At 64.6% G+C, this 55,884-nt stretch carries 54 protein-coding genes and 1 pseudogene (2 of these 55 cut by a window edge); 16 read left to right on the top strand and 39 right to left on the bottom strand.

Annotated features, from left to right (window positions below; genetic code table 11):
• Positions 1-273: the 3' portion of an ADP-ribosylation/crystallin J1 gene (locus tag BM190_RS28910; protein ID WP_092261132.1), read on the top strand. It extends 81 nt beyond the left edge of the window; only the last 273 of its 354 coding nucleotides appear in the window; the start codon falls outside the window, past its left edge; it ends in the stop codon at positions 271-273.
• A gap of 15 nt (positions 274-288) precedes the next feature.
• Here the strand turns inward: BM190_RS28910 and BM190_RS28905 are convergent, their stop codons facing one another.
• Complete coding sequence (locus tag BM190_RS28905; RefSeq protein ID WP_049814839.1) at positions 289-648, bottom strand: hypothetical protein; 360 nt, start codon at positions 646-648, stop codon at positions 289-291.
• Between the two features lie 154 nt (positions 649-802).
• Here BM190_RS28905 and BM190_RS28900 point away from each other — a divergent pair, with 154 nt between their 5' ends.
• Positions 803-1,186: a VOC family protein gene (locus tag BM190_RS28900; protein ID WP_092261126.1), complete on the top strand. Its 384-nt coding sequence runs from the start codon at positions 803-805 to the stop codon at positions 1,184-1,186.
• Here BM190_RS28900 and BM190_RS28895 read toward each other — a convergent pair.
• Entirely contained in the window at positions 1,183-1,626 is a 444-nt protein-coding gene (locus BM190_RS28895) for an RbsD/FucU family protein (protein ID WP_092261123.1), read from the bottom strand. The two genes, BM190_RS28900 and BM190_RS28895, sit on opposite strands and share 4 nt — an antisense overlap.
• Before the next feature lie 165 nt (positions 1,627-1,791).
• Between BM190_RS28895 and BM190_RS28890 the strand changes: the two genes are divergently transcribed.
• Positions 1,792-3,564 (top strand): caspase family protein, encoded by a 1,773-nt coding sequence (locus BM190_RS28890; RefSeq protein WP_177237351.1) that lies wholly within the window; start codon positions 1,792-1,794, stop codon positions 3,562-3,564.
• Positions 3,565-3,849: 285 nt separating this feature from the next.
• Here the strand turns inward: BM190_RS28890 and BM190_RS28885 are convergent, their stop codons facing one another.
• From BM190_RS28885 to thiD, 4 genes are all read right to left on the bottom strand, one after another.
• The gene (locus BM190_RS28885; protein WP_018317364.1) at positions 3,850-4,833 is read right to left on the bottom strand and encodes a threonine/serine dehydratase family protein; all 984 of its coding nucleotides are present in this window, start codon (positions 4,831-4,833) and stop codon (positions 3,850-3,852) included.
• A gap of 64 nt (positions 4,834-4,897) precedes the next feature.
• Positions 4,898-5,941, bottom strand: a complete 1,044-nt coding sequence (locus BM190_RS28880) for a glycosyltransferase family 4 protein (protein ID WP_018317365.1) — start codon at positions 5,939-5,941, stop codon at positions 4,898-4,900.
• Between the two features lie 13 nt (positions 5,942-5,954).
• The gene (locus tag BM190_RS28875; RefSeq protein ID WP_018317366.1) at positions 5,955-6,767 is read right to left on the bottom strand and encodes a UDP-2,3-diacylglucosamine diphosphatase; all 813 of its coding nucleotides are present in this window, start codon (positions 6,765-6,767) and stop codon (positions 5,955-5,957) included.
• A 235-nt stretch (positions 6,768-7,002) separates the two neighbouring features.
• Entirely contained in the window at positions 7,003-7,803 is an 801-nt protein-coding gene (thiD, locus tag BM190_RS28870) for a bifunctional hydroxymethylpyrimidine kinase/phosphomethylpyrimidine kinase (protein WP_092261116.1), read from the bottom strand.
• Between the two features lie 353 nt (positions 7,804-8,156).
• Here thiD and BM190_RS28865 point away from each other — a divergent pair, with 353 nt between their 5' ends.
• Together BM190_RS28865 and BM190_RS28860 are read left to right on the top strand one after the other, a co-directional pair.
• A complete protein-coding gene (locus BM190_RS28865; protein WP_183230190.1) occupies positions 8,157-10,100 on the top strand; it encodes a PAS domain S-box protein in 1,944 nt (647 codons plus the stop codon).
• 95 nt (positions 10,101-10,195) lie between these two features.
• Positions 10,196-10,441 carry an Lrp/AsnC ligand binding domain-containing protein gene (locus BM190_RS28860; RefSeq protein ID WP_018317369.1) on the top strand — a complete coding sequence of 82 codons (246 nt, stop codon included), beginning with the start codon at positions 10,196-10,198 and terminating at the stop codon, positions 10,439-10,441.
• A gap of 1 nt (position 10,442) precedes the next feature.
• On the opposite strand, the gene BM190_RS28855 is transcribed toward BM190_RS28860, so the two are convergent.
• Complete coding sequence (locus BM190_RS28855; RefSeq protein ID WP_092261111.1) at positions 10,443-11,369, bottom strand: cytochrome c; 927 nt, start codon at positions 11,367-11,369, stop codon at positions 10,443-10,445.
• A 155-nt stretch (positions 11,370-11,524) separates the two neighbouring features.
• On the opposite strand from BM190_RS28855, the gene BM190_RS28850 reads away from it, so the two are divergent.
• On the top strand, positions 11,525-11,941 hold the full coding sequence (locus tag BM190_RS28850) for a CHRD domain-containing protein (RefSeq protein ID WP_018317371.1): 417 nt from the start codon (positions 11,525-11,527) through the stop codon (positions 11,939-11,941).
• Positions 11,942-12,014: 73 nt separating this feature from the next.
• Here BM190_RS28850 and BM190_RS28845 read toward each other — a convergent pair whose 3' ends face one another.
• The 5 genes from BM190_RS28845 to BM190_RS28825 form a co-directional block, all read right to left on the bottom strand.
• A complete protein-coding gene (locus BM190_RS28845; protein ID WP_092261109.1) occupies positions 12,015-13,298 on the bottom strand; it encodes a cystathionine gamma-synthase family protein in 1,284 nt (427 codons plus the stop codon).
• A gap of 305 nt (positions 13,299-13,603) precedes the next feature.
• Complete coding sequence (locus BM190_RS28840) at positions 13,604-14,053, bottom strand: cytochrome c (protein WP_092261107.1); 450 nt, start codon at positions 14,051-14,053, stop codon at positions 13,604-13,606.
• A gap of 94 nt (positions 14,054-14,147) precedes the next feature.
• Positions 14,148-16,457: a xanthine dehydrogenase family protein molybdopterin-binding subunit gene (locus BM190_RS28835; protein WP_092261103.1), complete on the bottom strand. Its 2,310-nt coding sequence runs from the start codon at positions 16,455-16,457 to the stop codon at positions 14,148-14,150.
• A 320-nt stretch (positions 16,458-16,777) separates the two neighbouring features.
• Positions 16,778-17,053 (bottom strand): DUF1127 domain-containing protein, encoded by a 276-nt coding sequence (locus BM190_RS28830; protein ID WP_092261101.1) that lies wholly within the window; start codon positions 17,051-17,053, stop codon positions 16,778-16,780.
• 173 nt (positions 17,054-17,226) lie between these two features.
• Positions 17,227-17,520 carry a hypothetical protein gene (locus tag BM190_RS28825; RefSeq protein WP_244550759.1) on the bottom strand — a complete coding sequence of 98 codons (294 nt, stop codon included), beginning with the start codon at positions 17,518-17,520 and terminating at the stop codon, positions 17,227-17,229.
• Between the two features lie 234 nt (positions 17,521-17,754).
• On the opposite strand from BM190_RS28825, the gene BM190_RS39820 reads away from it, so the two are divergent.
• Positions 17,755-17,904 (top strand): hypothetical protein, encoded by a 150-nt coding sequence (locus BM190_RS39820; protein WP_177237325.1) that lies wholly within the window; start codon positions 17,755-17,757, stop codon positions 17,902-17,904.
• Positions 17,905-18,108: 204 nt separating this feature from the next.
• On the opposite strand, the gene BM190_RS28820 is transcribed toward BM190_RS39820, so the two are convergent.
• The 6 genes from BM190_RS28820 to BM190_RS28795 form a co-directional block, all read right to left on the bottom strand.
• Positions 18,109-18,564: a DoxX family protein gene (locus tag BM190_RS28820; protein WP_092261218.1), complete on the bottom strand. Its 456-nt coding sequence runs from the start codon at positions 18,562-18,564 to the stop codon at positions 18,109-18,111.
• 220 nt (positions 18,565-18,784) lie between these two features.
• Entirely contained in the window at positions 18,785-20,311 is a 1,527-nt protein-coding gene (murJ, locus tag BM190_RS28815) for a murein biosynthesis integral membrane protein MurJ (protein ID WP_092261100.1), read from the bottom strand.
• A gap of 256 nt (positions 20,312-20,567) precedes the next feature.
• Positions 20,568-21,755 (bottom strand): DegT/DnrJ/EryC1/StrS family aminotransferase, encoded by a 1,188-nt coding sequence (locus tag BM190_RS28810; protein WP_283806128.1) that lies wholly within the window; start codon positions 21,753-21,755, stop codon positions 20,568-20,570.
• Positions 21,756-21,766: 11 nt separating this feature from the next.
• The gene (locus BM190_RS28805; protein ID WP_018317380.1) at positions 21,767-22,771 is read right to left on the bottom strand and encodes a Gfo/Idh/MocA family protein; all 1,005 of its coding nucleotides are present in this window, start codon (positions 22,769-22,771) and stop codon (positions 21,767-21,769) included.
• Positions 22,772-22,952: 181 nt separating this feature from the next.
• A complete protein-coding gene (locus BM190_RS28800) occupies positions 22,953-24,365 on the bottom strand; it encodes a mannose-1-phosphate guanylyltransferase/mannose-6-phosphate isomerase (protein WP_177237350.1) in 1,413 nt (470 codons plus the stop codon).
• A 7-nt stretch (positions 24,366-24,372) separates the two neighbouring features.
• A complete protein-coding gene (locus BM190_RS28795; protein ID WP_092261096.1) occupies positions 24,373-25,362 on the bottom strand; it encodes an NAD-dependent epimerase in 990 nt (329 codons plus the stop codon).
• 221 nt (positions 25,363-25,583) lie between these two features.
• Here BM190_RS28795 and BM190_RS28790 point away from each other — a divergent pair, with 221 nt between their 5' ends.
• Positions 25,584-26,543, top strand: coding sequence for a lysylphosphatidylglycerol synthase transmembrane domain-containing protein (locus tag BM190_RS28790; protein WP_018317383.1), 960 nt, complete (start codon positions 25,584-25,586; stop codon positions 26,541-26,543).
• Positions 26,540-27,574 carry an MraY family glycosyltransferase gene (locus BM190_RS28785; RefSeq protein ID WP_409362355.1) on the top strand — a complete coding sequence of 345 codons (1,035 nt, stop codon included), beginning with the start codon at positions 26,540-26,542 and terminating at the stop codon, positions 27,572-27,574. The genes BM190_RS28790 and BM190_RS28785 overlap by 4 nt, the downstream gene beginning before the upstream one ends.
• On the opposite strand, the gene BM190_RS28780 is transcribed toward BM190_RS28785, so the two are convergent.
• From BM190_RS28780 to rfaD, 6 genes and pseudogenes are all read right to left on the bottom strand, one after another.
• Positions 27,562-28,059, bottom strand: a complete 498-nt coding sequence (locus tag BM190_RS28780; protein ID WP_244550758.1) for a Rossmann-fold NAD(P)-binding domain-containing protein — start codon at positions 28,057-28,059, stop codon at positions 27,562-27,564. The two genes, BM190_RS28785 and BM190_RS28780, sit on opposite strands and share 13 nt — an antisense overlap.
• A 14-nt stretch (positions 28,060-28,073) precedes the next feature.
• A pseudogene (locus tag BM190_RS41270) lies at positions 28,074-28,361 on the bottom strand (glycosyltransferase family 4 protein); the annotation flags it as partial.
• Complete coding sequence (locus BM190_RS28770) at positions 28,259-30,172, bottom strand: SDR family NAD(P)-dependent oxidoreductase (protein WP_177237349.1); 1,914 nt, start codon at positions 30,170-30,172, stop codon at positions 28,259-28,261. The gene BM190_RS28770 and the pseudogene BM190_RS41270, both read right to left, overlap by 103 nt.
• Positions 30,173-30,255: 83 nt before the next feature.
• Positions 30,256-31,542, bottom strand: coding sequence for an O-antigen ligase family protein (locus BM190_RS28765; protein WP_092261090.1), 1,287 nt, complete (start codon positions 31,540-31,542; stop codon positions 30,256-30,258).
• Positions 31,539-33,023 carry a D-glycero-beta-D-manno-heptose-7-phosphate kinase gene (rfaE1, locus tag BM190_RS28760; protein WP_092261088.1) on the bottom strand — a complete coding sequence of 495 codons (1,485 nt, stop codon included), beginning with the start codon at positions 33,021-33,023 and terminating at the stop codon, positions 31,539-31,541. Before rfaE1 ends, BM190_RS28765 begins: the two co-directional genes overlap by 4 nt.
• 12 nt (positions 33,024-33,035) lie before the next feature.
• Positions 33,036-34,016, bottom strand: a complete 981-nt coding sequence (rfaD, locus tag BM190_RS28755; RefSeq protein ID WP_092261087.1) for an ADP-glyceromanno-heptose 6-epimerase — start codon at positions 34,014-34,016, stop codon at positions 33,036-33,038.
• Between the two features lie 159 nt (positions 34,017-34,175).
• Here rfaD and waaF point away from each other — a divergent pair, with 159 nt between their 5' ends.
• Positions 34,176-35,240 (top strand): lipopolysaccharide heptosyltransferase II, encoded by a 1,065-nt coding sequence (waaF, locus tag BM190_RS28750; protein ID WP_092261085.1) that lies wholly within the window; start codon positions 34,176-34,178, stop codon positions 35,238-35,240.
• Positions 35,241-35,276: 36 nt separating this feature from the next.
• Here the strand turns inward: waaF and BM190_RS28745 are convergent, their stop codons facing one another.
• The 3 genes from BM190_RS28745 to BM190_RS28735 all read right to left on the bottom strand — a co-directional run bounded on the left by BM190_RS28745 (position 35,277) and on the right by BM190_RS28735 (position 37,169).
• Positions 35,277-35,660 (bottom strand): helix-turn-helix domain-containing protein, encoded by a 384-nt coding sequence (locus tag BM190_RS28745; RefSeq protein WP_026201841.1) that lies wholly within the window; start codon positions 35,658-35,660, stop codon positions 35,277-35,279.
• Entirely contained in the window at positions 35,660-36,058 is a 399-nt protein-coding gene (locus tag BM190_RS28740; RefSeq protein ID WP_502687012.1) for a type II toxin-antitoxin system HigB family toxin, read from the bottom strand. Before BM190_RS28740 ends, BM190_RS28745 begins: the two co-directional genes overlap by 1 nt.
• Before the next feature lie 73 nt (positions 36,059-36,131).
• Complete coding sequence (locus tag BM190_RS28735) at positions 36,132-37,169, bottom strand: glycosyltransferase family 4 protein (protein ID WP_092261083.1); 1,038 nt, start codon at positions 37,167-37,169, stop codon at positions 36,132-36,134.
• Between the two features lie 126 nt (positions 37,170-37,295).
• Between BM190_RS28735 and galE the strand changes: the two genes are divergently transcribed.
• The 3 genes from galE to BM190_RS28720 all read left to right on the top strand — a co-directional run bounded on the left by galE (position 37,296) and on the right by BM190_RS28720 (position 40,965).
• Positions 37,296-38,309, top strand: a complete 1,014-nt coding sequence (gene galE, locus BM190_RS28730; protein WP_091959059.1) for a UDP-glucose 4-epimerase GalE — start codon at positions 37,296-37,298, stop codon at positions 38,307-38,309.
• A gap of 117 nt (positions 38,310-38,426) precedes the next feature.
• Positions 38,427-40,229, top strand: a complete 1,803-nt coding sequence (locus tag BM190_RS28725; RefSeq protein WP_018317395.1) for an ABC transporter ATP-binding protein — start codon at positions 38,427-38,429, stop codon at positions 40,227-40,229.
• Between the two features lie 34 nt (positions 40,230-40,263).
• Positions 40,264-40,965 carry a fumarylacetoacetate hydrolase family protein gene (locus BM190_RS28720; RefSeq protein ID WP_092261081.1) on the top strand — a complete coding sequence of 234 codons (702 nt, stop codon included), beginning with the start codon at positions 40,264-40,266 and terminating at the stop codon, positions 40,963-40,965.
• A gap of 75 nt (positions 40,966-41,040) precedes the next feature.
• Here BM190_RS28720 and BM190_RS28715 read toward each other — a convergent pair whose 3' ends face one another.
• From BM190_RS28715 to BM190_RS28705, 4 genes are all read right to left on the bottom strand, one after another.
• The gene (locus BM190_RS28715) at positions 41,041-41,499 is read right to left on the bottom strand and encodes a YybH family protein (RefSeq protein ID WP_092261215.1); all 459 of its coding nucleotides are present in this window, start codon (positions 41,497-41,499) and stop codon (positions 41,041-41,043) included.
• Positions 41,500-41,826: 327 nt separating this feature from the next.
• Complete coding sequence (locus tag BM190_RS28710) at positions 41,827-42,756, bottom strand: aspartyl/asparaginyl beta-hydroxylase domain-containing protein (RefSeq protein ID WP_092261080.1); 930 nt, start codon at positions 42,754-42,756, stop codon at positions 41,827-41,829.
• 128 nt (positions 42,757-42,884) lie between these two features.
• Complete coding sequence (locus BM190_RS40720) at positions 42,885-43,040, bottom strand: hypothetical protein (RefSeq protein WP_018317399.1); 156 nt, start codon at positions 43,038-43,040, stop codon at positions 42,885-42,887.
• Between the two features lie 146 nt (positions 43,041-43,186).
• Complete coding sequence (locus BM190_RS28705; RefSeq protein WP_092261078.1) at positions 43,187-44,110, bottom strand: LysR family transcriptional regulator; 924 nt, start codon at positions 44,108-44,110, stop codon at positions 43,187-43,189.
• 214 nt (positions 44,111-44,324) lie between these two features.
• Here BM190_RS28705 and BM190_RS28700 point away from each other — a divergent pair, with 214 nt between their 5' ends.
• Genes BM190_RS28700 through BM190_RS28690 form a run of 3 tightly spaced genes read left to right on the top strand, consistent with a single transcriptional unit; the run spans position 44,325 to position 46,577 of the window.
• Positions 44,325-45,035, top strand: coding sequence for an SDR family NAD(P)-dependent oxidoreductase (locus tag BM190_RS28700; RefSeq protein WP_092261076.1), 711 nt, complete (start codon positions 44,325-44,327; stop codon positions 45,033-45,035).
• 19 nt (positions 45,036-45,054) lie between these two features.
• Positions 45,055-45,291: a tautomerase family protein gene (locus BM190_RS28695; protein ID WP_028173203.1), complete on the top strand. Its 237-nt coding sequence runs from the start codon at positions 45,055-45,057 to the stop codon at positions 45,289-45,291.
• A gap of 32 nt (positions 45,292-45,323) precedes the next feature.
• Entirely contained in the window at positions 45,324-46,577 is a 1,254-nt protein-coding gene (locus BM190_RS28690) for a YbfB/YjiJ family MFS transporter (RefSeq protein ID WP_177237348.1), read from the top strand.
• An 18-nt stretch (positions 46,578-46,595) separates the two neighbouring features.
• Here the strand turns inward: BM190_RS28690 and BM190_RS28685 are convergent, their stop codons facing one another.
• The 8 genes from BM190_RS28685 to BM190_RS28650 form a co-directional block, all read right to left on the bottom strand.
• Positions 46,596-48,062, bottom strand: a complete 1,467-nt coding sequence (locus BM190_RS28685; protein WP_092261214.1) for a flavin-containing monooxygenase — start codon at positions 48,060-48,062, stop codon at positions 46,596-46,598.
• A gap of 49 nt (positions 48,063-48,111) precedes the next feature.
• Positions 48,112-48,531 (bottom strand): nuclear transport factor 2 family protein, encoded by a 420-nt coding sequence (locus BM190_RS28680; RefSeq protein ID WP_092261071.1) that lies wholly within the window; start codon positions 48,529-48,531, stop codon positions 48,112-48,114.
• Between the two features lie 166 nt (positions 48,532-48,697).
• A complete protein-coding gene (gene ahcY, locus BM190_RS28675; protein ID WP_092261070.1) occupies positions 48,698-50,119 on the bottom strand; it encodes an adenosylhomocysteinase in 1,422 nt (473 codons plus the stop codon).
• 124 nt (positions 50,120-50,243) lie between these two features.
• A complete protein-coding gene (gene metK / locus BM190_RS28670; RefSeq protein WP_092261068.1) occupies positions 50,244-51,440 on the bottom strand; it encodes a methionine adenosyltransferase in 1,197 nt (398 codons plus the stop codon).
• Positions 51,441-51,502: 62 nt separating this feature from the next.
• Positions 51,503-52,858, bottom strand: a complete 1,356-nt coding sequence (locus BM190_RS28665; protein WP_018317408.1) for a hypothetical protein — start codon at positions 52,856-52,858, stop codon at positions 51,503-51,505.
• Positions 52,859-53,335: 477 nt separating this feature from the next.
• Positions 53,336-54,451 carry a cobalamin-independent methionine synthase II family protein gene (locus tag BM190_RS28660; RefSeq protein WP_092261066.1) on the bottom strand — a complete coding sequence of 372 codons (1,116 nt, stop codon included), beginning with the start codon at positions 54,449-54,451 and terminating at the stop codon, positions 53,336-53,338.
• 24 nt (positions 54,452-54,475) lie between these two features.
• Positions 54,476-55,192, bottom strand: a complete 717-nt coding sequence (locus BM190_RS28655; RefSeq protein ID WP_092261064.1) for an ABC transporter ATP-binding protein — start codon at positions 55,190-55,192, stop codon at positions 54,476-54,478.
• Positions 55,185-55,884 carry the 3' portion of an ABC transporter ATP-binding protein gene (locus BM190_RS28650; RefSeq protein ID WP_018317413.1) on the bottom strand. It continues 56 nt past the right edge of the window, so only the last 700 of its 756 coding nucleotides appear in the window; the start codon falls outside the window, past its right edge — the gene reads right to left on this strand; the stop codon is at positions 55,185-55,187. The genes BM190_RS28655 and BM190_RS28650 overlap by 8 nt, the downstream gene beginning before the upstream one ends.

The raw sequence follows: 55,884 nt of genomic DNA, 5'->3' as shown, positions 1-55,884 counted from the left end.
CGCGCGTTTCCGCCGCGCCTGCCGGACCAGCCGATCTTCTATCCGGTGCTGACGGAAGACTACGCCATCAAGATCGCGCGCGACTGGAATGTCCCGGCGAGCGGCTCCGGCTTCGTGACGCGCTTTGCGGTCAAGCGCGACTTCATCGCGAAGTATGACGTGCAGGAAGCTGGCGGACGGTCGCATCTGGAATACTGGATTCCGGCCGAAGACCTCGATGCCTTCAATGCAGCGATCGTCGGACCGATCGAGGTCGTCCGCAGCTTTCCCTAGCCGTCGCGCGCCCTATCATCCGCAATTCCACACCGCCCCGATCGGCGTGCGCGTCCAGCACGGGCCAAAACTGCCGCCGTTGTAGCGGCCGCCGTTGAAACCGGGGCGGCCGAAATAGTGCCACTCGCCGTCCCAGCGATAATATTGCGGAACCGGATCGATGTACCAGTGGCGGCGGTCGTTGCGCGCGAGCCGACGCATCGCGTCCTTCTGCTTGTAGAGCGGAATGCTGTTGCTCAGCGGCTGACGATAGCCCGGCAGGAAGCCGTAGCCCTTCCAGACGGGCTTGGGACGCTTTTGAACGGGCTCAGCGGACGCCACAGTCGGCAGCAGCGAGAGGATGATGGCAACAGACAGACACATAAAGCGGGACATGGAGAAACCATAGACAGTCAGTTCCCGCCGCGCCATTCAAATTCGAGTGCGGGACGTTTCGCCGCTTCTGCCGAGCGGCCACTCTCGATAAGCTCAGCTCGCAACGCGCAGCGTGAACGCGGCGCGGACCGCTTGCATGTGCCGGAGTGACCGAATGCCTGAGAGCCCGCGCGTCGGCGCCTTTGCGATCGTTCCCAGCGACGATCTTCCCGCCGCAATTCCATTCTGGGAACGGCTCGGCTTTGCGCGCATCGGCGGCGATGCCGGCTATGTCATCATGAGCGGCTGGGGATGCGAGGTGCATCTCACGCAAGCCGGCGATGGCCCGTGGCGCGTGCCGGAGCACAATCCCTTTGGCATTTTCATTCGCACGCCCGAGGTCGAGGCCATTGCCGCGCGCGTGGACGATCTCATCATCCGGCCCGGCGGCGTGCTGCGCCACCGCGAATGGGGCATGTATGAAGTCGGCATCAACGGCCCAGATGGCCTTCTCGTCCGGATTGGCTGGCCCTCGGCGCTGATACGCCAATCCGGCTAGCCGATCACGCCCTTCCTGATCAGGAAGCATCCGTACCCCCTGCTGTCGCCGACCTGCACGACACCAAACCCCGCCGCCGCCGCGCGGTAAAAATCCGCCCGCGAGAGCTTGCCGGGAACAACGGCGCGTCCGACCGCGCGCTCGATCTCAGCCAGCACGGCGCGCTGCACGTCGGGCACGCGGTCGGGATCGTCGACCGGCGCCATCACCCGCACCGGGTCGGGATCGAAATCGTCGAGCGGGTAGAGCGTCATGATGGCGCGGACGGCCGTCTCCATCGTCATGCCCGGCAGCTGGATCAGGCGCTGCGACGATGTCGAGCGGGCGATGTGCGTGGCCGGATGGTTGGCGTCGACGACGACGAGATCGTCGCCGTGGCCCATGGAGGCCAGCAGCCAGAGCAGGTCGGGCGTGAGGATCGGATCGATCGATTTCAGCATGTGACGGCAGTTCCCATTATCGATCGCTAACCATAGCAGGTTCCGAGCGTGATTCAGATCACGCAAGGCCACCATGGTGAGGGGGATCACGGACCTCAAGCTCGAACGCGGCGAGGCTCCCCGGCAACCAATCTCGCATCGAGATCAGTGCCAAAGGAGCACGCCATGTTCCGCCTAAAGCCCTTCCTGATGACAGCAAGCCTTGTGGGGAGCCTGTTCGGCTTCGCCTGCGGCCCTGTTTCCGCGCAAGTTGCCCCGGTCGAGCCGGCCCCCACCGCGCTGCAGGGCCCGGAGCAGCGGGTGGCGCTGGTGATCGGCAATTCGAACTATAAGAACGCGCCGCAGCTCGCCAATCCCGACAATGACGCCGAGTCGATGGCGAAGTTCCTGAACTCGGCCGGCTTCGAGGTGGTTGCCGCGACCGACCTGACCCAGAACGACATGCTCCGCGTGGTGCAGGACTTCTCCGCCAAGGTGTCCGCGCGCGGTCCGAACACGGTGGCGATGGTCTATTACGCCGGTCACGGCGTGCAGCTCGCCGGCGAGAACTATCTCGTTCCCGTCGACGCCAAGGTGTCGAGCCAGACCGAGCTCGTCAACAATTCGGTGCGGCTGGTCGACGTGATGTCGACGCTGGAGACGATCCCGAGCCGCATGCGCATCGTCATCCTCGATGCCTGCCGCAACAACCCGTTCCCTGATGTCAATGACGCCGGCCGCGGCCTTGCCATCGTCGATGCGCCGAACGGCTCGATCGTCGGTTACTCGACCGCACCGGGCGCTGAAGCGCTCGACGGCACCGGCGGTCACAGCCCCTACACGCAGGCGTTCCTGAACGTCGCACGCGAACCCAACGTGCCGATCGAGCAGCTGTTCAAGCGCGTTCGCCTGCAGGTGAACCAGTCCACCAGCGGTGCGCAGATCCCGTGGGAGAGCTCCTCGCTGACTTCGGACTTCACCTTCTTCGGCGACACTGCGGTTGCCGCCAACCGCGCGCCGATCAGGGCACCGGTGGTGCAGATGGCCTCCAACCTGCCGAGCCGCTCGACTCGTCAGGCCTATGACTATGTCGTGTCGGAGGGCCGGCCGGAATATTATCAGGAGTTCATCCGTATGTACCCGCACGACCCGCTGTGCGACCACGTCCGCTGGCTGCTCAACAACATCCTGCTCTCGCAGGCCTGGCACAAGGCGGTGCTCGTGAATTCGCCGGTTGCCTACAAGACCTTCTATGACAGCTACGGCACCAGCCCCTATGCGCAAATGGCGCTGAAGCTGCAGATGCAGCCGAAGCAGATCCCCTTGATGCAGGCGACCAAGTTCCTGGCTCCGCAGAATATTGCTCCGACCTTCAAGATCGGCAATCTCGGCCAGCCGAAGTACATGCCGCTGCAGCAGGGTAATGGCGGCCAGATCAACGGTAATCTGCCGGTCGTGCAGAAGCCGGTCGACGGCAATGTCATCGGCAAGCTCGGCAATGGTGGCCAGATCGGCAACCTGCCCTCGGGCAACAACCAGCCGAACGGCACGCCGTCACAGACCCCGGGCAAGATCGTCACCCTGCCTGCGCCGACCAACACGACCACCAGCACTGGCGGCATCGGCAAGGTCGTCACCCTGCCGGCGACCAACAACAAGCCGGACGCTGGCAACGCCAATGGCAAGCCGGGCAAGATCGTGAGCATGCCGGTGAATGTCGGCAAGGGCGGCACGAAGATCGAGACGAAGCCGGTCAACGTTCAGACGCAGAACAACCCGATCCGCGTCAACAACGGCAACACCGGCATCGTGAAGCCCAACAACGTCCAGAACAACCGCCCGCAGCTCAACACGATGCCGAGCCGCATGGTCAACAGCAACAACAACTTCCGGCAGTCGATGAACCAGGCGCCGAGCATGAATGGCGGCGGCAACCGTCGCGGCGGCTTCATGCACTGATTGGGCGAAGAAGAAGGTGCGCTCCCTCCCCCGCTTGCGGGGGAGGGTTGGGGAGAGGGTGTCTCCACAACGGGACAATCCCCAAGAGGAAAGAGCCCCCGCCCGGCGCTTCGCGCCGACCTCCCCCGCAAGCGGGAGAGGTTGCACCGAGCAAGCGGTTAGTTCGATCCACAAGATCGACAAACACAAAAAAGGGGCAGAGCGGCAACGCTCTGCCCCTTCTTCATAAACCCTTAGATGTGGTCATTCCGGGATGCGCCGAGAGGCGCAGGCCCGGAACGACGGCTAGGCCACCAGCTCGGCGAACAGGTCGGCGTCGACATTGCCGCCGGAGAGCACGATCACGACGTTCTTGCCAGCAACGTCGAGACGCCCCGCCAGCAGTGCGGCGAGGCCCACGGCGCCACCCGGCTCGACCACGAGCTTCAGCTCGCGATAGGCGAACGCGACGGCGGCGCCGACTTCCTTGTCCGACGCCGTGACGCCGCGCGCGAGCAGCTTGCTGTTGATCGCAAAGGTCATCTCGCCGGGGATCAGGGCCATCAGCGCATCGCAGATGGTGCGGCCCGCGGGTGGATGCGGCTCGCGATGTCCTGCGCTCAGCGAGATGCCGTGATCGTCGAACGCCTCGGGCTCGGCCACCACGATCTCGGCGCGCGGATAGCGCGCTTTCACGGCGGTCGCGACGCCCGCGATCAGGCCGCCGCCGGAGGCCGGTGCCACCACGATGTCGGGGCTAAGGCCGAGGCCCGCCAAGTCTTCCGCGATCTCGCGGCCGGCGGTGCCCTGCCCCGCGATCACGAAGGGATCGTCATAGGGCCTCACCAGCGTCGCGCCGCGCTTTTCGGCGATGCCGCGCGAGATCGCCTCGCGGTCGTCCTTGTCGCGATCATAGAGCACGACCTCGGCGCCATAGGATTTGGTGCGCTCGCGCTTGGACAACGGCGCATCCGCGGGCATCACGATGGTCGCCTGCATGTCGAGGATTTTTGCCGCGGCCGCCACGCCCTGGGCGTGGTTGCCGGAGGAGAACGCCACGACGCCGCCGGCGCGCTTGTCCTGCGGGATCGAGAACACCTTGTTGAAGGCGCCGCGGAACTTGAACGAGCCGGTGCGCTGGAGCATCTCCGGTTTCAAGAACACCTTCGCGCCGACGCGCTCGTTGAGCACGGGAAAGGACAACAGCGGAGTGCGGATGGCGTAGGGCGCGATCACGCGCGCTGCGGCGTCGATATCGGCGGGGCCGATCGGGAGGAGCTGTTCGGTCATGGCCGAATGTTATCGCGGCCGATGAGGCCCGGGCAAGACACCTCCGCGCGAGGATTTGTCCTCGTCAGGCCACGAAGCGCGGCTGTTCCGCGCCGTTCCGGCCAGGCAGCACCGCGCCGACCGCCTCAATGCTGGCCACAAAGGCCCTCGCCGAGGCTTCCCAGGTGTAATTGGCCGCGAACGCGACGCAGTCCTGCCGGGAGATATCCAATGCCGCGAAGCAGGCGCTGCGCAAGTCGTGATCGAGCGCGCCGACCGGGGCATCACCGATGACGTCGCGGGGGCCCTTCACCGGGAAAGCGGCCACCGGCAGGCCGCTTGCGAGCGCTTCGAGCAGCACCAGGCCGAACGTGTCGGTCTTGCTCGGAAACACGAAGACGTCGGCGGCCGCATAGATATCCGCCAGTTCCTCGCCGTGCTTCTCGCCGAGGAAGATCGCATCGGGATAGGCCTCTTCGAGCGAGGCGCGCGCGGGGCCGTCGCCGACGATGACCTTGGTGCCGGGCAGATCGAGGTCGAGGAAGCCCTCGAGATTCTTCTCCACGGCGACGCGGCCGACCGACAGGAACACCGGCGCCGGCAGGCAGAGATCGATGGCGCGGGGGTGGAACAGCTGGGTGTCGACGCCGCGCGGCCACAGCACGACATTGTCGAAGCCGCGCTCGGTCAGCTCGCGGGCGAGCGCAGGCGTTGCAGCCATCACGGCGCGGCTGGCGCTGTGGAAGCGGCGCAGCGCCCGCCAGATCAGCGAGCCCGGCACCGGCACGCGGGCGCGGACATATTCGGGAAAGCGGGTGTGGAAGCTGGTCGTGAACGGCAGTCTGCGCTGGCGGCAGTAGCGGCGGACCATCAGGCCGATCGGCCCTTCGGTCGCGATGTGGATGCTGTCGGGGCGCGCCTCCGCGATCAGCTTAGCAATGCGCGCCGGACGCGGCATCGCCAGACGCACGTCGCGATAGCTCGGCATCGCAAAGGTGCGGAACGATTGCGGCGTCAGGAATGTGAATTCGACGCCGAGGCTTTTGCCGGCGTCGGCGAGCTTGGTCAGCGTCCGAACCACACCGTTGACTTGCGGGTGCCAGGCGTCGGTCGCGACCAGGATGCGCATCAGGCGGCCTCTGTTATGCAGCTCTGGCTGCGACCTGCGGGACTTGTGCCGGCTTCTGCAAATGATCCGCCCAGGTGATGATCTCGAAATGGCCGTCGTCGTGCTCGACCAGGGCCGTGCAGCTCTCGACCCAGTCGCCGCAATTCATGTAGCGGATGCCGCCCTCGTCGCGGATCACGGCGTAGTGGATGTGGCCGCAGATCACGCCGTCGGCGTCGTGGCGCCGCGCCTCGGCGGCGAGCGCCTGCTCGAACGCGCCGATATAGTTGACGGCGTTCTTGACCTTCTGCTTGGCCCATTGCGACAGCGACCAATAGGGCACGCCAAACAGGCGGCGGAAGAAGTTGACGAAGCGATTCATCTGGATCGCGAAGTCGTAGGCCTTGTCGCCGAGATGGGCGAGCCAGCGCGCGTTCTGCACCACGAGGTCGAAGATGTCGCCGTGGATGACGAGATAACGCTTGCCGTCCACGCCGGTGTGGACGGTGTTCTCGACGACGTCGATGCCGCCGAAATGCGTGCCGTAATAGTTGCGCAGGAACTCGTCGTGATTGCCGGGGATGTAGACGACCTTGGCGCCCTTGCGCGCCTTGCGTAGCAGCTTCTGCACGAGGTCATTGTGGGATTGCGGCCAGTTCCAGCTCGATTTCAGCGCCCAGCCGTCGACGATGTCCCCGACCAGATAGATCGTGTCGGCATCATGGTAGCGCAGGAAGTCGAGCAGAAGATCGGCTTGAGAACCGCGGGCTCCGAGATGAACGTCGGAGATGAACAACGTGCGAAAGCGCCGCTCCGGGCTCTCGTCACTCACATCGTAACTTCCCATGCGCCAGCCTGTAACAATGTCCCGTGACAGGGGGATGACCGATTGAACTTTTGAGGCACCTTCAGATACGAATCACGCCTTGCCTCGCCCTCTCCGCGAATATCAGTCGCATGCGACAATCAGGCGACATGGCGCCGCAGGGGGCCGCAGCAATCCTCCCCTCCCCTGGAGGGGGAACTACCCACACGAGCAGCGCTGAACAGACGAACGCCTGCGCTCCCGCTGGCCGCCCGCCTCAGTAGAACTTGTGGAAATGATGGACCGGGCCGTGGCCACGACCGACGCTGAAGCGGTCAGCGGCTGCGATGGCCGCGCTGATCCAGGTCTTGGAGTTGCGCACGGCAAGCTCCAGACCTTCGCCCTTGGCGAGCCCCGCCGCGACCGCCGAGGACAGCGAGCAGCCGGTGCCATGGGTGTTGCGTGTGGCAACGCGCGGCGCCGCAAGCGCGATCGTGCTTTCGGACGTGACGAGATAGTCGGTGCTCTCGGCGCCCTCGCCGTGTCCGCCCTTGATCAGGACCGCACCGCAGCCGAGCGCCAGCAGGCGATGCCCCTGGGTTTCGATCTCGGCCTCGCTTGCCGCGACCGGCTCGTCGAGCAGAGCCGCGGCCTCCGGCAGATTGGGCGTGATCACCGACGCCAGCGGTATCAGTTTTGTGCGGAGCGCGTCGACGGCCTCGGATGCCAGCAGGCGGTCGCCGGAGGTCGCCACCATCACGGGATCGAGCACGACGTGCCCCGGCGCCAAGCGCGACAGCGCGGCCGCGATCGCATCGATACTGGCGACCTGGGCCACCATGCCGATCTTCACCGCGCCAATGTCGAGATCGGAAAACACCGCATCGATCTGCGCGGTGACGAACTCGGCCGGCACCGCATGAATGCCGGTGACGCCGCGCGTGTTCTGCGCGGTCAAGGCCGTAATGACGGACGCGCCGTAGACGCCGAGCGCGGCAAACGTCTTCAGGTCGGCCTGGATGCCGGCGCCGCCGCTCGAATCGGAGCCGGCGATGGTGAGTGCGACCGGGGTCGTCATCGCCGGACACCTTTGCTGGATACAGACACCGCCATGGCCTGTCCTAGCGCGGCCGTGGAACACCGGCAAGCGCGCCGAGCCGCGGCCGATAGTGATTCGCGACGCCGTGCATTCCCTGCGAATCAGGCAAACAGCGGGCCGGCTCGCCCCGCAATCGTGCGGACTTGAAAATGCAACCGCGCCGGACCCTTGGTATAGTCTCGAACCTCACCTGCTTCGCCGAAGAGCGCGAGGTGAGAGTGGAACTGTCCAGCGACACCCATGTTGCGGGCTCCCGGCCCGCAAGCCGCTTGGAACGGAATCTTGGGGTGGGAATGATGTGGGCCTTTTTTGAACGTCTTCTCGACTCGTCCATGCTGTCGCCGCACGGCATCTGCCTGTTGTGGGAGCCTGAGCTGATCTGGCTTCACGTCGTTTCCGACGCCTGCATCGCCGCCGCCTATTTTTCGATTCCGTTTGCCCTTGCGATCCTGGTCACCAAGCGGCGCGACCTCAAGTTCGGCTGGGTCTATTGGGCCTTCGCGATTTTCATCATGGCGTGCGGCCTCACCCATGTGCTGTCGATCTACACGCTCTGGGTCCCGGTCTATGGCATCGAGGGCATGGTCAAGGCGGCGACCGCGGTGGCGTCCGTGGTCACGGCTGGCGCGCTCTGGCCGCTGTTGCCGAAGATCCTGACGATCCCCTCGCCGTTCGAGCTGCGGCAGGTCCAGGCCGCGCTCGAGGAGGAGGAGATCAAGAGCCGGGACGCGACGCTGCTGCTCAAGCAGGTCAGCGACGCCCAGCGCGCGATGCGCGAGAGCGTGGCGCGCCTCACCGCGATCGTCGAGACCGCGGTCGACGGGGTCATCCTGCTCGACGCGCAGGACCATATTCTGCTGTTCAATCCGGCCTGCGAGCGCTTGTTCGGCTACTCCGCCGACGAGGTCATGGGCCGGAACGTCAGGATGCTGATGCCCGAGGCGGGCACCGCGCCCGACAGCCACGCAAGGCTTTTCGCGACCGCCGGCGAGGCCATCGGCCTGCGCAAGGACGGTTCGACCTTTCCGATGGACGTGTCGGTCGGCCGGACTCGGCAGGACGGCGAATTGATCTTCGTCGGCATCGTCCACGACCTGACCGCGCGCAAGCTGACCGAGCAGCAGCTCCAGCAGGCGCAGAAGATGGAGACGGTCGGTCAGCTCTCCGGCGGCATCGCCCATGACTTCAACAACCTGCTCACCGTCATCATCGGCAACGCCGAGCATCTGAGCGAGCAGCTCAAGGCGAGGCCCGACCTGCGCCGCTTTTCCGAGGACATCTGCCAGTCGGGCGAACGGGGCGCCGAGCTGACGCAGCGCCTGCTCGCATTCAGTCGCCGCCAGTTGCTGCAGCCCCAGACGATCGATTGCCGCGGCCTGCTCGAGTCCATGTTCAAGCTGCTCAAGCGCACCTTGCGCGAGGACATCGAGATCAGGACGGCTTCCAGGCCCGGCACGATCGTGGCCTTCGCGGATCGGGCCCAGCTCGAATCCGCCGTGCTCAACCTTGCGCTCAATGCGCAGGATGCCATGCCGGCCGGTGGTCATCTGACCCTGAGCACGGAGTTGACGACACTCGACGACGACTATCGCGCCCTTCACCCCGAAGTCGCATCCGGCAGCTATGTGTTGATCTCGATCACCGACGACGGCGAAGGCATGACGCCGGACGTCACCCGGCGCGTGTTCGAGCCGTTCTTCACCACCAAGGAGGTCGGCAAGGGCTCGGGCCTCGGCCTCAGCATGGTCTATGGTTTCGCCAAGCAATCCAATGGCCATGTCACGATCTACAGCGAGCCGGGCCTTGGGACGACGGTCCGGATCTATTTGCCGCGCGCGGACATCGGACCATCGCACACCGAGCTTTCCGATGGCGAGGACGCAGCGCCGCGAGGATATGAGACGATCCTGATCGCCGAGGACGATCCGTTCGTTCGCTCCTCCGCCATTCGCAGGGTCGAAGCTCTCGGATATCGCGTCGTTGCCGCAGTCAACGGCAAGGAGGCGTTGCAGCAGCTGCGTACCGAGCCCGGTATCGACATGCTGTTCACCGACATCGTAATGCCCGGCGGCATGAGCGGCTGGGAGCTCGCCGACCAGGCGCGGCGGATTCGTCCCGGTCTGCCGGTCCTGTTCACCTCGGGCTACGCGCTGGAGACCCTGGTCGAGCAGGGCCACGCGCATGCGCAGGCGATCGTGCTGACCAAGCCCTATCGCAAGGTCGAGCTCGCGCAGCGGCTCAGAGACGCATTCGCCGCGGCCGTGGTGACGTCCTAAACTAGGGACCGGCATCTGGCGGCCGGCAAGTCCGCTTGCTAAATCGGGCCGGGTTTGGCCTATTAGCCGTCAGATACGCTTTCGGAGTGCCCGCGATGGTTCCCTTTTTCGTCCAGATCAAATGCAAGCTCGGTCAGTCCTATACGGTCGCCAATGCGCTTGCCGAAGCCGAGATCGCGTCCGAGATCTACTCCACGGCCGGCCAATATGACCTCCTGGTGAAATTCTACGTCGACAAGGACACCGATATCGGCCATTTCGTCAACGAGAAGGTGCAGGTGCTGCCGGGCATCCAGGACACCCTCACCATCATCACCTTCAAGGCGTTCGGCGCCAGCTGAGCTAGCCAGCTTCCTTGCGCTTGGGCCGCGGCGGACCCTCGACCGGCGGCAGCGATTTGAGATAGTCCGCCATCGCCGCAATATCCGCGTCGGACAATTGCGAGATGTTCTTGATCACCCGCCTCATCGCGCCGCCGACGCTGTCGCCGTCGGGCAAGTCGCCGGTCTTGAGCAAATCGGCGATATCCTTGGCGCTCCACTCGCCGAGGCGCTTCTGGGTGATGTTGGGGACCCACCCCTCGCCTTCCGGATTGGGCCCGCCGGCAAAGCGCTCGCCCGAGATGATGCCGCCAAGCGCGTTGCGCGGGCTGTGGCATTCGGCGCAATGGCCAAAACTGTTGACTAGATAGGCGCCGCGATTGAATTGCGGCGACTTGGTGCCGTCAGCGACGAAGCGCTTGCCGTCCATGAACAGCAATTTCCAGATGCCGACATTGCGCCGGATATCGAAGGGAAACGGGATATCATGGTCACGCACCTTGCCGGCAACAGACGGCAGCGTCTTCAGATAGGCGAAGAGATCGAGCACGTCCTCGCGCCTTGCGTGCTGATAGGACGTATAGGGAAAGGCAGGAAAATAATGCTGCCCGTTTGGCGAAACCCCGTGCATCACCGCGTTGACGAAGTCGGCGTCGGTCCATTTGCCGATGCCGTCGTTCGGATCGGGAGAGATGTTCGGCGCGTAGAACGTTCCGAACGGCGACTTGATCGCGAGGCCGCCACCGAGCTTGACACGGTCGGGCTGGTCCGGAGTGGCATGGCAGGACGCGCAGCCCCCGGCGTTGAACATGGCCTCGCCGTTGGCAAGGTTTGCCACGTGGGCCGGCGCATTGCCCGCGGCCGCCACCACTGGCGCGCTGAGCCACCAATAGACCACGGCAGCAGTGACCGCGGCGAGCAGCCCCACGAGAATTGTTCGTTGCAACATGCGGATCCATTCACTCGTCGTCGCGAACCTAAGACTGATGCCGTCGCAACCCCAACCACGAAGAATTTAGCCAGCCCCGGCCGGAAACGGGAATAAACTGAAACGCCGGCTGTTGAAAGTTTGGCAGCCCGAACGGGCTCAGCAGGGAGAATGTCATGAACAAGACCGTCATTGCCGCCTTAGCGCTCGGTGCCGTTGCTTTTGCCGGCCCGGCCAGCGCCGAAAAGCTGAAAGCAACGCTCGACGGCAAATCCGAGGTGCCGGCAACGACCACCAGCGGCACCGGAACCGCCGATCTGGACTATGATGCCGCCAGCAAGAAGCTGTCGTGGACCGTCACTTATTCCGGGCTCTCCGGCCCCGCCACCGCCGCGCATTTCCACGGCCCGGCCGAGGCCGGCAAGAACGCAGGCGTGGCCGTTGCGATCCCGAATGCGGCCGCGAGCCCCGTCAAGGGCGAAGCGACGCTCACCGACGCGCAGGCCGCCGATCTGCTCGGCGGCAAGCTCTACATCAACATCCACACCGCGGCGAACCCGGGCGGCGAGATCCGCGGCCAGGTGACGAAGTAAGCCGCGACGCTGCTTCGTTGCGTGAAGGCCGGGCGCGGGAGGGGCGTCCGGCCTTTTCGATTCCGGCCGCGCCTTAAGCCGCGTTCAGCGCCTGCGTGAGGTCGGCAATCAGGTCGGAGGGATTCTCGATGCCGATCGACAGCCGGATCGTGGAATCGAGCACGCCGATTTTCCGGCGGATGTCGGCGGGAACGCCGGAATGGGTCATGGTCGCAGGCAGGCTGGCGAGCGATTCCGTGCCGCCGAGGCTGACCGCCAGCTTGAGGATCTGCAGCGCGTTGAGGAATTTGACCGCAGCGTCCTTGCCGCCGACGATGTCGAACGAGAAGGTGGATCCCGCCCCCAGGCATTGCCGCGCGAACACACGCCCGGCCGGCGAGGCCTCCTCGTGATGACCGAGATAGTGGACCTTGGCCACCTTGGGGTGATCGCGCAAATAATCCGCCACGAGGCGCGCATTCGCATCGGCTTTTTCCATACGCAGGCTCAGAGTCTCGAGCGAGCGGTTGATCATCCAGCAGGAATGCGGATCGAGCTGGGTGCCGATGGCGCCGCGGAGCGCCTTGATGCCTTTCATCAGCGCCTTCGAGCCGAGCGCGGCGCCCGCGATCAGGTCGGAATGACCACCGACGTACTTCGTGAGCGAGTAGAGGGAAATGTCGGCGCCGTGCTCGATCGGCCGCTGAAACACCGGTCCGAGCAGCGTGTTGTCGCAGGCGATGATCGGCGTGTGTCCCTGGGCCTTGCCGATAGCGTCGGCGATGCGGCGGATCATGGCGACATCGACCAGGCCGTTGGTCGGGTTGGCCGGGGTCTCGATCAGGATCATCGAAACGCGGCCCTTGGCCATGGCCTCCTCCGAGGCCTGCTTGACGGCGGCTTCGTCGATCCCGTCGGCAAAGCCGACGGCGCCGATCGACAGGCGGGCCAGCGTGTTCGTCAGCAGCGTTTCCGTCCCGCCATAGAGCGGCTGCGAGTGCAGGATGACGTCGCCCGGGCGAACGAAAGCCAGGATCGTGGTGGCGATGGCCGCCATGCCGGACGAGAACAGCGCGCAGCTCTCGGTGCGCTCGTAGATCGAGAGCCTGTCCTCGACGATCTCGCTGTTGGGATGGTTGAAGCGCGAATAGACCAGACCCGCACCCATGCCTTCCGGCGGCTCGCGCCGACCGGCGACGAAATCGAAAAAGTCCTGCCCGTCATCGGCTGTCCTAAACACGAAGGTAGAGGTCAGGAACACCGGCGGCTTGATGGCACCTTCCGACAGTTGCGGATCATAGCCATAGGTCAGCATCAGCGTTTCAGGGTGCAGCATGTGATTGCCGATGTGGGTCTTCGACGGAAACGGTTTTGCCATGGCCTGTCTCGCTGTTGATTGGGGTCTTCGCCGCGCGTTGGAACTCCTGATGTGATGAGGCAGTCGGGAAAGAGGTGCGCCTCGTCGCATCAACGCCACGGCCGTTGGCTCGAAGATAGCTGCTCCGGCAGCGATCCGTCAGACCTTGCGCACAGAAAAAGGGCGGTCGCTATCGCAACCGCCCTTCATAATTCCAATGCAGTATGTAGCCCGGACGAGCGAAGCGACATCCGGGACAGACTATCAACTCGGCTGGACTCCCCGGATATCGCTTCGCTCATCCGGGCAAGGGACTCTGTAACCCGCTATTTCAACTTCACCCGATAGGTCTCGTGGCAATCGTTGCAGCGATCATTGATCGCGGTATAGGCCGCCTTCAGGCTCGCGACGTCGGTAATCTTGCCTTTGGCGTCGGTGATCGCCTTCTGCACCGGAGGAATCTTGGAGTCGAAATCGGCCTTGTTCTGCCAGACCTTTTGCGAGGCACCGTACGTCGCGTTCACCACGTCCTGCTTGGGATTGACCTCGAAGGTCTTGGCGATCTTGGCGACGTCGGCCTCGATGCTGGCAATGGCCTGATCGGCAGCCTTCCGGTCGAAGGGGATTTCGCCCTTCGTCATCTTCTGGATGACGCCATACTGGTTCTTGGCGATCGAGCGCATCAGATTGTCCTGCTGGACGGCAATCTCCTGTTGCGCCATCACGGCGCCGGCCCCCAGCAAAAGGGTGCCCGCGACAATCATCGTTCTTTTCATTGGCTAACGTCTCCGGCTCGCAGAGGTGAGGATGGGCCCATCCATGGATAGAACCCCGCAGCGGGCGTTTATTCCCGCCGCGGAAGAATCCCGCCTAGAGGCTGTGGCGGCGATGGTGCTCGCTGATGGCGATCCACACCCGCTCGGGGGTCGCGGGCATGTCGATGTGGTCGATCTTGTACTCGCGCCAGAGGGCGTCGACGATGGCGTTGACGACGGCCGGACAGGAGCCGATTGCGCCGGCTTCGCCCGCCCCCTTCACGCCCAACGGATTGGTCTTGCAGGGCACGTTGGCGGTCTCGAACACGAAAGCCGGCCCGTCCGCCGCGCGCGGCAGCGCGTAGTCCATGAAGGTCGCGGTGATGAGCTGGCCGTCATTGGGCCCATAGACCACCTGCTCCATCAGCGCCTGGCCGATGCCCTGCATGGCGCCGCCATGCACCTGGCCGGCCAGCAGCAGCGGGTTGAGCGTCTTGCCGAAATCGTCGACGATCACGTAGTTGACGATTCTGATGATGCCGGTGGCAGGATCGATCTCGACCTCCGCCAGATGCGTCCCGTTCGGGTAAGTGCCGTCGGCACTGGCGAAGGTCGCGCTGCCGTTCAGCTTCGACGGATCGGCGCCGGGCCGCTTGGCAAGGTCGGCGAAGGAGATCGAGCGGTCAGTGCCGGCGATCCGGATCACGCCATCGGTGATCTCGAGGTCGCCCGCACTTGCTTCCAGCGCTTGCGCGGAAAGCTCCTTCAGCTTCTTGCCGAGATCGCCCGCAGCACGCTCCACGCAGACGCCGCCGGTGGGAATCGAGGCCGAGCCGCCGGTGCCGAGGCCGGTCGCGATCTCGTCGGTGTCGCCCTGACGGATATGCACCCGCTCCGGCGGCAGGCCGAACTGCTCGGCGACGATCTGCGCATAGGCGGTCTGATGGCCCTGCCCGCTCGATTGCGTGCCGATCAGCACGGTGACGTCGCCACTGGGATCGAGACGGACGTTGGCCGTCTCCTCACCCATCACGCCGCAGATCTCGACGTAGCTCGCAAGACCGATGCCGCGGATTAGCCCGTTCTTCTTGGCCGTCTTGGCGCGCTTGCCAAATTCCTTCCACTCGGCGATCTCCATCGCGCGCTTGAGATGCGCGGCGAAATCGCCGGAATCATAGACCTTGCCCGTCGCGGTCTTGTAAGGCAGCGCCTTCGGCGGAATGAAATTCTTGCGACGGATGGCATCGGGCGTCATGTCGAGCCTTCGCGCGCAGGCGTCGACGAGACGTTCGATGACGTAGGCCGCCTCCGGCCGCCCGGCGCCGCGATAGGCATCGACCGGCACGCTGTGCGTGAAGATGGTGCGCACCCGGCAGTGGAAGGCCTGGATGTCGTAGAGGCCCGGCAGCATGCCCGCGCCGCCATGCGGGATGTAGGGGCCGAAAGTCGACAGATACGCGCCCATGTCGCCCATCAGGTCGCAGTCCATCGCGAGGAACTTGCCGTCCTCGGCCAGCGCCATCTTCGCAGTGGTGACGTTGTCGCGGCCCTGCGCATCGCCCAGGAAATGCTCGGAGCGATCTGCCGCCCACTTCACCGCCTTCTTCAGTTTTCGCGCGGCGACCGCCATCAGGGCGTATTCCCGATACGGAAACAGCTTCGTGCCGAAGCCGCCGCCGACATCGGGGCAGATCACCCGCATCTTGTCGGTGGGGATGTTGAGCACGTTCTGACAGAGGATGTCGCGCAGGCGATGGCTGCCCTGGCTGCCGATCGTCAGTGTCAGATGGTCGCGCTTGGCGTCATATTCGCAGACCGCTGCGCGCGTTTCCAGGAAGCTGGCAACCACGCGCGGATTGACGATGGCAATCTCGGCGACCGCATGCGCCTTGGCGAAAGCAGCTTCCGTCGCCGCCTTGTCGCCGATCGAGACGTCGAACAGCACGTTGCCGGCCTTGTCCGGCCAGACCTGCGGCGCGCCTTTCTTCACGGCATTGACGACGCCGGTCACAGCCGGGAGCTGGCTCCATTTGACCTCGATCGCCTCGATCGCATCGCGCGCCTGGTCGATGGTCTCAGCGACGACAAAGGCGACGGCATCGCCGACGTGGCGCACCTCGTCCTTGGCCAGGATCGGGTATGGCGGGCCGGTGAACGGATCGGTTTCGAGGTTGAACAGGCAGGGCAGATTGCCGAGATCCTTGACGTCATCGGCGGTCAGGATCAGCGCGACCCCGGGCAGCCCGCGGGCGCGGCTCACATCGATGGTGTATTTGGCATGCGCATGCGGCGAGCGCAGCATCAGGCAGCGCAGCGCAGCCTGCGGCGCGTAATCGTCGGTATAGCGGCCCTTGCCGCGGATGAGCGCGTCATCCTCCTTGCGCAGCACGCTTTGGCCAACGCCGAACTTGATGGGAGCCGCCATTTTATCTTCCCGTTCTCATGGTTGTTTTGCCGGGCATATTGCCGTGGAAAAACCGGCAAGGCAAACGGCTTTAGGCGGGCACGAGCCGCGAAGAACCACCTCGTCGGTCAGAGCGGGGAGGGGCCGGCAGGCCGCAGTCCGGTCATTTCCGTGTGAAGATTGATGGTCCCTCGGGCGGCCTCGGCGCACATGGTCCCGGCCAGGCGGCACGACGGCAGGATCGTTACCGAACTTGCACCGCAACGCGCGCCTGAAAACAAGCAGTGGTGCTTACCGCCGCTTGTTCGCAAAGCGCGTGTCCACGTCGCGTGGTTGATCATTTACATCCCACCGCGGCCCCACAGAGTCCTCGTGCTATCTCTCAGTCTGTCAATGGCGCGTTCAGGCGCGATGCAATCGATATCGCCGCGCGTCAGACCGATATCGATCAGCTCCCTGTCGCTGAGGTCCTGCAAGGTGACCCGTGCGCGCGGGAGCCGCTCCTGAAACGCCCGCCAAAATCGCCTGAGCAGGCTCAGGACGATGGAGAGGTCGGGGCCGCGCCTTGCGGCATCGACCTCAATTTCGGGTGAGATGTTCGTCAGTTGTGGTGGCATCGGACGCTCCTGCTGTTGGGCCGGCAGGGAGCGAGGCCAAAGAAAAGGCCCCGTCCGATGCCGGCGGGGCCTGGTGGAAAAGATGTCGTCGTCGAATTGCTAGCGCACGACTCCTTCCACGGCCCAGCCGAAGCGGGTCATGTGGTTGCGGTTGACGGTGCGCGAGCATTTAATCATGCAGCGCGTATAGCACGCCGATCGCGCAAAATCAAGAGATGTGCCGATGTCCGTTGCACCCTGGGGGCGAGCACCTGCTTGCCTAGCCGCGCTCGAGCGAGACAAGCCAGCTGCGGCCAACAGGATGAGATCGCGAGAGCATGGACAATCGTGCCGCCAACGGCGAGCAGGACGAGTGTCAACTCGTCATGGAAATGCAGCGAGGCGAAAGCTGAACCGCTGAAGCGCGCAATTAGCCAGAACGATGCGGCGAGGATGATCCCGGTCAGCAGGAATTTGGCGAGCGACATCAGCTAGGCACGGTCAAGCACGAGAAAGCCGCGCCGCGCGGCAAAGAAGAGCACCAGCAGCAGAATGGTCCAGCTTCCCGGCGTACACTCAGACGCCGTGCTTAGGCGTGTCATGGCGAGCTAACGGTTCTTCCGAGTGTTTCAGCATCTTGCCACTTTTAGGAGGACTTGTCGGGTGGGTTCAGATCGGCAACACTGCTTGGATTTCCAGTAATTGCTTTGATGGGTGTCCTCATGCCCGAAACATTGGAAATCCTGTTGTGGTGTGCCGCGCTCGCGACGTGGCTGATGCTTTCCTTCAGGATAATAAGCGAGCGCCTGAAGCCGCTCTCAAATCTCGTCAGCCATCTGCTCGAAGTTGCTTTCAGGCACAAGGCGAAGTGACGTAGTAACGGCCGCAAAGGCACGGCTTGGCAGCTGCCGAGCTGGCACAGCTGCGCCTCGCGTTGATGGCGTCAAGACGAACGGACCAAGCGCGGCACATCGTGCGGCTGCAACCTCTCGCAACCCTACTGGGGCCGACGATGCTCACTCGAAGCAAGTTATTGGCTATCAGGCTGAGGAAACGGCTGAAACGAACAACGCTGCTTAGCCTGCCAGCCTCCGATCGAGGGAGAACCGGCCTCCTCCAGTGACCAGGATCAACAGAGCGCCTCCTGATATCGAGATGTTCTTCAGGAAATTATTGTACTGCCCGATCTGTTGCGGACCGGCGGGATATTCCCAGTAACGATGTGCGATTGCAGTCGCCGACAATACAAACAGAAAGATCAAAATTGCGCAGTAGCGCGTACCAATTCCGAGTATCAAACCAACCGATATTAGTATTTCCAGAATGACGGTGGTCGTCGTAAACAGCTGCGGCACTGGAAGGTTGAGCGACCGAAAATAGCCCACTGAGCCACTGAAGTTGGAAAGTGCTCCATACACGCTTCCAACAAACACCCATGCAAGCAGGATGCGGCCGATCAGGATCAGCAGGTCGGCATTGCTGGTGGCGAACTGGTCGATCCGAGATGTGGACCAGGGAGAGCGAAATGACATGGTCACTGCCTCATCGCGTTGCTACCTGAGGACGGTACCTGAATATCGTATCACGATTGACGAACCGCATGAAGGCCGCCCCGCGGGGCATGACGCACTGTAGACCCCTGGAGCATCCGAGGCCCAACAAACGGTCCATCCGCTCACGGCGTTGGCCGCGTTCAAAGAGATTCTTCGGCGCGGTGACGGCGGGCTAGGCGTGTTGGCTTTCGGCACACGCCTAGCCGCGCACCAGCGAGACCAACCAGCTGCGGCCGAACAGGATGAGGATCGCAAGCGCGTAGACGATCGTGCCACCGACGGCCAGTAGGACCAGCGTCAACTCGTCGTGGAAGCGCATCGAGGCGAGAGCTGAAGCGCTGAAGTGCGCGATCAGCCAGAAGGCGGCGGCGAGAATGATCCCTGTCAGCAGGAATTTGGCCAGCGACATCAGCCAGGCGCGGTCGAGCACGAGAAAGCCGCGCCGCACGGCGAAGAACAGCACCAGCAACAGATTGGTCCAGACGCCGATGGCGGTCGCAAGCGCAAGGCCGATCTGGGCCAGCGATCCCATCAAAGCAACCTTCAGCGCGACGTTGACGGCGATGCCGGTCAGCGACGCCCGCACCGGCGTCGCCGTATCCTTGCGCGCATAGAAGGTCGCAACCGCGCTGCGGATCAGCACGAACGGGATCAGGCCGATGGCGTAGGCCGCGAGCGTGCCGCCGGCGGCGACCGCGTCGGCCTTGGAGAACGCGCCGCGCGCGAACAGCGCGCGCATGATCTCGTCGGGCACGGTGAGGAACGCGGCCACGAACGGGACCGAGAACAGCAGCGTGAAATCGAAAGCGCGGCGTTGCGCCTTCATCGCACCGTCATGGTCGTTGGCGGTGATCCGCCGCGACATCTCCGGCAGCAGCACGGTGCCGATGGCGATGCCGATGACGCCAATGGGGAGCTGGTTGAGCCGATCGGCGTAATAGAGCGCCGACAGCGCGCCGGCCGGCAGGAAGGTCGCGATGATGGTGTCGGCGAACAGCGCCACCTGCGTGCCCATCGAGCCCAGCGTCGCGGGGCCGAGTGCCTTGAAGAAGCCGCGGACGTCCTCGTCGAGCTTGAGCGGCGCAAATCGCGGCAGGCCGCCATGGCGAGCGAGATCGCCGGCGAGCAGGAAATATTGCAGGAAGCCGGAGATCAGGACGCCCCAGGCCGCGGCGTGGCCCGCGCTCGGAAACCAGACGGCGACCGCCAGCGTCATCATCATCGAAACGTTCAGGAAGATCGAGGCGGCCGCGGCGCTGGCAAAGCGCTGCATCACGTTGAGCATGCCGCCGTAGAGCGTCACCAGCGTGATCAGCAGGAGATAGGGAAAGGTGATCCGGGTCAGCTCGATCGCGAGCTTGCGCTGCTCGGCGTCCTCAGAAAAGCCCGGCGCCAGGATGCTCATGGCCTGCGGCATGAACAGCCAGGCGACGATCAGCAGCACCACCTGCGAGGCCAGCAGCAGCGTGAAGATGCGGTCGGCGAACAGGCGCGCCGCCGCCGCGCCCTTTTCGCCATGGACATGCGCATAGGCCGGCACCCAGGCGGCGTTGAAGGCGCCCTCGGCGAAGATCGCGCGAAAATGATTGGGCAGCCGGAGGGCGACGAAAAAGGCGTCGGCCACGGGGCCGGCGCCGAGGATCGCCGCGAGCATGATGTCGCGGGCAAACCCCGTCAGCCGCGAGAGCAGCGTGTAACCACCGACCGTGAAGATGCGTCCGAGCATGCGTCTGTTTTAGAGACTAATCAGCCTAACGATAAGGCTTTGAAGTTTGACGTGATCAAAAAAGACGGGCGCTCGGCCTGCGATGCGCATTGCCGTGCCCTTTCCCCTTGTGGGAGAGGGCAGCGACGCTGGTAGATGCAAACTCAATCGGGTGAGGGGTATCTCTCAGCGCATACCGTGTGGAGAGAGAGACCCCTCACCCGTCTCGCCGCTATGCGGCGAGCCACCCTCTCCCACAGGGGGAGAGGGTAAGCGATCAGCCCGCAATCGCGCCGCGGACGGCGGCGATGATTCGCTCCTGATCGGCTTCGGTCAGATAGGCGTGCATCGGCAGGCTGATGACGTCCTGCGACAGGCTCTCGCAACCGGGCAGGCCGCCCTCGGCGACCGGATATTGCTTGTAGGCGGTCTGCTGATGCATCGACTTGCCGTAATAGATCGCGGTCGGCACGCCCTGGGCTTTCAGCGCGGCAGCGAAGCCGTCGCGGTCGGTGCCCTCAGGGAGGCGGATCGTGTACTGCGCCCAGACCGAGGTGTTGCCGGGTGCCAGGCGCGGCACGGTGACGACGTTGCTCAGGCCCCGCGCGTAGCGCTCGGCGACCTTGTTGCGGGCGGCGATCTCGTCGTCGAAGATCTTCAGCTTCTCGATGAGGATCGCGGCCTGCATGGTGTCGAGCCGGCCGGTCAGGCCGAGGCGGACGTTGTCGTACTTGTCGACGCCCTGCCCGTGCACGCGGATGCTGCGCAAGGTGGCCGCGAGATCGTCGTCATCGGTGAAGATCGCGCCGCCGTCGCCGAAGCAGCCGAGCGGCTTTGCGGGGAAAAAGCTGGTCGTGGTGGCGAGCCCGAAGGTGCCGAGCTTGCGGCCCCTGTAGCTCGCACCAAACCCTTGCGCGGCGTCGTCGATCACGAACAGGCCTTCGGCCCTGGCGATCTCGGCGATGGCATCGTGGTCGGCGGGCTGGCCGAACAGATCGACCGGAATGACCGCAACCGGCTTCAGGCCGGCCTTGCGGGCGGTTGCGATGCCGCGCTTGAGCGACTCCGGGCTCATGTTGAAGGTCGTCTCGTCGACATCGACGTAGACAGGGGTCGCGCCCATCCGGGCCGCCGGCGACGCGGTCGCGATGAAGGTGAAGGACGGACACAGCACGGCATCGCCGGGACCGACGTTCTTTGCCATCAGCACCATGAGAAGTGCGTCGGTGCCGCTGGCGCAGCCGATCACGTGCTTGGCACCGCTATAAGTCGCGAGCTGCTTCTCGAGCTCGGCGACTTCAGGGCCATTGACGAACTGGCAGTGGTCGAGAACGCGCTTGACCGCGGCATCCAGCGAAGCGCCGAGCCGGCGGCGCTGCGAGGCGACGTCGATGAAGGGAATGGGTTCGGAACGCAGATGCTGGTTCATGACCTGGCTCTTGGCGCCTTCTTGAATGGTCGACATGGATGAAGGGTTCAGCCGGCGACGCGGCGCGGGCCCTTGAGGGCGGGCGATTTGGCCGCGGGCCGCGACGGCGTCTCCAGGCACTGCGTCGCGATCTCGAGGCTGGCGACGCCTTCGTCGCCGGTGACCGCCGGCGTCTCGCCGTTGCGCACCGCCTTGAGGAACGCGATCAGCTCGGCACGGAGCGGCTCGTCATGTCCGACCGGCAGATGCCGCATCGAGTAGCTGCCGTCCGGCTTGAAGCCGAAGCACTCGGTGACCTGGCGCGTGAGCAGATCGCCCATCACGTATTTGCCGCGCGTCGCGACCGTGACGCTGCGCGCCTTGAACGGCGTCAGCCAGTTGGTGTTGATGTGGGCGAGCACGCCGCTCTCGGTGCGGAACTGTAGCAGCGCGATGTCCTCGCGCTCGGCGACCGCGCTCGACAATTGCGGCTGCACCTCGACGATGTCGGATTCGGTGAACCAGCGGATCAGGTCGATGTCGTGCACGGCGAGGTCGATGACGACGCCGACATTGGACATGCGCGGCGGGAACGGGCCGACGCGCGTGATCGCGATGGAAAGAATGTCTTCGCCAGCGATCGCCTGCTTGACGGCGGCAACCGCCGGATTGAAGCGCTCGACATGGCCGACCATCAGCGTGACGCCGGCCTTTTGCGCGGCAGCGACGATCTCGCGGCCCTCCTCCACCGTGGATGCGATCGGCTTCTCGACCAGAACATGAATGTTCCTGGCGATGCAGGCGAGCGCGACCTCGTGATGCAGATGGGTGGGAGCTGCGATGGTGACGGCGTCGACGCCTTCGGCGAAGAGCTGGTCGAGCGTCTCGAAGCTTGCGCAATTGGCAAGTTCCGTCGCGCGTGTGCGATGTGCCGGCGAAGGATCGACGACGCCGACGAGGCTGACGCCGGGAAGACCCGCAAGCACGCGCGCGTGGTTGCTCCCCATCACGCCAGCGCCAATGACGCCGACGCGCAAGCCGGCCTTTGCCGGTGCAGACCCTTTGGAACTCATCTGAGTAAACCCCGATTCAACGCAAATCCCCGGCGCGCTTCTAGCACGGACGCCACATTTGTGGCGAATGCCGCCTTGGCGGCCCGGACACGATTTGATTCAAAAAGTTACACGTTCCCCGGGCCTTAAGCCGAAAAATATCGCGACTTTGGCCCGGGCCACGTGATTCGGAGTTTGCTGGTTACGACCTTTGATAGTCGTCTTCAATCCGGATGATGTCGTCTTCCCCGAGATAGCTTCCAGTCTGGACCTCGATCAGTTCCAGCATGATTTTACCGGGGTTCTCCATCCGGTGCACGGCGCCCATCGGGATGTAGATCGACTCGTTCTCGTGCACGGTCTTCACGACCTCGTTGACGGTGACGCGGGCGGCGCCGCGGACCACGATCCAGTGCTCGGCGCGATGATGGTGCTTCTGCAGCGACAGCCGCCCGCCCGGCTTCACCACGATGCGCTTGACCTGGTGGCGCTCGCCATTGTCGACGGACTGATAGCTGCCCCAGGGCCGATGCACCTTGAGATGCTCCTCGGTGACCTTCGGCGCGACCGCCTTCAACTTGGTGACGAGACGCTTCAGGCCATTGGCATCCTTCTGGCGCGAGACCAGCACCGCATCCGCGGTCGCGACCACGACGAGATCGTCGACGCCCTCGAGCGCGACCAGCGCCTGGTCGGTGGTGACGTTGCAGTTGCGGGAGTCTTCGAACACCGCGGCGCCGTGCGAGGCATTGCCCTGCGCATCCTTGTCGGAGAGCTCCCACACCGCGTGCCAGGAGCCGACATCGGACCAGCCGCACGACACCGGCACGACCGCGGCGCGCGAGGTCTTCTCCATCACGGCATAGTCGATCGAGATCGCCTTGGCCGCGCCGAACGCCTCGGGCTCCAGCGTGACGAAGCCGAGATCGCGCCCGGCATTGTTGACCGCGTTGGTGACGGCTTCGACGCTTCCTGCATCGACCCTGCGATACTCATCGAGCAGCACGCTGGCCGGGAACATGAAGTTGCCGCTGTTCCAGAGATAGCCCGAATTGACGTAGTCGGAGGCCTTCACCGCGTCCGGCTTCTCGACGAAGCGCGCGACCGCATGCACCTCGCCGGAGATCACCTCGCCCGGGTTGATATAGCCGTATTCGGTCGCGGGCCGCTCCGGCTTGACGCCGAAGGTGACGATACGGCCGGTGCTCGCGGCGTTACGGCCCTCGCGGCATGCGGCAACGAAAGCGGCATTGTCCTGCACGACGTGGTCGGCGGCGAGCGCGAGCACGATGGCTTCACTGGCGCGGTTCTGCGCGAACACGGCGCCGGCCGCGATCGCAGGTCCTGAATCGCGCCGCATCGGCTCGAGGATCACGTCGGCCTCGATGCCGATCTCGGCGAGCTGCTCCAGCACCATGAAGCGATAGGACGCATTGGTGATGACGATCGGCCGGTCGAACAGGGAAGGATCGGAGACGCGCAGCAGCGTGTCCTGGAAAGTCGAGCGCGTGCCGAACAGCGGCAGGAACTGTTTTGGCCGCACCTCGCGCGAAGCCGGCCACAGCCGCGTGCCGGCACCGCCGCACATGATCAGGGGGATAATGCGTTTGTCCATCGTCATCTCAAACCTTGAAGTAGTCCCGATACCAGGTGACAAAATTATGGACCCCATGCTCGATCGGCGTTGACGGTGCAAAGCCGGTGTCGCGCATCAGATCCTCGACATCCGCGAACGTTTCCAGCACATCTCCCGGCTGCATCGGCAGCAATTCTTTGATCGCCGTCCGGCCCAGCTCCCGCTCCAGAAGACCGACGACGTGCATCAGTTCCTCCGGATGGTGATTGCCGACATTGTAGAGCTTAAACGGCGCATTTGCGGCAGCCGGATCGTCCGCAGGCACAAGATCGAGCAGCTTGGATACTACACGTGTGACATCATCAACATAGGTGAAGTCGCGACGCATTCGGCCATGGTTAAACAGCCGGATCGGCTTGCCCGCCATGATGGCGTTTACGAACAGAAACATGGCCATGTCGGGCCGTCCCCATGGCCCGTAAATGGTAAAGAAGCGCAGGCCCGTGACCGGCAAGCGATAGAGATGGCTGTAGGACTGCGCCATCACCTCGTTCGCCTTCTTGGTCGCGGCGTAGAAGCTCACGGGATGGTCGGTCCGGTCCGCAACCGCAAATGGCAATTTTGTGTTGGCGCCATAAACGGAGGATGACGAGGCGTAAACGAGATGACGACAGCCGCTGTTGCGGCAGCCTTCGAGCACGTTGAGAAAGCCCAACAGATTGGAATCGGCATAAGCGTGCGGCTGCTCGATCGAGTAGCGCACGCCGGCCTGCGCCGCCATATGCACGACCTCCGTAAAACGATGTTGCGCAAACAGCGCCGCCATCGTCTCGCGGTCGGCAAGATCGGCCTCGACGAAGGAGAAGCGGGGCTCGCTCTGCAACAGTGCCAGGCGCGCCCGCTTCAGTGCCGGATCGTAATAGCTGTTGAGGTTGTCGAGCCCGACGACGGTGCGGCCTTCGCCCAAGAGGTGCCGGGCGACGTGAAAGCCGATGAAGCCTGCGGCCCCGGTGACCAAAATCGCCTGATCCGTCATCCTGTTCCCTGGGGATCCCTAGCCCGATCCTGTTTAGCCGTCACCTCAAGGTGATCGCAATAGGCCCGCTGTATGCGCTCCATAATGCCCCCCAACGAGGGCTCACGAGAGCCTCACGAGGGCTATTGCAAGATCGGCGCCAAAACCATACCAAAGCGGCCGAATTCGGCGCTCGCGTCGGGTTGCCTCAAATCTTCGCAAACCCTGTTCATGCGGGCGAGATGCGCCGAATCCTGCTGTCGACGGCCAAAATCGTGATTTCCGCGGCGCTGCTCTATCTGGCGCTGCGCAAGGTCGATCTGTCCGAATTGTTTTCGCGCTTCACCGTGACCAGCCTGTTCTGGATCGGCGCCGCGATCGCGGTCACCTTCCTGCAGATCTTCGTCGGCGTGCTGCGCTGGCGCGAGATCAGCGCCGTCTGCGGCGCGCCGCTCGAGCTCGGCCGCGCCATGCGCTACAACGTGATCGGCTCCTTCTTCAACCAGACCCTGCCATCGGCGATCGGCGGCGACGCGGTCCGGCTCTGGCTGGTGGCGCGCGCCGGCGCCGGCTGGCGTGCGGCAACCTATTCGATCTTCGTCGACCGCGCGATCGGCTTGATCGCGCTCGCGATTCTCATCGTCGCGAGCCTGCCCTGGAGCTACACCCTCATCACCGATCCGCACGGGCGCTCGGCGCTGCTGCTCATCGATTTCCTGGCGCTCGCCGGCGGCCTCGGCTTCCTGGTTTTCGGCGCTCTGAAATGGCGCTGGCTGAAGACCTGGTGGGCCACGCATCACATTCACGCCTGTGCCGTGATCGCGAACCGCGTGATCTTCAGCCGCAGCCGCGGACCGATCATCGCAATCCTGTCGGTGCTCGTTCACGTGCTCGCCGTCGTCATCGCCTGGTGCGTCGTGCAGTCGATTGCGGCCCCGGTTCGCTTCAGCGACGTGTTTCTGCTGGTCCCGCCCGTGATGCTGATCACGATGATGCCGATCTCGATTGCCGGCTGGGGCGTGCGTGAAGCCACGATGGGCCTGGCGTTCGGCTTCGCCGGACTTGCCGCCAACGAGGGCGTCAACGTCTCGCTGCTGTTCGGCGCCGTGTCCTTCATCGTCGGTGCGTTCGGCGGCCTGGTCTGGATCCTCAGCGCGGAGAAAGCCGCGCAGGGGTCGAAGCCGATCGGAGTACCGGAGTGACGACCCTCGTCGCGGGTCCGGACCTTGCGGCCGGGCTGGTGCTGTTCGCGCTTGCGCCGGCCGTGCTGGCTGCACTGATCTCGGCCTGCGTCACCTGGCAGAGCATGCCGCTGCTGCAGCGTTATGCACTGGCGCGTCCGAACGCACGCTCGTCGCACAAGATACCAACCCCGCAGGGTGCGGGCATCGCGGTTGTCGCGGCCACGCTGCTGGTGGCTGCCTCCTGGGCGGCCTGGACCTACGGCGCGATTCCCTTGCCTCTGATCGGCTCCGCCGTCGTGATCGCGATGGTCGGGCTCGTCGACGACATCAGGCCCCTGCCCGTGCTGCTCCGCCTCGTGCTGCAGGCGGGAGCCGTGGCCGCCGTCGTCTTCACGACACCGGAGACCGCGCGCATCGTGCCGGCGCTGCCGCTCGCGCTCGAGCGCGGCCTCATCCTGCTCGCAGGCATCTGGTTCGTGAACCTCGTCAATTTCATGGACGGGCTCGACCTGATGACCGTGGCGGAGGTGGTGCCTGTCACGGCCGCGCTGGGATTGCTCGGATGGTATGGCGACCTCTCGCCGTCCGCGGCGCTGCTCGCCACCGCGCTGTGCGGAGCCATGCTCGGCTTTGCGCCGTTCAACCGTCCCGCCGCAAAGGTCTTCCTGGGCGATGTCGGCAGCCTGCCGATCGGCCTCTTGCTCGGCTGGTGCCTGCTGGAGCTCGCCTGGCACGGACAGCCCGCCGCGGCGCTGCTGCTGCCGGCCTATTATCTTGCGGATTCCACCATCACGCTGTTTCGGCGCATCGCGCGGCGCGAACCATTCTGGTCGGCACACCGCACGCACTTCTATCAGCGCGCCACCGACAATGGCTTCACGGTCAAGCAGGTGATCGGCGAGGTGTTCGCACTCAATCTCGTGCTGGCATTGCTTGCCATCGTCAGCGTTCGCGCCGGCTCGACGACGGTCACGATCGTCTCCGTGATCGCAGGCGCGTTCGCGGTCGCCTTCGTGCTGCGGCGCTTTTCCCGCCCTCAGGCATCCTGAGCCGACAGCGCCAGCCGCACCCCCTCGTCGAGGGAGACCTGCGGCTGCCAACCGGTCGCGAGCGCCTTGGAGATGTTGAGCTCGAGCGAGCCGATCAGGCTGTCATGCGTATCCTGCCGGCCCATGACATTGAGCAGCGTGCTGAGCAGGCCCGGCGGCACGCCGAACAGCCGCAGGTTCTTGCCGGACGCTTCGGCCAGACGGGTGATGAATTCGGGCGTCGAGACCTGCTCCCTGTCGGCGACGAGGAATATCTCGAAATTGCTGGCGGGATCGGGATGGCCGAGCCGGCGCAGGATGAACGACGCCAGGTTCTGCACGGCAAGGAAGGCGCGCTGGTTGCGGATCGCGGCAACGGGCAGCGGCAACCCGAGCTGGACCGCGCGCATCAGCAGCGCAAAATTGTCCTTGGCACCCGCGCCATAGACCAGCGGCGGCCGGATCACCGAGATCTTCATGTCGTTGTCGCGCGCCAGCGTCCTCAAGCCCGCTTCGGCCTGACGCGCGGCTTGTCCGGGCCGGTCTGCAAGGCCGGCAATGCGCCCGGCCAGCCCGAGAGCACGACGACCTCGCGCTCGGCGGCGAGACGGCAGGCGATTTCGGCCATGATGGCCGCCGTCGTGCTGGTATCCGGCGGATAATGCTGGCTCGCGACGACGATCTTGCCCCGAGGCTGCATGGTCATCAGGCTGCGGTCGACCCGAATTCGGGCACCGCATCCTTCAGGATGGTCCTGATGGTGGCGCGATCGTCGCGCGCGATCGCCTGCTCCAGCGCCGCGATCCATTTGCGCAACGTCTGCATCGGCGGCTCGTTCGGCTGCGCGGCCATGATGCCGGCAACGCCGATCTCGCGGGTCGGCTCCTCGGTAGCGAACAGGATCTCGTGCAGACGTTCGCCCGGCCGCATGCCCGTGAACACGATCTCGATGTCGTAGCCGGGCTGCAGTCCGGAAAGGCGGATCATGCGCTCGGCGAGATCGACGATCTTCACCGGCTGGCCCATGTTGAGCACGTAGACCGAGACGTCGGGACGGTGCGTTCCGAGCGCATGCGTGGCCGCGGTGATGACGAGATCGCAGGCCTCGCGGATGGTCATGAAGTAGCGGACCATGTCGGGATGCGTCACCGTCACCGGGCCGCCCGCCTCGATCTGAGCCTTGAATTTCGGCACCACCGAGCCATTCGAGGCCAGCACGTTGCCGAACCGGACCGAGATCAGCCGCATCGGCGGCTTGGCGCCGTGCGCCCCGGCTGCGAGGTCGTGATCCAGCGCCTGGCAGTACATCTCCGCAAAGCGCTTGGTCAGGCCGAGCATCGACACCGGCTCGATCGCCTTGTCGGTCGAAATCATCACCATGGCTTCGGCGCCGGCGGCAACGGCGCCATCCGCAACGTTGATCGAGCCGAAGATGTTGGTCTTGACGCCCTCGCTCCAGTCGCGTTCGAGGATCGGCACGTGCTTGAGCGCGGCGGCGTGGAATACAATGTCCGGCTTGAACCCGGCCATCAGGCGCATGATGCGCTCGCGGTCGCGGATGTCGGCGATGCGCCCTTCAATCTCGGCGGCCGCGCCTCGCGCGGCGAGCGCTTCCGTGATGGCATAGAGCGCGGGCTCGGAGTTTTCCACGATCAGCAGCCGCGCGGCGCCGAAGGCCACGACACGCTCGCAGATCTCCGACCCGATCGAGCCGCCGCCGCCAGTGACGATCACCGCCTTGCCGTTGATCAGCGCTTCCAGGCGCGCATAGTCGATCGTCTCGCTCGGCCGCAGCAGGAGGTCCTCGACCGCGACGGCCGTGAGCCGCGGCGTATCGCCACTCTCGAGCGAGGGCATCCGGTTGACGATCACACCCAGCTTGCGCGCCCGCATCAGGATCGACTCCGGACGCGCTTCCGGCTCGAATGCCGAGGGCGTCATGACGAGGCGCGCGATCGGCTTGTTGCGCTTGGCAAAGTCATCGACGACGTCCTCGACGTCGTCGATGCCGCCCAGCACCGGCACGTTGCGGATAAACTGGCCCCGATCCGAGCTCGACGGCGACAGCACGCCGACCGGCCAGATGCGCTTGATCGCCCCGCTCTCGATGCCGCGCAGGAGCACCTCGGCATCCGCGGCGCGGCCGATCAGCAACGTCGGCGCGGCCTCCTCGCCCCTGGCGTGACGCCGCACCCGCGTATAGCGGAAGTAGCGGTAGGCTATTCGCAGCGCGCTGAGGAACGAGATCTCGAGGAACCAGTAGAGGACGATCGTCACCTTGCCGAGAAAGAAGGCGCCGCGGACATTGGGGGCGACGAAGATGTAGTCGAGCACGAGCAGGGCGACCGTCAGCACGGTCGCGACGCGGATGATGTTCAGCGCGTCAGGCAGCGAGATGAAGCGCCACTTCGTCGTGGTCAGGTTGAAGATGAAGAACACGACCACGCCGAAGGCGAGGAAGTAGGGCAGGATCTGGAACAGCAGCGGCAGGCGGTCGAAGAAGCCGTCGCCACCCTCGAATCGCAGATAGAAGGCGGCAAAAAGCGCCGCCGCGGTCGCCAGCAGGTCGTGGAGCGCGATCAGGAAATTGCGCAAGGTGAGATGCGAAAGACGCGTCATCCGCCGACCGATGAAAACCCAGTTAGATGCAACCTGACCGCGCTGATAGCCCATCTGGACCAGACTTGCCAGCCGCGCGGCCTTCAGGAACCGGCTTCCCCCGTCTTCGCCTCGGCCTGTTGCCCCCGGATCACCATGCCCCCGGCAACGCCGACGCCGATGACGTACATCCAGCCCTCGTGGAAGTCGAACAGATGGGAGTTGAACAGCGAAGTGAAGACGTTCTGCACCACCACCAGGAGCCCGATCCAGTTGGCAAGGCCGTCGCCGCGAAACAAGCGCAGATGCAATATCCAGATCGCGTAGAGAACGGCGATGCCGATCACGCCCCATTGCACGGCAACGTTCAGCGTCTGGTTATGCGGGTTGCCGATCACCTCGGCGGACGCCTGGTACTGACCGGCGGGCGTCGCCACGCGTTCGAACAATCCGCGCGTCGAGCCGGTGCCGTGCCCCTTGATCGGCGCCTCGGCGAAGAAGCCGAGCGACTTCCGCCAGAATTCGAGGCGCAGGCCGAGCGAGGTCGGCTCGCCCTTTTCCACATAGCGCGTGTAGTCATCGGAAAACCTCTCGGCGGTATGGCGCAAATATGGCGAGGCCTGCCAGGCGAGAATAGCGGCGACGAGCAATGTGGCGGAGATGAGCCCGATGCTGCGCCATTTGAGATGAAGCAGCGCGAACACGCCGAACATGATCGGAACGGTGACGAGCGCGGTGCGCGACACCACGACGAACGTCATGTTGACGAAGAAGCTCAGTGCCAGCGCCGTCAGCAGCCCGGCGAACCAGTATCGCTTCTCAAGCAGCAGCATCACGATCGGATAGGCGAGCGCGACCGCGCAAAGCGCGAATTCCTGGCTCTGCTCGATGTAATTCTTGACGAAGTTGCCGCGCTCGGCCGGATCGGTCTTGAGCGCGAGGTTCGGGTAGAAGGCAACCAGCCAAGACATCACCGATAGCAGGGCGCAGGACACTAGGAAGGCGATGAAGATCCAGCGTCCGCGCGGCGAGCGCTCGAAATGATAGAGCAGGACCGGCAGCACCAGCAGCTTGATGGTCGGGTTGACCGCATAGAAGCGGGCGCCCCAGCTCGCGTCCGACCACAGCGTCCCCACCAGCGCGAGCAGGACCAGCGCGATCGGGGCCGCGCAGATCGGACGCTTCAAGGATTGCAGGAAGGCGCGGACGTCGAGAAACGGCACCATGCAGAGCAGCATCAGCGCGTTGAATATCCCCGCCAGCGAGGTCGACCACGGCAGCGAAGCCGCGGTCAGGACCGCAAATATGTCGACGGTCTCGCGCCAGGCCGCCGGGCTGCGCAGGCGGCGAAGCAACATCCCGCCGGTCGTCTCGCGTACCAGTGCCGTCACTTGCCCCCTCCCCGGGCGCGATGGACCAGCGCCGTCGTGCTGAAGCCCTGCAGGATGTCGACCAGCACGACGGTGCCGCCCGCGGCCTCGACGACCTCGTGACCGACCACCTGCTCGCGGGTGTAATCGCCGCCCTTCACCAGCACACCGGGCTTGATCCGGGTGATCAGGTCGATCGGCGTGTCCTCCTCGAAGATGACGACGAGATCGACGGCCTCGAGCGCGGCGAGCACCTCGGCACGCGCGCGCTCGTCCTGGACCGGCCGCTCGGCGCCCTTGAGCCGCCGCACCGAGGCGTCGCTGTTGAGCCCCACGATCAGGCGGTCGCAGGCGGCGCGCGCCGCGGTCAGCACCTTGACGTGGCCGGGATGCAGGATGTCGAAGCAGCCATTGGTGAAGCCGACGCGCTGGCCTTGCGTTTTCCATTCGGCGAGCTGCGCATCGAGTGCGGCCGGCTCGAGCACGATTTTCTCCTCGGCCGCCAGAGTGGCATGCGGCAGGATCTTTCGGCGCAGCTCGGCCGCGCTCACGCTGGCGGTGCCTTGCTTGCCGACGGCGACGGCGGCAGCGGCATTGGCCGTGCGCAACGCCGTGTCCCAGTCCGCGCCTGTAGCAAGCGACACCGCAAGCGCGGCGGCGACGGTGTCACCGGCGCCGGAGACGTCGCGCACCTTCACCGGAAAAGCCGGAACGTGAACCGCCGCGCCATTGCGCGGCACCAGCGTCATGCCGTGCTCGCCCTGGGTGACCAGGATCGCCTCGCAATCGGCGAGCCGCATCACGTCCTCGCTGGCCTCGACGATGCTCTGCACCGTCTCGGCGCGGCTTCGGGTCGCTTCAGAGAACTCCTTGCGATTGGGCGTCAGCAGCGTGGCGCCGCGGTAGATCGCCCAGTTCAGGCTCTTGGGATCGACGATGACGGGCTTGCCGAGCTTTCGCGCGGCATCGATGGTGTGGCGGATGACGCGCGCCGTCAGCACGCCCTTGGCGTAGTCCGAGAGCAGCACGATGTCGGCGCGCGCGATTTGCGGCAGGATCGCCTCGATCAGCTTCGTCTCGATGTCATCGGAAGCAGGCGCCGCCTGCTCCCAGTCCGCGCGCAGCATGTGCGTGGAAAAATGCTCGGAGACGAAGCGGACTTTTCGCGTGGTCGGGCGCGAGGGATCGCACACCAGCACGCTTTCGATGCCGGCGTGCCCGTCCAGCGCCGCCTTGAGCCGTGCACCGGCATCGTCCTCGCCGACGAGGCCGACGAAGATGCAGCGCGCGCCCAGCGAGGCGACATTGCGCGCGACATTGCCGGCGCCGCCGATATGGATCTCGCTGCGCTGGGCCGCGATGACGGGCGCCGGCGCTTCCGGCGAGATCCGCGACACCTCGCCATAGACGAACTCGTCCAGCATGATGTCGCCGATGCACAGCACCGTGCGGCCTGAGATGGCCTGCGCGAGGGCGTCGAAATCGAGAATGGGCGTCGGCATGGTCAAAAGGCCTCAGCGGAAGCGGTCGGGCCGGTCGAGGTAATCCCCGACATAGGCCTTCACCGCATCCTCGAGCGTCGTGAAGCCGCCGTTATAGCCGGCGCGGTGCAGGCGATCGACCTCGCTCTGGGTGAAATACTGGTAGGCCCCGCGGATCTGCTCGGGCATGTCGATATATTCGATGTTGGGCCTGGTGCCGAGCGCCGCATAGGCCGCCAACATCAGATCCCTGAAGCTGCGCGCCTTGCCGGTTCCGACATTAAAGATGCCGGATACTGACGGCGTCGCCAGCAGCCACATCACGACGCGCACGACGTCGTCGACATAGATGAAATCGCGGCGCTGATCGCCGTCGGCGATGCCCTCGCGATGCGACTTGAACAGCTGCACCACGCGGCCTGCCTTGACGTCGTCGAAGCGGCGCGCCAGCACGCTCATCATCGAGCCCTTGTGATACTCGTTGGGGCCGAACACGTTGAAGAATTTCAGGCCCGCCCATTGCGGCGGGAGCGGATCGCCGTTCGCTACGCGCCCGGCGACCGCGAGATCGAACATGTGCTTGCTCCAGCCGTAGAGATTCATCGGCCGCAGTTTCTTCAGTGCCGGCAGCGAGGCGTCGTCGTCAAATCCCGTCTCACCGTCGCCATAGGTTGCCGCCGAGGAGGCGTAGATGAACGGCACCGCGCCCGCCGTGCACCAATCGAGCAGGCGCATCGACAGGCGGAAATTGGTTTCGAACACGAGGTCGCCGTCGGTCGCGGTGGTCGCGGAAATCGCCCCGAGATGGATCACAGCCTCGAGCTTGCGGCCCTTCAGCCAGTCCATCAGCTCGGCCGGCGGGACAATATCCACAAGCTGGCGCTTGGCGAGGTTCCGCCACTTGCCCTCGTTGCCCAGGAAATCGCAGACCACGACGTCGCTGCGGCCCGCGTCATTGAGCGCGGCCACGACATTCGACCCGATAAAACCGGCCCCGCCGGTCACCAGCAACATTCCGAAATCCCTGCCCGATCTTTGCGGCCCGGTCCTGCCGTAGCGCATGAGCCGCCAAAGTGTAAGCGGTTTTGGGATTGAGTGGTCTGCCGGCTTTACCTGCCGGCCTGGAGCGGCTACCGAACCGCCACAATCAGATCGTCTCGGCCCTATTAACGAATGAACCAAGATTCGACACTTAGCGGAGATGCAGATCGGAGCGACACCCGCCCGATTCTGATCATTCCCTACATGTGGATCGGCGATTTCGTCCGGAATCACACCGTTGTCCGGGTCCTCAAGGAGCGCTGGCCGAACCGGCCGGTCGATCTTCTGACCACCTCCGTGTGCGCCCCGCTGGTCGATTACATGCCCGGCGTGCGCGAGGGGATCGTCTGGGACCTGCCGCGCGGACGCCTCGCCGTCGCCCGCCAGCTCGCCCTGGGGAAACTCCTGCGCGAGCGGAACTACGGCACGGCCCTGGTGCTGCCCCGGACCTGGAAGGCGGCCATCGCCCCCGCCCTCGCCGGCATTCCTGAACGGGTCGGCTTCGTCGGCGAGTTCCGGTTCGGCCTGCTCAACCGCTGGCGCTGGGGCGAGAAAAAGCTGCCGCGCTTCATCGATAAGAACGCCGCCCTGGCCCAGCCCGACGGCGCCCCGCTGCCGGCGGAATGGCCGGTGCCGCAATTGCGGGTCCCGGCCGAGGACATCGTCCGCTGGCGGCAGGCCAACGGGATCGGCGCCGGCGCCGCGGTGGCGCTGGCCCCCGGCTCGGTCGGCGTCTCAAAGCGCTGGACCTATTATCCGGAGGCCGCCCGGCTGCTGGTCGAGCGCGGCCTCGAGGTCTGGGTGGTCGGCGGCCCCGCGGAAAAGGGGCTGGCCCAGGAGATCGTCGCGGCCGGCGGCTCAGGCGTGCGGGACCTCACCGGCAACGATCTGCGCAACGGCGTGCTGGCCATGGCGGCGGCCGGCGTCGCCATCTCCAACGATTCCGGCCTGATGCACATCGCAGCTGCCCTGGGCACGCCCACCATGGGCATCTTTGGCCCGACCAGCCCCTATCTCTGGGCCCCCCTCAACGGCCTCGCCGCGACCGTGGTCCAGGACAAGGAAGTGCTGCCCTGCCAGCCCTGCCAAAGCACGGTATGCAAGGTGAACGACCACCGCTGCATGCGCGATATCGCAGCGAGTGAGGTGGTGGCGATCGCACAGCGGGTGCTGGGGGAAGCTGGAAAGCCGGCTTAGAATTGAGCGTGGCGCCCGCGGAAGCCGGGCATGAGATCAAGCATGCGCGCGCGTCAGTTCGTAGGGAGCTGTGAGAGCATCAATTGGAATGCTCCATTCCTTGCTGATGATGCGGATCATGTCCAGCGTCAGCGGACGGACACGATTCAAGATCTCGGACGCTCTGTTGCGACCAATCAGACCCGCCAACTCTGACTGCGACCGTCCCATGGACTCGATCGCGAAATGGAGAACATCGACTGGATCGCCGCGCGAGGTCGCGAAGTGATTGTCTTCGTATTCCTTGATGAGTGAAGACAAAACTTCGAAGCGATCACCATCGGGCGTACCAGGCGCCGGCTCGGCCTGGAAATAACGAGATACTTCGCCGATAGCCCAATCGTAATCCTGTTCATTGCGAAGAGGCCTTACGTCCATCATCACACGGTCTCCGCGTCTATTCCGTCATATTCTTTGTGCGTGCCGACGAACTCGATGAGAGCAGTTTTGAATGTGTAGGAGAAATGAACCACAAGGCGATACTTGTTGCCGCCGATGTCGAAGATCGCTCTGTTATCGCCAACGAAGTCCACGTTGTTTCCGAACGCCTTCTTCAAGTCAGCCGGACCGCTCCAATCGCCTTTGGACACGATCTCATACCAAGTCCCCAAGGGGTCCGCGCCTTGGGGTATCGCTCCCAGAAGACCTTCAGTGCCCTTCTTGCGATAACGTTCATTGCCATAGCATGTTCCCGAAATGGGATTAATCGAAAATTCCCATACGGGAACAAAGTCGACTTCCGCTAAATCGGCAACCGGACGAACCCATCGCCAAGCCATTGATTCCGCTCATCCCGGCTACTGTGCATGGGGTTGTTTTCGCGTTTTTTGCTTTCGGCCCTCGCGGCGTGGCTCAGAGCAGCGGCCGATAGACCTCGCCGATCCGCGCCGCTTCCGCATCGAGGCTGAACTTTGCGAGCACCCGCGCTCGGCCCCTCTCGCCCATCGTCGTCGCGGCATCCACATCGCGCATCAGCGGCTCCACTGCCGCAGCCAGCGCATCGGCATCGCCGGTCGGGACCAGCACGCCGCTCACGCCATCCTCGACCACCAGCTCGGCCGCGCCGGCGCGTGCGGCGACGAGCGCGCTGCCGGCCGCCATCGCCTCGATCAGCGTCAGTCCAAAACCCTCGTTGCGCGAGGTGAAGGCGTAGATCGTCAGCCGCTGGTACCAGCGCTGCACCGCTTCGATCGGCAGCTCGCCGGTGATGACGATGCGCGATTGCAGGCCGGCCGCTTCGATCTGCTTTTTCAGCTCGTTCGCAAAGGCCATCTGCTCGGCCGTGACCTGACCAACGATCACGGCGGTGAAATCGGGATAGCGCGGCAACAGGCGGCACATCGCGTCGACGAACACGTCGGTGCCCTTCTGCGCGCGCACGCGTCCAAAGCAGCCGATGGCGTAACGGCCGGGCAGCGCGGCCTCCGTGAACGCAACAGCGCGGTCGGTCGGCGGCGCATAGATGTCGGTATCGACGCCATGCGGGATCACGGTCGCCTGCACTTTCAGAAACGAAGCCGAGAGATCTGACGTCGCGATGATCGCGTCCATGCGCCGGATCAGCCAGCGCGTGATCCAGCTGTGGTGCCGCTGCGCCGCCGAGGTGAACACGAGTTTCAACGGCCAGCCGAGCGCGCGTAGCGCGACACCCGCGATCATCTCGTTGTTGCGCCGCGCATGCCAGATCAGCGGCGCCTTGCGGCGCCATAGCTTGAGGAAATCGGCAACGCTCAGCCGCGCAATCCCAGCCGGCGCGTGCGAGCCGAACCAGGCGGCGCGGTACAGTTTCGCCAGCCGCGGCGCCACCATCCGGTTGGTCGCAGTGACCCCGGAATAGCGCCTGTGCAGATTTGGCACGATCACTTCGAGATCGCCGGGGGAATTGGCCACGTCATGCTCCGTTTCGCAAAGTCCCTATACGCAACATTAAGCATAGTGACCAGTTCAGCCGCGCCGATACCCCCTCTTCACCACGCAAGAGCTAACTTTGCGCGTTGATCGAAGACGGGTGAGATCATGACTGTGCTAGTCACCGGCGGCGCCGGCTATATCGGAAGTCACACGGTCCTCGCGCTGGCGGAAGCCGGCGAGGACGTCGTCGTGATCGACGATCTCTCGACCGGTTTCTCCGCCTATCTGCCCGAGGGCGTGCCGCTGTTCATCGGCGATGCCGGCGACGAGAACCTGCTCGAAGGCGTGATCGCGCAGCACAACATCGAGAGCATCATCCATTTCGCAGGCTCGGTGGTCGTGCCGGATTCGATGCGCGATCCGCTCGGCTACTACCGCAACAATTTCACGACCGCGCGCAACCTGCTCAACGTGGCGGTGAAGCGCGGCATCGGCCGCTTCATCTTCTCCTCGACCGCCGCCGTCTACGGCAATCCGGACCAGGTGCCGGTGCCCGAGCACGCGCCGACGCGGCCGTTGTCGCCCTATGGCTCGTCGAAGCTGATGACCGAGATCATGCTGCACGACGTCGCCGCCGCCTACGGCATGCAGTACGTCACCCTGCGCTATTTCAACGTCGCCGGCGCCGATCCGCAGGCGCGCATCGGGCTTGCCACCGTCGGCGCCACGCATCTGCTCAAGATCGCGGTCGAGGCCGCGACCGGCCAGCGCGCCAAGATCGACGTGTTCGGCACCGACTATCCGACCCCCGACGGCAGTTGCATCCGCGACTTCATCCACGTCACGGACCTCTCGCAGGCGCATCGTTCGGCGCTGGCCTATTTGCGCAACGGCGGCGCCTCGACGACGCTCAATTGCGGCTATGGCCGCGGCTATTCGGTGCTGGAGACCATCGACGCCGTGCGCCGCGTGTCGGGCCGCAGCTTCGCCGTGCAATACGCCCCGCGGCGCCCCGGCGACATCATGACCATGGTCGCCGACACCAGCCGCATCCGCGGCCTGCTGGACTGGAAGCCGCAATACGAGGACCTCGAGACCATCGCGGCCCACGCTTTGGCGTGGGAGGACAAGCTGTTCCATGAGCGCCATGGCGAGCTCCGCCACGCCGCCTCGGCCTAGATTCCATCTGAGCGCAAGCCCTTAATTGGGCTTGAAAAACCCCGCTTGAGCGGGCACAGAGGCCCTTCGATCCCTGACGTGCGGGCAGGCTTGTCCTGCGCCGTCAATGGACACCGGATGGCCCAGTTTCCAAAGAAAATCACCGACGATCCCTATGCGGCAGCGGTCCTGATTCGCCGCCTGGTCACGGAACAGGGGGTCGTCTATTGGCGGCGCTACCTCGTAGCCTTCGCGCTGATGGCGGTCGCCGCGGGCGCAACGGCAGGCGCGACCTATGTGCTCGGCCAGGTCATCAACCAGGCCTATGTCGACAAGAACATCCCGGGCATCGCGATGTTTTCCGGGATCACGGTGATCCTGCTCTTCATCAAGGGCGTGGCGACCTACGGCCACATGGTGATCCTGACCAAGATCAGCAACGCCATCCTCGCCACCAACCAGCGCCAGCTGTTCGCGAAACTGATGCGCGAAAGCGTCGGCTTCTTCTCCGAGCGGCATTCGTCTGAATTCTTGGCCCGGCTGACGGCCGGCGCCAAGTCGATCACCGACGTCCTCAACATGCTGGTCAACGCTGTCGGGCGCGACCTGTTGATGCTGCTCGCCATGATCGGCGTGATGGTGTGGCAGGACCCGGTGATGTCGTTCATCGGCCTCGTCGTGGTGCCGCCGGCGATGCTGGTGCTGCGCAAGCTGGTCAAGCGTATCAAGGGCCTCGCCTACAACCAGTTCACCGGCACGGCCGACATCATGGAGACCATGCAGGAATCGCTGCAAGGCATCCGCACGGTGAAGGCTTTCACGCTCGAAGACACCATGCAGAGCCGCATCGACGAGAACATCGCCATCGTCGAGCGCAACGCCAACAAGATGGCGCGCGTCGCCAACCGCTCCAACCCGCTGATGGAGATGCTCGGCGGCTTCGCGGTCGCCGGCTGCCTGCTCTATGGCGGCTACAGCGTGGTCGCGCTCAACGCCACGCCGGGCGCGTTCTTCTCCTTCATGACCGCGTTCCTGATGGCGACCGAGCCGGCCAAGCGGCTGGCGCGGCTCAACATCGATTTGAACAGCCAGCTCGTCGGCGCGCGCATGCTGCTCGAAGTGGTCGACAGCCCGGCGAGCGAGCACTCCGACGACGACAAGCCGGCGCTGAAGCTCTCCGACGCCCGGATCGAGCTGCGCGACGTCAGCTTCTCCTATCGCGCCAATGAGACTGTGCTCAACCGGATGAGCTTTACCGCCGAGCCCGGCAAGGTCACCGCGCTGGTCGGCCCCTCCGGCGGCGGCAAGTCGACCGTGCTGGCGCTGCTGCTCCGCTTCTATGAAGTGACGCAAGGCGACATCGTGATCGACGGCCAGTCGATCGGCGCAGTCTCTCGCAAGTCGCTGCGGGCGCAGACCGCCTATGTCGGGCAGGACGTCTATCTGTTCCGCGACACCATCCGCAACAACATCGCTTTCGGCCGGCCAGGCGCGAGCGAGGACGAGATCACCGAGGCGGCGAAAGCGGCTTGCGCGCATGATTTCATCATGGGCTTTCCGCTCGGCTACGACACGCCGGTCGGCGAGCACGGCACGCAGCTTTCAGGCGGCCAGCGCCAGCGCATCGCCGTGGCGCGCGCGCTGATCAAGAATGCACCGATCATCCTGTTGGACGAAGCCACCGCCGCGCTCGATTCCGAATCCGAGCGGCAGGTGCAGGAGGCGATCGAGCATCTCTGCCAGAACCGCACCACCATCGTGATCGCGCATCGCCTGCACACCATCATGCATGCCGACGCGATCCTGGTGATCGAGGGCGGCGAGATCGTCGAGCAGGGCCGGCATGACGAGCTGCTCCGCCGCGGCGGCCGCTATGCCTCGTTCTTCCGCCTGCAACACTACGATGCCGGCGCTCTGGCGCCGATCAGCGCAACCGCATAGAGTTCCACTTCACCTCAAGAGCAGCGAGACCCGCATGAACGCCGCCTCCTACGTCATCCCGCTTCCGCCCCAGGCTTCGCTTCCCGTCGTCGGCGAAAGCGGCCGCTATCCGGTGCGCCGCATCTGGTGCGTCGGCCGCAACTATCTCGAGCACATCCGCGAGATGGGCAATGACGAGCGCGCCCCGCCGTTCTTCTTCGCCAAGCACGCCGACATGCTGGTGCCTGATGGCGCCACCATTCCCTATCCGCCGCTGACCAAGGATTTGCATCACGAGGTCGAGCTGATCGTCGCGATGAAGAGCGGCGGCCTGAACATTCCCGCCGACAAGGCGCTGGAGCACGTCTATGGCTATGCCGTCGGCATCGATCTCACCCGCCGCGACCTCCAGATCGCCTCGCGCAAGAAGGAGCGTCCCTGGGAGATCGGCAAGTCGTTCGACGGCTCCGCGCCGTCCTCCGCGATTCAGCCGGCCTCCAAGATCGGCCATCCCGCCAAGGGCAAGATCTGGCTCACGGTCAACGGCAAGGAAGCCCAGAAGGGCGACCTGACCGAGCTGATCTGGAACGTGCCCGAGATCATCTGGCAGCTCTCCCAGCAGGTGAAGCTCGCCGCCGGCGACATCATCATGACGGGCACCCCCGCCGGCGTCTCCCAGCTCCAGCCCGGCGACAAGCTCGAATGCGGCGTCGACGGCGTCGGCACGCTGAAGGTGAGCATCGGCCAGCCTGAATAGGCCGCACGACATCCGGAAATCGAAAGGCCCCGGACGTGTCCGGGGCCTTTTGCATTTCGGGCGGACGGGGTGGATCTACCAGGCCTTCACCGGCCGATTGGCGTGGCTCACCTGCGGCACACCGCGATTGAGCGACATGTGCGAATGCACGCACAGCCAGCCATCGGCATTCTTCGCAAAGATCATGGTCGCACGGCCCGGGCGCGGAAAGGCGCCGCCGTCGGAATGATAGCCCGTGCTCGTCCACGGCGCGATCACCGTGGCCATCGTGCCGTCGCGGGATGCCAGGACCGAGGTCTGATCGAGCACAAAACGGAAGTCCGTCGTCTTCGGCCAGACATTGTCCCATTGCGTCGAGACCCACTGATCGAGGCCGGGGATGACGTCGTTATGCGTGCCGAAGGCAAGCACGTCCGGATGGAAGAGCGGCCGCGCCGAGGCGTAGTCGACCTCGCGGACGTAGCCCGCGAAGGTTTCCAGCCAGGCCAGGAAGAACTGCTTCGTCTCGCTGTCGGCGGTCGGCAAGCGGGCCATCACCTGCTCCATCTTCGGCTACGTGATCACGGCAAGCCTTGTTGCCATGGGACAGACCTTCCAGCAAGATATGGACTTACCTGTCGACCGCGGCCTTGCTCAATCAGAGCCAAATGCAAAGATACGCAGAACTGCGAGGCTACCAGCGCCCTGATAGCTCCGCAGGGCACAAACACCATCACTAGACACGCGCGGGATCACCGCAGAAATCGCAGGGCGGGTTAGCGCAGCGTAATCCGCCAACGCATCGTGCCACACGGGAATCGTCAATCGCCGATATGCCGAATGGTGGATTACGCTTCGCTGATCCACCCTACGCATTCGTACTTAGCGCAGCGCGGACAACACGATCAGGCCGAGGATCAGCGCGGTCAGCGAGTATTTCAGCGCATAATAGACGTTGCGATTCCATGCCTTGACCTTGCGGCTGGCGAGGTGGATCTCGTAGAGCTTGCCGAACACCTTGTTGAGCACGCCGACATTCTCGCCGTCGACGTTCTGGGTCGCCGACGCCTTGACGATGTGATGGCTGACCCAGCGGTTGATCGCGGTCATGAAGCCGAATTTCATCGGGCGCTCAACGTCGCAGAACAGGATGATGCGGTTGACGTCGGTCGCATTCTCGGCGCTGTGGATGAAGGTCTCGTCGAACATGAAGGCCTCGCCGTCACGCCAGACGCATTCGACGCCGTCGACCAGGATGCGGCACTTGCTCGAGTTCGGCGTGACGAGCCCGAGGTGGTAGCGCAGCGAGCCCGCGAACGGATCTCGATGGGCACCGAGTTTGCCGCCCGGCGGCAGCATCGCGAACATCGCGCCGTGCACGCTCGGGATCGCGTTGAGCAGCTCCACCGTCTTCGGGCACAGCGTGCGCGCCGAAGGCAGGAAGTCGTCATACCATTTCAGGTAAAACCGCTTCCAGCCGCTCTTGAAGAACGAGTAGAAGCCCCAGTCGTTGTTCTTCGCAGCCGCGCGGATGAAGCCTTCGTCGAACAGGCGCACCGCCTCGTCACGGATCGTCTCCCAGTTCGCACTGAGCGGCTTCAACTCCGGAAATTGCTCGACCGGGATCACCGGCTTGTTCGGCACCGCCGAGCCCGCATACATCAGCACATTGTAGGGCGCGAGATAGGTCGAGTGATCGCCGAGCTGGCGCGCAAAGCGCAATCGCTGCTTGCCGCGGAAGTGAACGTAAATCGTCGAGGCCGCAAGCACATAAAGGATGACAAGTTGCGGTGCAAAAAGCTGTTTCAGCATATCCCCGTTCCCCAGAGACTTAGCTGAGGACGTCATCTACCTTGAGCCGGGCCGAGCGGCAATATATTCACCGCTGCGCTGCGGTCGCACTGGCGAGAGCGCAGGGATGGCCCGCCGAAACCAGCCGGCTACGCCCGCGACAGTGCCTGCAGACCCTTGAAGGTCAGGCGTTTGGGGTCGGTCACCCCGGCGAGATAGAGCTGGCGGATAAAGGCTACGACAGCGCTGCGGTCGCAATCGGTCAGCGCGACAACGGCGTCGACCGCGATCTTCTGGGCTTCCATTAGGCTCACCTCGGCCTTGCGAGTAACCCCGGCCGAGACAGGCTAGGAGTCCGCGGTTAATCCGGCGTTAACCGTTCGGGGCAGCGTCGCCGATTCCTCCTCGCGGCCGAATACGTAAAACGACGCATTGCCGGGCGCGCGGTAACTCAGTGTGCACTCACGCTCTTCTTCAGCTGCGCAAAGTGCTTCTTCAGCCGCGGCACGGCAAAATCGGTAAAGGCCCGCACCTTCGGCACGGAGAGCCGACCCTGCGGGCAGATCAGGTGCGCCGGCATCTCCGGATCCTTCTCGCCGGCCAGCACGATCTCGAGCTCGCCGCGCGCAACCTGCTCGGCCACCTGGTACGAATACATCCGCGCGACGCCGCGGCCGGCAACGGCGGAGGCTACGGCCGCGTAGGTGCTGTTGACGATAAGACGCGGCGTGAACTGCACCGTACGCGGCACCGACCCACCGGCCTGCGGCGCGAAGGTCCAGGAATTGGGCAGATGGGCCATCGCCACGATCTGATGCTTGGCAAGATCGCCGGGCTCGGTGATGCGGGGATGCTGCTTCAGATAGCGCGGGGCCGCGACGACCACGCGGCTGATCTCGCCGACCCGCATCGCCACCATTGCCGAGTCCGCGAGAGGGCCGATGCGAAGCGCGATGTCGATGCCCTCCTCGATCAGATTGACAGCGCGATCGAACAGCAACAGCTTGGCCGACACCGTCGGACAGGCGTCGAGAAATGCATCCAGAATCGGCCGCAACACTATCTCGCCCGACACCACGGGAGCGGTGATCGTGAGCAGGCCGCGCGGCGCCGACCGCGGTCCGGCCGCGATGTCGTCGGCCTCCTCCAACTCGGTGAGCACGCGACGGCAGATCGCGACATAGCGCTCGCCCTCCTCGCTGAGCTTGATCGAGCGCGTCGTCCGGTGCAGCAGCTCCGCGCCGACCCGTTCCTCGAGAAAGGCGATGGCGCGGCTCACCGCCGCCGGCGAGCGGCCGAGCTTGCGGCCGACGGCAGCCAGGCTGCCCTCGTCCACCGCAAGGACGAACACTTTCATCGCATCCAGACGATCCATGCCTTCCCGTCGCCCCCTTGGATTCCGGCCGCAGGCTAGGCGTTCCCCTCCGCGGCGACAACCGTCGCCAGGCGCCGACCCGTCATTCGTACGCGCCGCGAAAGAGTGTCTGACGGACGGCGGGCATTCGCGGCCGGGCTGCCGCAGCGTACCTCAGGACCCAAGCCAGCCGAGTGCTGACGCAGGTTCTCAAGGCCAACAACAGGAGCCCGTCATGGGTATCGAGCAGAAAGTCGCCATCATCACCGGTGCTTCGCAGGGCATCGGCGCCGCCCTGGTCCAGGGTTTTCGCGATCGCAACTACCGCGTCGTCGCAACGGCACGCTCCATCAAGCCGTCGGGTGACGACGACGTCCTCGCCGTGGCGGGCGACATCGCCGAGCGGAGCACCGCCGAGCGTGTGGTTTCGCAGGCCGTCGCCCGCTTCGGACGAGTCGACACGCTGGTCAATAATGCCGGCATCTTCGTCGCAAAGCCGTTCACGCAGTACACGGCCGAGGATTACGCGGCGGTGATGGGCACCAACGTCGCGGGCTTCTTCCACATCACGCAGCTCGCCATCGCCGAGATGGAGAAGCAGGGTTCGGGCCATGTCGTTCAGATCACGACCACGCTGACCGATCAGGCCAATTCGAACGTTCCCGCGGTGCTGGCCTCGCTGAGCAAGGGCGGCCTGAACGCCGCGACCAAGTCGCTTGCGATCGAATACGCCAAGCGCGGCATTCGCGTAAACGCGGTCTCGCCGGGGATCATCAAGTCGCCGATGCATCCGGTCGCGACGCATGCCCAGCTAAACGCGCTGCACCCGGTCGGTCACATGGGCGAGATGTCCGACATCGTCGAAGCCGTCCTTTATCTCGAGGGCGCCTCCTTCGTCACCGGCGAGATCCTGCATGTCGACGGCGGCCAGAGCGCCGGCCACTGAGCGTGAGAGGAGAGCCACGATGCCCATCGTCACCATCCAAGTGACCCGCGAAGGAACGACGCCGGGAGCGGCGTCGCTCACCGCGGAGGAGAAGGCCGCGCTGATCAAGGGATCGAGCCAGCTGCTGCTCGACGTGCTCGGCAAGCCGCTCGATTCGACATTCGTCGTGATCGAGGAAGTCGACACCGACAATTGGGGCTGGGGCGGCCTGCCCGTGCCGGAGTTCCGGCGCCGTCGCGCCGCCCAGACAGGATGATCCGCGCGCGATCGTGCGCGCAGGAGGATGACATGACCAGCGCAGATCTGAAACCACTCGTCGAGGCTCGGCCGCATCCGACGGCGGCATCGGCTTCACGAGAGGCTTCGTCAAAGCAACGTTCTTCGCAACAGACCTGGCGATATGCGGTGGCGGGATTGTCCGCCTCACTCGTCGGACTTGGCCTCGCCCGCTTTTCCTACACGCCGCTGATCCCCGCCCTGATCGCTGCAAACTGGTTCAGCGCATCGGATGTCGTCTATCTCGGTGCTGCGAACCTCGCCGGTTATCTCGCCGGCGCGCTCACCGCACGGCGTGCCGCCAGTCGGATCGGCGCGGTTCGCGCGCTGCGGGCGATGATGCTGCTTGCGACTCTCTCCTTCTTCGCCAGCTCATCGCCGGTGTCGTTCACCTGGTTCTTCGCCTGGCGCTTCCTCTCCGGCCTTACTGGCGGAATCATCATGGTGCTGGCGGCCTCCGTCATTCTGCCGCACACCTCAGCTGCGAGGCGCGGCATCGTCGGCGGCGTGATCTTCGCCGGCGTCGGCCTCGGCGTCGCCGCATCGGGCACGCTGGTGCCGCTGCTGCTGCAACAGGGACTGCAGCAGAGCTGGTATGGGCTCGGCGTGCTCTCCGCCCTGCTCACCCTCGCAAGCTGGTGGAACTGGCCTGCCGAAGCGAACAGCGACACTGCGCCTTCTCAAACCAAGCACCAAACCTCGCCCATCGCCCGCGCGCTGATGATCCAGTACGGCCTCAACGCGGTGGCATTGGTGCCGCACATGGTCTTCATCGTCGATTTCGTGGCGCGCGGCCTCGGCCAGGGCATTGCCGCTGGATCGCGCTATTGGGTGCTGTACGGCCTCGGCGCCATCGTCGGTCCGCTCGTCACCGGCCATCTCGGTGACCGCGCCGGGTTCGGTCCGGCGCTGCGGGCGGCCTTTCTGATCGAGGCGGCCGCCGTGCTGCTGCCGACCGTCAGCACCGCGCCTCTTTCGCTGATCGTATCGAGCATCGTGATCGGCGGCTTCACGCCCGGCATCGTGCCGCTGGTGCTCGGACGCATCCATGAACTCGTTCCGCACTCCGCCGAGCAGCAGCGCGCGACCTGGAGCCATGCCACTACCAGCTTTGCACTGTTCCAGGCCGCGGCCGCTTACGGCTTCTCCTGGATCTACGCGCAGACCGGCGGCGATTATCAGGTGCTGTTCGCACTCGGCGGCGGCGCGGTGGTGCTGGCGCTCGCGGTCGACCTTGCAATGGCGCTTGCCAGGCGCAAGGCGTAACGACCGGCGGCGGCGCGATCAGGAATATCGCATCACGCCGTCGTCGATCCGGCCGAAGCGCAAGGAGACGATGTCGAGCGCGTAGTTCTGGTACAGCCGCCACGGCTGCTTGGAGCCCTGCTTTGGCATCTTGGCCACCGAGCGCTGCACATAGCCCGAGGTGAAGTCCAGCGACGGCTGCGCGGTGATCTCGGGGTCGTCATTATGCGGCACGCACTGGCGGAAATTGTGCCGGTCCATGTAGTTGATGAGCCGGCAGACATATTCGCAGGTGAGGTCGCATTTCAGCGTCCAGGACGCATTGGTGTAGCCGAAGGCCGAGGCCATGTTGGGCACGTCCGCATACATCATGCCCTTGTAGGTCAGCGTATTGGCGAAATCGACGGCACGGCCGTCGACACTGACGTCGAGACCGCCGACGACCTGAAGCACCAGCCCGGTCGCCGTCACGATGATGTCGGCCGCAAGTTCGCTGCCATCCTTCAGGCGAACACCCTCGCGCGTGAACGTGTCGATCTCGCTCGTCACGACGGCGACGCGCTGCTCGCGGATCGCCTTGAACAGGTCGCCATCGGGCACCAGGCAGAGCCGCTGGTCCCAGGGATTGTAGCGCGGCGTGAAATGGGTGGCGACGTCGTAGTCCGGACCGAGCGCCATCTGCACGCCCTTGAGGACGAGCTCCTTGACCTTCGCAGGCCGGCGCCGGCTAAGCTGGAAGAAGAACATCCCCCACATCACGTTGCGCCAGCGGATGACATGATAGGCAAGCCGCGTCGGCAGATTTCGGCGGATCTTGTTGGCGACGGGATCCTGCGCCGGGCGCGACACCACGTAGGTCGGCGAGCGCTGCAGCATAATGACCTGTGTCGCCTTCTTGGCGAGCTCCGGCACCAGCGTCACCGCGGTCGCGCCCGAGCCGATCACCACGACGCGCTTGCCCGCGTAGTCGATGTCCTCGGTCCATTTCTGCGGATGCACGATGCGGCCGACGAAATCAGCGGAGCCCTTGAACTCCGGCGTGTAGCCCGCCTCGTATTTGTAATAGCCCGAGCACATGAAGAGAAAATTGCAGGTGAAGCGCACCAGCTCCGTCGCGCCCTCGCCCGTGATGCGCTCGGCCTCGATGGTCCAGCGCGCGTCCGGCGTCGACCACGAAGCCCGCTTGACGCGATGGCGGAAGCGGATGTGCTTCTCGATGCCGTTCTCGGCCGCGGTCTCGCGCACATAGTTCAGGATCTGCGCCCCGTCGGCGATCGCCTTCGGATCGGTCCACGGCTTGAACGAATAGCCGAGCGTGAACATGTCGCTGTCGGAGCGGATGCCGGGGTAGCGGAACAGGTCCCAGGTGCCGCCGATGCAGTCGCGCCCCTCCAGGATGACGTAGCTCTTGGTGGGGCACTTGGTCTGCAAGTGATAACCCGCGCCGATGCCGGACAGCCCGGCACCGACGATGAGGACGTCGAAATGTTCTTTGGCTTCGGTCATGGCGTTCTCCCTCGTCATAGCATGGGCAGCGCCGCGCCGAATTGCAACATCACGGGACGGTGGCGCCGTAGACTGTGGCGGTGTCGAAATACTCGTGGAATTCGACCACCTTGCCGTCCTTGAAGCGCCAGTAATCGACCTTCGGCGTCTTCGCGACCTTGTTGGTCTTCTTGTTCGTCCACGCGCATTCGCCGCGCGCGAAGACGGTGTCGCCCTGCGCGACGAATTCGTCCATCGTATAGTACTGCATGCTCCAGTCGGCCAGCAGACCGTCGAAATAGCTGCGCAGCGCATTGCGATCGTCATAACGCTTGGCAAAAGGCACCGCCGCAGCTCCCTGCGGAATCGAATCGAATTTGATTTGCGGGCCAATGACATGGTCGAACCAATAGTCGACGTTCTTGCCCTTGCTCTCGCTCCACTCGCGATAGGCTTCCTTCAGAAGCTGAACGTTGGCTTCGCTGGACATCGCATTCCCTCCATATGCATTTTGACAATGAACGTAGGAAAAAGCGGCCGCCCGCTCCGGAAGTGGCAGGCTTGTTTCGGCTCTACCTGAAAGCGTACCACAGGAAGGCCCAACAAAAAAAGGCCCCGGATCACGCCGGGGCCTTTGTGTCGCAACTGCGTGCGGATCAGTAGCGGTAGTGGTCCGACTTGTACGGACCTTCCTGCTTGACGCCGATGTAGTCGGCCTGGTCCTTGCGCAGCTCGGTGAGCTTGACGCCGATCTTGGCGAGGTGCAGGCGCGCGACCTTCTCGTCGAGCGACTTCGGCAGCACGTAGACTTCCTTCTTGTACTTGCCGTCCTTGTTGTTGGCGAACAGCTCGATCTGCGCCAGCGTCTGGTTGGTGAAGGAGGCCGACATCACGAAGGACGGATGGCCCATCGCGTTGCCGAGGTTCACGAGGCGGCCTTCCGACAGCATGATAATGCGATGCTTGTCGGGGAATTCGATCTCGTCGACCTGCGGCTTGATGTTGGTCCACTTCAGGTTACGCAGACCCGCGATCTGGATCTCGTTGTCGAAGTGACCGATGTTGCAGACGATGGCGCGATCCTTCATCGCGCGCATGTGCTCGATGGTGATGATGTCCTTGTTGCCGGTCGCGGTGACGAAGATGTCGGCGCGGGGCGCGGCGTCTTCCATGGTCACGACTTCGTAGCCTTCCATCGCGGCCTGCAGCGCGCAGATCGGATCGATTTCCGACACCATGACGCGGCAACCGGCCTGACGCAGCGAGGCCGCCGAACCCTTGCCGACGTCGCCGAAGCCGGCGACCATCGCGACCTTGCCCGACATCATCACGTCGGTGCCGCGGCGGATGCCGTCGACCAGCGATTCACGGCAGCCGTAGAGATTGTCGAACTTCGACTTGGTGACGCTGTCGTTGACGTTGATGGCGGGCCACAGCAGCGTGCCGGCCTTCTGCATGTCGTAGAGACGATGCACGCCCGTGGTGGTCTCTTCGGACACGCCCTTGATGCTCTTGGCGATCTCGGCGAAGTAGCCCTTGGGCTTTTCCTTGAGCTGCTTCTTCAGCAGCGCGAAGAAGACTTCCTCTTCTTCCGAACCCGGCTTGTCCAGGAACGCAGCGTCGCCGTTCTCGGCGCGCAGACCGAGATGGACGTACATGGTGGCGTCGCCGCCGTCATCGAGGATCATGTTCGGGTGACCGCCGCCGTGCCAGTCGAACAGTTTTGCGGTGTAGTCCCAGTACTCGGTCAGCGTCTCGCCCTTGACGGCGAAGACGGGGATGCCGGCGGCCGCGATCGCGGCGGCAGCGTGGTCCTGCGTCGAATAGATGTTGCAGGAGACCCAGCGAATGTCGGCGCCGAGGGCTGCCAGCGTCTCGATCAGCACGCCGGTCTGGATCGTCATGTGCAAGGAGCCGGCGATGCGGGCGCCCTTCAGCGGCTGCTTCGGGCCGTACTCTTCGCGGGTGGCCATCAGGCCGGGCATCTCGGTCTCGGCGAGCGAGAGCTCCTTGCGGCCGAAATCGGCGAGCGAAATGTCCTTGACGATGTAATCGGTGAAGCCGGGCTTCGCGTTCATTGGAGGTTCCTGTTTGTTTGGCTCGTCATTCCGGACCCGCTCGCGAAACGAGCGAACCCGGAATCAAGCATTTCGAGATTCCGGGTTCGCCGCTGTTGCGGCGCCCCGGAATGACGCAAGTGAATCAGAGCGCGCGCTTGAGCTGCTCGACGAGATCGGTCTTCTCCCAGGAGAAACCGCCCTCGTTGTCAGGCGTGCGGCCGAAATGGCCGTAGGCCGAGGTGCGCGCGTAGATCGGGCGGTTGAGGTCGAGATGGCTGCGGATGCCGCGGGGCGTCAGATCCATCGCCTGCGCCGCCGCCTTCTCGAGCTGCTCCTCCGACACCTTACCGGTGCCGTGGGTGTCGATGTAGATCGACAGCGGACGCGCCACGCCGATCGCGTAGGCCAGCTGCAGCGTGCAGCGGTCGGCAAGGCCGGCGGCAACGATGTTCTTGGCGACGTAGCGCGCAGCATAAGCCGCCGAGCGGTCGACCTTGGTCGGATCCTTGCCGGAGAACGCGCCGCCGCCATGCGGGGCCGCGCCACCATAGGTGTCGACGATGATCTTGCGGCCGGTCAGGCCGGAGTCACCGTCCGGACCGCCGATGTAGAACTTGCCGGTCGGGTTGATGTGCCAGATCGTCTTCGGCGTGATCCAGTCCTTCGGCAGCGCCTCGCGCACATAGGGCTCGACGATGTCGCGGATCTGCTTGGACGAGATGTCCTCGACCAGGTGCTGATGCGAAACCACGATCTCGCGCACGCCGACCGGCTTGCCGTTCTCGTACTGCACGGTGACCTGGCTCTTGGAGTCCGGACCGAGCACCTTCTCCTTGCCGGAGTGACGGGCTTCGGAGATCAGGCGTAGGATCTTGTGGGCGTAGAAGATCGGCGCCGGCATCAGATCGGGCGTCTCGTTGGTGGCGTAACCGAACATGATGCCCTGGTCGCCCGCGCCCTCTTCCTTGACTTCGCCCGGCTGCAGCGCATCGACGCCCTGGGCGATGTCGGCCGACTGCGGATGCAAGAGGATCTCGATGTCGCAGGTCTTCCAGTGGAAGCCTTCCTGCTCGTAGCCGATGTCCTTGATCGCGCCGCGGACGACGCCCTCGATCTGCTCGTTGGTCACCGACTTCGGACCGCGGGTCTCACCGGCGATCACCACCTTGTTGGTGGTCGCGAGCGTTTCGCAGGCGGCGCGGATCTGCCAGGGGTCGATGCCGGCCTTCGGCCCTTCGCGGTAGAACAGATCGACGATCTCGTCGGAGATCCGGTCGCACACCTTGTCCGGATGGCCCTCGGACACGGACTCGCTGGTGAAGAGATAGGACGCGCGCATCAGTAACCCCTTGTTCCGCCGCTAGACCGGCGGGCGTTTGCGATGTTTACCTGTGGATGATGTCAATCACGCCGGCGCGAGATGACGTAGGATTCGTCGAGAAACCAGAGCCCATTGTACTTCCGCAGCACGTCCCTGGCGGCATCCAGAGTGCGGCCGTTTTGAGTCATTTCTGTCAACCGGTCGTCCTCAATCTGAGCGACATACACCGCCGCATTCCACGCTGCAAAGGCCGTCGAGGTTCCGATCGTCCCGGTTACCTCGTTGGGCAGCGCTTCCATATCATACCTGAAGATCGAGCGGTTATCCGCATACGCATTAAAATTTAAGTCGCGGCCCAACGAACCAAGTTCGTACTTAACGGCGCGCAATAGCTCATGACGGCTCACAGCGAAAGGATTTTCTCCGGGCCAGATCGCCTGGATCATTTCCATGCCCGGATCCTGGCCATGGGAGTGGATTCCGATCAGACGGCCTCCCGGCCGAAGCGCCCGCGCCAGGGGCGCGATGATCCGCTTGGCCCGGAAGTTGACCGAGGACAGGGCGCGGTAGGGCTGGGATGCGATGACGAGGTCGAAATTGGCTTCGGTCTGGCCCGGCCGCGGAATGGTCGAATCCAGCAAGAACCTGTGGTCCTCGCGATAGAGCACCAGGACGACCGGCCGCTCGTACAGCGGCATGGCGGTGCGTGGGCTGATCGCGGCACGCCAGTTCTGCTCGAGGAACGGCCTCAGCTCCGCGATCTGCTGCTCGAACTCGCCCGATGAGGCGCCCCGCAGCGGGACCTCATGCCAGACGGTCGCCGCCGCCGCCGCAGGCGATGCCGGTGTCAGCCAGGGCGCCTCCGAATAGAACATGTTGGTGAAGACGAACACCGACGCCGGATGCTCGAAAATGCGATCCGGCACCTTCTCCAGCGTCAGGCGCAGGTCCTCCAGGCTGAGCTCCTTGCCGGCGACGTAGAACGGCATGTGCGGGTAGCGCTGGTGCGTCGCGCGCAGCACCCGCGCCAGCACCGTGCCGTCGCCGACGCCGGCGTCGAACACGCGCAGGGCCGGCGGGCGCGGATGGATGGAGGAAAGCTCCAGCGCGACCCTGTCGGCGATCACCCGCTTTTCGCTGCAGGTGTGGACGAACAGCAGGTATTTCTGGCGGTTCTCGAAAAAGCGGAAATTGCCGCGCGGATCGCGCTTTTCGGGCGGCACCTGAAGCCCGCGCGGCGGCGGCACGCCGCCGGCCATGGACGCCGCCATATAGGCCTGGATCCGGTCCAGCGTATCGATGGTGATGCGCTTGCCCTCGCGCAGGCGATGCACCAGCTTCCCATCGTTCACCGCGCGCCGGCCGAACGTCGATTCCGCCATGTCCGCCTTGCGGCAGAACTCCGTGATCTGGCTCAGGATTTCGTCGTTTTTCATGAGTGGGACGCGGTGGGCAGAATGATTGGGATCTGCCTCCTAGCAAATTCTGCCCACTCAGGAAATAGGGGATCCATGCCGTTGCGCCGCAGTCCCCATCCACTTGCCGATGCGATCGCGCCGGCCAGGTTGCGTTCGACAACCGAGGCGCGACTCGCCGCTCGCGCGCCATGCGCGGCGCCAAGTCTGAAGGTTGAGCAGAGATGATGACGCGGGTGCGGGGGGAGGCGGAGTCGGCCACGACGAATAAGCAGGTGCGTGGTCGATGCTGCCGGGCGAGGTCTGGCGGAGAAGTGAGGGTGGGCTTGCGCGCCCGCAGGTCAGGAGCGCCGCGCTATTGGCCCTACACTCAGGTGTCATCGCCCGGCTTGACCGGGCGATCCAGTATTCCGGAGACGCCGACGTGATACGGAGAAGCCGCGACGTACTGGATTCCTCGCCTTCGCGGGGAATGACAGCGGAGTTCTGTGACGCTTACTAGCCCCACACTTCCTTCGCGATCTCGACCGCAAGGCTCAGCTTCGCCCACTGCTCTTCCTCAGAGAGGACGTTGCCCTCTTCCGTCGAGGCAAAGCCACATTGCGGCGACAGCGCGAGCTGCTCCAGCGGGGCGAACTTGGCGGCTTCTTCCAGACGGCGCTTGATATCGTCCTTCTTCTCGAGCTCGCCGAACTTCGAGGTGATGACGCCGACCACGACGACCTTGTTGCCCTTGGGCAGGAAGCGCAGCGGCTCGAAGCCGCCGGCGCGGTCGCTGTCATATTCGAGGAAATAGCCGTCGTAATTGGTGCCGGCGAGCATGGTCTCGGCAACCGGCTCATAGCCGCCCGAAGAAATCCAGGTCGAACGGAAATTGCCGCGGCAGACATGCGTCGTCACCACCATGTCCGCGGGCTTCTCGGCCAGCGCGTAGTTGATGATGCGGGCATAGATCTGCTGGAGACCGTCCGGATTGTCGCCGCGCTCGCGCGCCTTCTGCAGTTCATCCTGCGAGCAGAGATAGGCCCACACGGTGTCGTCGAACTGGAGATAGCGGCAGCCGGCGTCGTAGAACGCCTTGACGGCTTTCCGGTAGGTCTTGCCGAGGTCTTCGTAGAAGGCTTCGAGATCGGGATAGACGTCCTTGGAAATCGACTTGCGGCCGCCGCGGAAGTGCAGCACCGCCGGCGAAGGTATCGTCATCTTGGCGGCCACGTGGGCCTGGTCGGCGACCTTCTTCAGGAAGCGGAAGTGGTCCAGCATCGGGTGGTCGTCGGGAAAGTCGAGCTTGTCGATCACCCGCACCGCGTCGTGCCGGGTCTGCACGCCTGCGAACTGGATGCCGGTGTCAGGATGAAACAGCTCGCAGCCGGTGAGCTTGGCGAGGAAGTCGAAATGCCACCAGGAGCGGCGGAACTCGCCGTCGGTCGCGAGCTTGAGCCCGATCGAGGCCTGCTTGTGCACGACCTTCTCGATCTCCATGTCCTCGATCTTGCGCAGATCGTCGGCCGAGATCTCGCCCTTCTCGAGCCGGCTACGGGCTTCCTTGATCTTGGCCGGACGCAGGAGGCTGCCGACCTCGTCGGCGCGGAAGGGGGCTTTGGTTCGCTGCATGTCTTACTCCCTGGACATTTTAGTTTAGTGAGCCGCCGCCCCGGCGACGCCGAGATGGCGTTCCAGGACCGAGGGGTCGGTTTTCAGCGCGGCGCTCGGAGCGTCGTGGACGATCGTTCCGCGCTCCAATATCACAACGCGGTCGGCCAGCCCCAGAATCTTTTGGGCATTCTGTTCGACGATGATCGAGCAGATGCCGCCTGCCCGCGTGATGCTGCCGATCGCCTTCAAGAGCTCCTCGACGATGATGGGAGCAAGGCCCTCGGTCGGCTCGTCCAGCAGCAGCACTTTCGGGTTGAGGGTGAGCGCCCGGCCGATCGCCAGCATCTGCTGCTCGCCGCCGGAGAGCTGGTTGCCGAAATTGCTCCGCCGCTCCTTCAGCCGCGGAAACATCTCGTAGACCTTCTCGACCGTCCAGGGACCGGGCTGCGCCACCGCGGTCATGTTCTCTTCCACAGTGAGCGAGCGAAAGATGTTGCGCTCCTGCGGCACCCAGCCGATGCCGGCGCGCGCGCGCTGGTCGGGCCGGAGCGAAGTGACATCGGTGCCAGCGAGTGCCACGCTGCCTGAGAAGCGGCGGGTGACGCCGACGATCGAATTGATCAGCGTGGTCTTGCCGGTGCCGTTGCGGCCCAGCAGCGCCAGCACCTGGCCCTCGGCGAGGCGCAAGGACATGTTGGGCAGCACCACCGCCTCGCCATAGCCGGCGCGCAAAGCCTCGATCGCGAGCAGGTCAGACATTGACCGCCTCCTCGCCGAGATAGACGGCCTTGACCTGCGGATCGCGCGCCACCTGCTCGGGCGGGCCCTCGGTGAGCAGCGCACCCGAAACCAGCACGGAGATGCGGTCGGCGAAGGAGAATACGAGATCCATGTCGTGCTCGATCAGCAGCACCGTGACGTCGCGCGGCAGCGCGCCGACCACGGCGAGAATGTCGTGGCGCTCGCTCTCGGGCACGCCGGCGGCGGGCTCATCGAGCAGCAGCACGCGCGGTTTGGCGGCGATCGCGACCGCGATCTCGAGCAGGCGCTGCTTGCCGTAGGGCAGCGTCACGGTCTGCTCATTCATGACGTCGAGCAGATGGAAGCCCGCCAGCAGATCGGCGATCTCGCCGTTGACGTCGCTGCGCGTGCCCATCCGCCGCCACCAGTCGCCGCCATGGCCGAGGCGCTCGGAGACGGCTAGGCCAATGGTCTCGAGCGGAGTCAGGTCGGGATAAAGCTGGTTGATCTGGAAGGTGCGCGAGAGGCCACGCAGCACGCGCTTGTGCACGGGCAGATCGGTGATGTCCTGGCCCTCGAGCAGGATGCGGCCCGAATTCGGCTTGAGCACGCCGGTGAGCTGGTTGATGACCGTGGTCTTGCCGGCGCCGTTCGGGCCGATCAGCGCGTGGCGGGCGCCCTGCTCGATCTTCAAGGACAGATCGCGGGTG

The sequence above is a fragment of the Bradyrhizobium sp. Rc3b genome, assembly GCF_900114915.1.
Classification (GTDB): Bacteria; Pseudomonadota; Alphaproteobacteria; order Rhizobiales; family Xanthobacteraceae; genus Bradyrhizobium.
The sequence above is the reverse complement of the archived record's forward strand: the minus strand, read 5'-3'. Positions and strand labels throughout refer to the sequence as shown.

Excerpts from the sequence above, each read along its gene's own strand:
- BM190_RS28905 (WP_049814839.1), bottom strand. The coding sequence starts at position 648 with ATGTCCCGCTTTATGTGTCTGTCTGTTGCCATCATCCTCTCGCTGCTG.
- BM190_RS28900 (WP_092261126.1), top strand. The coding sequence starts at position 803 with ATGCCTGAGAGCCCGCGCGTCGGCGCCTTTGCGATCGTTCCCAGCGAC.
- BM190_RS28895 (WP_092261123.1), bottom strand. The coding sequence starts at position 1,626 with ATGCTGAAATCGATCGATCCGATCCTCACGCCCGACCTGCTCTGGCTG.
- BM190_RS28890 (WP_177237351.1), top strand. The coding sequence starts at position 1,792 with ATGTTCCGCCTAAAGCCCTTCCTGATGACAGCAAGCCTTGTGGGGAGC.
- BM190_RS28885 (WP_018317364.1), bottom strand. The coding sequence starts at position 4,833 with ATGACCGAACAGCTCCTCCCGATCGGCCCCGCCGATATCGACGCCGCA.
- BM190_RS28880 (WP_018317365.1), bottom strand. The coding sequence starts at position 5,941 with ATGCGCATCCTGGTCGCGACCGACGCCTGGCACCCGCAAGTCAACGGT.
- BM190_RS28875 (WP_018317366.1), bottom strand. The coding sequence starts at position 6,767 with ATGGGAAGTTACGATGTGAGTGACGAGAGCCCGGAGCGGCGCTTTCGC.
- thiD (WP_092261116.1), bottom strand. The coding sequence starts at position 7,803 with ATGACGACCCCGGTCGCACTCACCATCGCCGGCTCCGATTCGAGCGGC.
- BM190_RS28865 (WP_183230190.1), top strand. The coding sequence starts at position 8,157 with ATGCTGTCGCCGCACGGCATCTGCCTGTTGTGGGAGCCTGAGCTGATC.
- BM190_RS28860 (WP_018317369.1), top strand. The coding sequence starts at position 10,196 with ATGGTTCCCTTTTTCGTCCAGATCAAATGCAAGCTCGGTCAGTCCTAT.
- BM190_RS28855 (WP_092261111.1), bottom strand. The coding sequence starts at position 11,369 with ATGTTGCAACGAACAATTCTCGTGGGGCTGCTCGCCGCGGTCACTGCT.
- BM190_RS28850 (WP_018317371.1), top strand. The coding sequence starts at position 11,525 with ATGAACAAGACCGTCATTGCCGCCTTAGCGCTCGGTGCCGTTGCTTTT.
- BM190_RS28845 (WP_092261109.1), bottom strand. The coding sequence starts at position 13,298 with ATGGCAAAACCGTTTCCGTCGAAGACCCACATCGGCAATCACATGCTG.
- BM190_RS28840 (WP_092261107.1), bottom strand. The coding sequence starts at position 14,053 with ATGAAAAGAACGATGATTGTCGCGGGCACCCTTTTGCTGGGGGCCGGC.
- BM190_RS28835 (WP_092261103.1), bottom strand. The coding sequence starts at position 16,457 with ATGGCGGCTCCCATCAAGTTCGGCGTTGGCCAAAGCGTGCTGCGCAAG.
- BM190_RS28830 (WP_092261101.1), bottom strand. The coding sequence starts at position 17,053 with ATGCCACCACAACTGACGAACATCTCACCCGAAATTGAGGTCGATGCC.
- BM190_RS28825 (WP_244550759.1), bottom strand. The coding sequence starts at position 17,520 with ATGTCGCTCGCCAAATTCCTGCTGACCGGGATCATCCTCGCCGCATCG.
- BM190_RS39820 (WP_177237325.1), top strand. The coding sequence starts at position 17,755 with ATGCCCGAAACATTGGAAATCCTGTTGTGGTGTGCCGCGCTCGCGACG.
- BM190_RS28820 (WP_092261218.1), bottom strand. The coding sequence starts at position 18,564 with ATGTCATTTCGCTCTCCCTGGTCCACATCTCGGATCGACCAGTTCGCC.
- murJ (WP_092261100.1), bottom strand. The coding sequence starts at position 20,311 with ATGCTCGGACGCATCTTCACGGTCGGTGGTTACACGCTGCTCTCGCGG.
- BM190_RS28810 (WP_283806128.1), bottom strand. The coding sequence starts at position 21,755 with ATGTCGACCATTCAAGAAGGCGCCAAGAGCCAGGTCATGAACCAGCAT.
- BM190_RS28805 (WP_018317380.1), bottom strand. The coding sequence starts at position 22,771 with ATGAGTTCCAAAGGGTCTGCACCGGCAAAGGCCGGCTTGCGCGTCGGC.
- BM190_RS28800 (WP_177237350.1), bottom strand. The coding sequence starts at position 24,365 with ATGGACAAACGCATTATCCCCCTGATCATGTGCGGCGGTGCCGGCACG.
- BM190_RS28795 (WP_092261096.1), bottom strand. The coding sequence starts at position 25,362 with ATGACGGATCAGGCGATTTTGGTCACCGGGGCCGCAGGCTTCATCGGC.
- BM190_RS28790 (WP_018317383.1), top strand. The coding sequence starts at position 25,584 with ATGCGCCGAATCCTGCTGTCGACGGCCAAAATCGTGATTTCCGCGGCG.
- BM190_RS28770 (WP_177237349.1), bottom strand. The coding sequence starts at position 30,172 with ATGACGCGTCTTTCGCATCTCACCTTGCGCAATTTCCTGATCGCGCTC.
- rfaE1 (WP_092261088.1), bottom strand. The coding sequence starts at position 33,023 with ATGCCGACGCCCATTCTCGATTTCGACGCCCTCGCGCAGGCCATCTCA.
- rfaD (WP_092261087.1), bottom strand. The coding sequence starts at position 34,016 with ATGTTGCTGGTGACCGGCGGGGCCGGTTTTATCGGGTCGAATGTCGTG.
- waaF (WP_092261085.1), top strand. The coding sequence starts at position 34,176 with ATGAACCAAGATTCGACACTTAGCGGAGATGCAGATCGGAGCGACACC.
- BM190_RS28745 (WP_026201841.1), bottom strand. The coding sequence starts at position 35,660 with ATGATGGACGTAAGGCCTCTTCGCAATGAACAGGATTACGATTGGGCT.
- BM190_RS28740 (WP_502687012.1), bottom strand. The coding sequence starts at position 36,058 with ATGGCTTGGCGATGGGTTCGTCCGGTTGCCGATTTAGCGGAAGTCGAC.
- galE (WP_091959059.1), top strand. The coding sequence starts at position 37,296 with ATGACTGTGCTAGTCACCGGCGGCGCCGGCTATATCGGAAGTCACACG.
- BM190_RS28725 (WP_018317395.1), top strand. The coding sequence starts at position 38,427 with ATGGCCCAGTTTCCAAAGAAAATCACCGACGATCCCTATGCGGCAGCG.
- BM190_RS28720 (WP_092261081.1), top strand. The coding sequence starts at position 40,264 with ATGAACGCCGCCTCCTACGTCATCCCGCTTCCGCCCCAGGCTTCGCTT.
- BM190_RS28715 (WP_092261215.1), bottom strand. The coding sequence starts at position 41,499 with ATGGCCCGCTTGCCGACCGCCGACAGCGAGACGAAGCAGTTCTTCCTG.
- BM190_RS28710 (WP_092261080.1), bottom strand. The coding sequence starts at position 42,756 with ATGCTGAAACAGCTTTTTGCACCGCAACTTGTCATCCTTTATGTGCTT.
- BM190_RS40720 (WP_018317399.1), bottom strand. The coding sequence starts at position 43,040 with ATGGAAGCCCAGAAGATCGCGGTCGACGCCGTTGTCGCGCTGACCGAT.
- BM190_RS28705 (WP_092261078.1), bottom strand. The coding sequence starts at position 44,110 with ATGGATCGTCTGGATGCGATGAAAGTGTTCGTCCTTGCGGTGGACGAG.
- BM190_RS28700 (WP_092261076.1), top strand. The coding sequence starts at position 44,325 with ATGGGTATCGAGCAGAAAGTCGCCATCATCACCGGTGCTTCGCAGGGC.
- BM190_RS28695 (WP_028173203.1), top strand. The coding sequence starts at position 45,055 with ATGCCCATCGTCACCATCCAAGTGACCCGCGAAGGAACGACGCCGGGA.
- BM190_RS28690 (WP_177237348.1), top strand. The coding sequence starts at position 45,324 with ATGACCAGCGCAGATCTGAAACCACTCGTCGAGGCTCGGCCGCATCCG.
- BM190_RS28685 (WP_092261214.1), bottom strand. The coding sequence starts at position 48,062 with ATGACCGAAGCCAAAGAACATTTCGACGTCCTCATCGTCGGTGCCGGG.
- BM190_RS28680 (WP_092261071.1), bottom strand. The coding sequence starts at position 48,531 with ATGTCCAGCGAAGCCAACGTTCAGCTTCTGAAGGAAGCCTATCGCGAG.
- ahcY (WP_092261070.1), bottom strand. The coding sequence starts at position 50,119 with ATGAACGCGAAGCCCGGCTTCACCGATTACATCGTCAAGGACATTTCG.
- metK (WP_092261068.1), bottom strand. The coding sequence starts at position 51,440 with ATGCGCGCGTCCTATCTCTTCACCAGCGAGTCCGTGTCCGAGGGCCAT.
- BM190_RS28665 (WP_018317408.1), bottom strand. The coding sequence starts at position 52,858 with ATGAAAAACGACGAAATCCTGAGCCAGATCACGGAGTTCTGCCGCAAG.
- BM190_RS28660 (WP_092261066.1), bottom strand. The coding sequence starts at position 54,451 with ATGCAGCGAACCAAAGCCCCCTTCCGCGCCGACGAGGTCGGCAGCCTC.
- BM190_RS28655 (WP_092261064.1), bottom strand. The coding sequence starts at position 55,192 with ATGTCTGACCTGCTCGCGATCGAGGCTTTGCGCGCCGGCTATGGCGAG.